At 74.3% G+C, this 55,349-nt stretch carries 50 protein-coding genes (2 of these 50 running past the window's edge); 16 read left to right on the top strand and 34 right to left on the bottom strand.

Annotated features, from left to right (window positions below; translation table 11 throughout):
- Window positions 1–452, bottom strand: partial view of an argininosuccinate lyase gene (gene argH / locus ACZ51S_RS23940; RefSeq protein WP_468476375.1) — the 5' end (the start) only. It extends 976 nt beyond the left edge of the window; the window shows 452 of its 1,428 coding nt (coding positions 1–452); it begins with the start codon at window positions 450–452; its stop codon lies beyond the left edge, outside the window.
- 263 nt (window positions 453–715) lie between these two features.
- Between argH and ACZ51S_RS23935 the strand changes: the two genes are divergently transcribed.
- A complete protein-coding gene (locus ACZ51S_RS23935) occupies window positions 716–2,167 on the top strand; it encodes a hypothetical protein (RefSeq protein WP_468476376.1) in 1,452 nt (483 codons plus the stop codon).
- A 58-nt stretch (window positions 2,168–2,225) separates the two neighbouring features.
- The gene (locus tag ACZ51S_RS23930) at window positions 2,226–2,915 is read left to right on the top strand and encodes a L,D-transpeptidase family protein (RefSeq protein WP_468476377.1); all 690 of its coding nucleotides are present in this window, start codon (window positions 2,226–2,228) and stop codon (window positions 2,913–2,915) included.
- A gap of 25 nt (window positions 2,916–2,940) precedes the next feature.
- Here the strand turns inward: ACZ51S_RS23930 and ACZ51S_RS23925 are convergent, their stop codons facing one another.
- The 5 genes from ACZ51S_RS23925 to argC are packed head-to-tail and all read right to left on the bottom strand — an operon-like array spanning window position 2,941 to window position 7,762.
- Window positions 2,941–3,480, bottom strand: coding sequence for an arginine repressor (locus ACZ51S_RS23925; protein ID WP_388944993.1), 540 nt, complete (start codon window positions 3,478–3,480; stop codon window positions 2,941–2,943).
- Window positions 3,481–3,487: 7 nt separating this feature from the next.
- Window positions 3,488–4,678, bottom strand: a complete 1,191-nt coding sequence (locus tag ACZ51S_RS23920; RefSeq protein ID WP_468886655.1) for an acetylornithine transaminase — start codon at window positions 4,676–4,678, stop codon at window positions 3,488–3,490.
- Window positions 4,675–5,583, bottom strand: a complete 909-nt coding sequence (gene argB / locus ACZ51S_RS23915) for an acetylglutamate kinase (RefSeq protein ID WP_388944999.1) — start codon at window positions 5,581–5,583, stop codon at window positions 4,675–4,677. The genes ACZ51S_RS23920 and argB overlap by 4 nt, the downstream gene beginning before the upstream one ends.
- Entirely contained in the window at window positions 5,580–6,737 is a 1,158-nt protein-coding gene (argJ, locus tag ACZ51S_RS23910) for a bifunctional glutamate N-acetyltransferase/amino-acid acetyltransferase ArgJ (RefSeq protein WP_468476379.1), read from the bottom strand. The genes argB and argJ overlap by 4 nt, the downstream gene beginning before the upstream one ends.
- Window positions 6,734–7,762 (bottom strand): N-acetyl-gamma-glutamyl-phosphate reductase, encoded by a 1,029-nt coding sequence (argC, locus tag ACZ51S_RS23905; protein ID WP_388945005.1) that lies wholly within the window; start codon window positions 7,760–7,762, stop codon window positions 6,734–6,736. Before argC ends, argJ begins: the two co-directional genes overlap by 4 nt.
- Window positions 7,763–7,887: 125 nt before the next feature.
- On the opposite strand from argC, the gene ACZ51S_RS23900 reads away from it, so the two are divergent.
- A complete protein-coding gene (locus ACZ51S_RS23900) occupies window positions 7,888–8,868 on the top strand; it encodes an SDR family oxidoreductase (RefSeq protein WP_468803341.1) in 981 nt (326 codons plus the stop codon).
- Here the strand turns inward: ACZ51S_RS23900 and ACZ51S_RS23895 are convergent.
- The 4 genes from ACZ51S_RS23895 to ACZ51S_RS23880 all read right to left on the bottom strand — a co-directional run bounded on the left by ACZ51S_RS23895 (window position 8,859) and on the right by ACZ51S_RS23880 (window position 12,760).
- A complete protein-coding gene (locus ACZ51S_RS23895) occupies window positions 8,859–9,917 on the bottom strand; it encodes a helix-turn-helix transcriptional regulator (RefSeq protein ID WP_468961932.1) in 1,059 nt (352 codons plus the stop codon). The genes ACZ51S_RS23900 and ACZ51S_RS23895 overlap by 10 nt on opposite strands.
- A gap of 70 nt (window positions 9,918–9,987) precedes the next feature.
- Window positions 9,988–10,485: a GNAT family N-acetyltransferase gene (locus tag ACZ51S_RS23890; protein WP_468476382.1), complete on the bottom strand. Its 498-nt coding sequence runs from the start codon at window positions 10,483–10,485 to the stop codon at window positions 9,988–9,990.
- A complete protein-coding gene (locus ACZ51S_RS23885; RefSeq protein WP_468476383.1) occupies window positions 10,482–11,252 on the bottom strand; it encodes an N-acetyltransferase in 771 nt (256 codons plus the stop codon). The genes ACZ51S_RS23890 and ACZ51S_RS23885 overlap by 4 nt, the downstream gene beginning before the upstream one ends.
- 32 nt (window positions 11,253–11,284) lie before the next feature.
- On the bottom strand, window positions 11,285–12,760 hold the full coding sequence (locus ACZ51S_RS23880) for an aminotransferase-like domain-containing protein (RefSeq protein ID WP_468476384.1): 1,476 nt from the start codon (window positions 12,758–12,760) through the stop codon (window positions 11,285–11,287).
- Between ACZ51S_RS23880 and ACZ51S_RS23875 the strand changes: the two genes are divergently transcribed.
- Entirely contained in the window at window positions 12,759–13,703 is a 945-nt protein-coding gene (locus tag ACZ51S_RS23875) for a DMT family transporter (protein ID WP_468476385.1), read from the top strand. The genes ACZ51S_RS23880 and ACZ51S_RS23875 overlap by 2 nt on opposite strands.
- Window positions 13,704–13,762: 59 nt before the next feature.
- Window positions 13,763–13,978, top strand: coding sequence for a DUF1918 domain-containing protein (locus ACZ51S_RS23870; protein ID WP_468476386.1), 216 nt, complete (start codon window positions 13,763–13,765; stop codon window positions 13,976–13,978).
- Window position 13,979: 1 nt separating this feature from the next.
- Here ACZ51S_RS23870 and ACZ51S_RS23865 read toward each other — a convergent pair whose 3' ends face one another.
- On the bottom strand, window positions 13,980–15,266 hold the full coding sequence (locus ACZ51S_RS23865; protein ID WP_468476387.1) for a glycoside hydrolase family 10-like protein: 1,287 nt from the start codon (window positions 15,264–15,266) through the stop codon (window positions 13,980–13,982).
- A gap of 153 nt (window positions 15,267–15,419) precedes the next feature.
- Here ACZ51S_RS23865 and ACZ51S_RS23860 point away from each other — a divergent pair, with 153 nt between their 5' ends.
- Window positions 15,420–16,322 carry a 3-hydroxybutyryl-CoA dehydrogenase gene (locus tag ACZ51S_RS23860; RefSeq protein WP_388945032.1) on the top strand — a complete coding sequence of 301 codons (903 nt, stop codon included), beginning with the start codon at window positions 15,420–15,422 and terminating at the stop codon, window positions 16,320–16,322.
- A 113-nt stretch (window positions 16,323–16,435) separates the two neighbouring features.
- Here ACZ51S_RS23860 and ACZ51S_RS23855 read toward each other — a convergent pair whose 3' ends face one another.
- The 8 genes from ACZ51S_RS23855 to infC all read right to left on the bottom strand — a co-directional run bounded on the left by ACZ51S_RS23855 (window position 16,436) and on the right by infC (window position 26,018).
- Entirely contained in the window at window positions 16,436–17,773 is a 1,338-nt protein-coding gene (locus ACZ51S_RS23855; protein ID WP_468476388.1) for a transcriptional regulator, read from the bottom strand.
- 655 nt (window positions 17,774–18,428) lie between these two features.
- Window positions 18,429–20,957 (bottom strand): phenylalanine--tRNA ligase subunit beta, encoded by a 2,529-nt coding sequence (gene pheT / locus ACZ51S_RS23850; protein ID WP_468961929.1) that lies wholly within the window; start codon window positions 20,955–20,957, stop codon window positions 18,429–18,431.
- Window positions 20,957–22,084, bottom strand: a complete 1,128-nt coding sequence (gene pheS, locus ACZ51S_RS23845) for a phenylalanine--tRNA ligase subunit alpha (protein WP_468476390.1) — start codon at window positions 22,082–22,084, stop codon at window positions 20,957–20,959. The genes pheT and pheS overlap by 1 nt, the downstream gene beginning before the upstream one ends.
- A 162-nt stretch (window positions 22,085–22,246) precedes the next feature.
- Window positions 22,247–23,506, bottom strand: a complete 1,260-nt coding sequence (locus tag ACZ51S_RS23840) for a sensor histidine kinase (protein WP_468476391.1) — start codon at window positions 23,504–23,506, stop codon at window positions 22,247–22,249.
- Between the two features lie 55 nt (window positions 23,507–23,561).
- Entirely contained in the window at window positions 23,562–24,419 is an 858-nt protein-coding gene (locus tag ACZ51S_RS23835) for a TrmH family RNA methyltransferase (protein WP_468476392.1), read from the bottom strand.
- 117 nt (window positions 24,420–24,536) lie between these two features.
- Entirely contained in the window at window positions 24,537–24,923 is a 387-nt protein-coding gene (gene rplT, locus ACZ51S_RS23830; RefSeq protein ID WP_007263143.1) for a 50S ribosomal protein L20, read from the bottom strand.
- Between the two features lie 101 nt (window positions 24,924–25,024).
- A complete protein-coding gene (gene rpmI / locus ACZ51S_RS23825) occupies window positions 25,025–25,219 on the bottom strand; it encodes a 50S ribosomal protein L35 (protein ID WP_007263144.1) in 195 nt (64 codons plus the stop codon).
- Window positions 25,220–25,319: 100 nt separating this feature from the next.
- Entirely contained in the window at window positions 25,320–26,018 is a 699-nt protein-coding gene (infC, locus tag ACZ51S_RS23820) for a translation initiation factor IF-3 (protein ID WP_468476393.1), read from the bottom strand.
- A 324-nt stretch (window positions 26,019–26,342) separates the two neighbouring features.
- Here infC and ACZ51S_RS23815 point away from each other — a divergent pair, with 324 nt between their 5' ends.
- A complete protein-coding gene (locus ACZ51S_RS23815; protein ID WP_361609715.1) occupies window positions 26,343–26,708 on the top strand; it encodes a DUF1844 domain-containing protein in 366 nt (121 codons plus the stop codon).
- Between the two features lie 93 nt (window positions 26,709–26,801).
- Here ACZ51S_RS23815 and ACZ51S_RS23810 read toward each other — a convergent pair whose 3' ends face one another.
- Genes ACZ51S_RS23810 through ACZ51S_RS23800 form a run of 3 tightly spaced genes read right to left on the bottom strand, consistent with a single transcriptional unit; the run spans window position 26,802 to window position 29,577 of the window.
- Window positions 26,802–27,542 carry an SseB family protein gene (locus tag ACZ51S_RS23810; RefSeq protein WP_468803337.1) on the bottom strand — a complete coding sequence of 247 codons (741 nt, stop codon included), beginning with the start codon at window positions 27,540–27,542 and terminating at the stop codon, window positions 26,802–26,804.
- A gap of 2 nt (window positions 27,543–27,544) precedes the next feature.
- Entirely contained in the window at window positions 27,545–28,732 is a 1,188-nt protein-coding gene (gene mycP / locus ACZ51S_RS23805; protein WP_468476395.1) for a type VII secretion-associated serine protease mycosin, read from the bottom strand.
- Entirely contained in the window at window positions 28,729–29,577 is an 849-nt protein-coding gene (locus ACZ51S_RS23800) for a hypothetical protein (protein WP_468886667.1), read from the bottom strand. Before ACZ51S_RS23800 ends, mycP begins: the two co-directional genes overlap by 4 nt.
- A gap of 475 nt (window positions 29,578–30,052) precedes the next feature.
- Here ACZ51S_RS23800 and ACZ51S_RS23795 point away from each other — a divergent pair, with 475 nt between their 5' ends.
- Window positions 30,053–31,246, top strand: a complete 1,194-nt coding sequence (locus ACZ51S_RS23795) for an amino acid deaminase/aldolase (RefSeq protein ID WP_468803336.1) — start codon at window positions 30,053–30,055, stop codon at window positions 31,244–31,246.
- Here the strand turns inward: ACZ51S_RS23795 and ACZ51S_RS23790 are convergent.
- From ACZ51S_RS23790 to ACZ51S_RS23775, 4 genes are all read right to left on the bottom strand, one after another.
- Window positions 31,243–32,529 carry a haloacid dehalogenase-like hydrolase gene (locus tag ACZ51S_RS23790; RefSeq protein ID WP_468961926.1) on the bottom strand — a complete coding sequence of 429 codons (1,287 nt, stop codon included), beginning with the start codon at window positions 32,527–32,529 and terminating at the stop codon, window positions 31,243–31,245. The two genes, ACZ51S_RS23795 and ACZ51S_RS23790, sit on opposite strands and share 4 nt — an antisense overlap.
- Window positions 32,530–32,630: 101 nt before the next feature.
- Window positions 32,631–33,422 carry a 3-oxoacyl-ACP reductase gene (locus ACZ51S_RS23785; protein WP_468476400.1) on the bottom strand — a complete coding sequence of 264 codons (792 nt, stop codon included), beginning with the start codon at window positions 33,420–33,422 and terminating at the stop codon, window positions 32,631–32,633.
- Window positions 33,423–33,427: 5 nt separating this feature from the next.
- The gene (locus ACZ51S_RS23780; protein ID WP_468961924.1) at window positions 33,428–34,792 is read right to left on the bottom strand and encodes an aldehyde dehydrogenase family protein; all 1,365 of its coding nucleotides are present in this window, start codon (window positions 34,790–34,792) and stop codon (window positions 33,428–33,430) included.
- A 36-nt stretch (window positions 34,793–34,828) separates the two neighbouring features.
- Complete coding sequence (locus ACZ51S_RS23775) at window positions 34,829–36,193, bottom strand: glutamine synthetase family protein (RefSeq protein ID WP_468961922.1); 1,365 nt, start codon at window positions 36,191–36,193, stop codon at window positions 34,829–34,831.
- A gap of 77 nt (window positions 36,194–36,270) precedes the next feature.
- Between ACZ51S_RS23775 and ACZ51S_RS23770 the strand changes: the two genes are divergently transcribed.
- The 3 genes from ACZ51S_RS23770 to ACZ51S_RS23760 all read left to right on the top strand — a co-directional run bounded on the left by ACZ51S_RS23770 (window position 36,271) and on the right by ACZ51S_RS23760 (window position 39,436).
- Complete coding sequence (locus ACZ51S_RS23770; protein ID WP_468476403.1) at window positions 36,271–37,017, top strand: FadR/GntR family transcriptional regulator; 747 nt, start codon at window positions 36,271–36,273, stop codon at window positions 37,015–37,017.
- Between the two features lie 171 nt (window positions 37,018–37,188).
- The gene (gene eat / locus ACZ51S_RS23765; protein WP_388945324.1) at window positions 37,189–38,670 is read left to right on the top strand and encodes an ethanolamine permease; all 1,482 of its coding nucleotides are present in this window, start codon (window positions 37,189–37,191) and stop codon (window positions 38,668–38,670) included.
- 46 nt (window positions 38,671–38,716) lie between these two features.
- Complete coding sequence (locus ACZ51S_RS23760; protein WP_388945321.1) at window positions 38,717–39,436, top strand: gamma-glutamyl-gamma-aminobutyrate hydrolase family protein; 720 nt, start codon at window positions 38,717–38,719, stop codon at window positions 39,434–39,436.
- 100 nt (window positions 39,437–39,536) lie between these two features.
- Here the strand turns inward: ACZ51S_RS23760 and ACZ51S_RS23755 are convergent, their stop codons facing one another.
- On the bottom strand, window positions 39,537–40,460 hold the full coding sequence (locus ACZ51S_RS23755; protein ID WP_388945318.1) for a LysR family transcriptional regulator: 924 nt from the start codon (window positions 40,458–40,460) through the stop codon (window positions 39,537–39,539).
- 70 nt (window positions 40,461–40,530) lie between these two features.
- Here ACZ51S_RS23755 and ACZ51S_RS23750 point away from each other — a divergent pair, with 70 nt between their 5' ends.
- Window positions 40,531–41,655 (top strand): TDT family transporter, encoded by a 1,125-nt coding sequence (locus tag ACZ51S_RS23750; protein WP_468961920.1) that lies wholly within the window; start codon window positions 40,531–40,533, stop codon window positions 41,653–41,655.
- Here the strand turns inward: ACZ51S_RS23750 and ACZ51S_RS23745 are convergent.
- The 4 genes from ACZ51S_RS23745 to ACZ51S_RS23730 form a co-directional block, all read right to left on the bottom strand.
- The gene (locus ACZ51S_RS23745; RefSeq protein WP_468476405.1) at window positions 41,645–42,355 is read right to left on the bottom strand and encodes a helical backbone metal receptor; all 711 of its coding nucleotides are present in this window, start codon (window positions 42,353–42,355) and stop codon (window positions 41,645–41,647) included. The two genes, ACZ51S_RS23750 and ACZ51S_RS23745, sit on opposite strands and share 11 nt — an antisense overlap.
- 4 nt (window positions 42,356–42,359) lie before the next feature.
- Entirely contained in the window at window positions 42,360–42,908 is a 549-nt protein-coding gene (locus ACZ51S_RS23740) for a helix-turn-helix domain-containing protein (protein WP_388945355.1), read from the bottom strand.
- Window positions 42,909–43,157: 249 nt separating this feature from the next.
- Complete coding sequence (locus tag ACZ51S_RS23735) at window positions 43,158–45,143, bottom strand: Dyp-type peroxidase (protein ID WP_468961918.1); 1,986 nt, start codon at window positions 45,141–45,143, stop codon at window positions 43,158–43,160.
- Between the two features lie 73 nt (window positions 45,144–45,216).
- Complete coding sequence (locus ACZ51S_RS23730; protein ID WP_468476407.1) at window positions 45,217–46,638, bottom strand: galactose oxidase-like domain-containing protein; 1,422 nt, start codon at window positions 46,636–46,638, stop codon at window positions 45,217–45,219.
- A gap of 312 nt (window positions 46,639–46,950) precedes the next feature.
- Here ACZ51S_RS23730 and ACZ51S_RS23725 point away from each other — a divergent pair, with 312 nt between their 5' ends.
- The 4 genes from ACZ51S_RS23725 to ACZ51S_RS23710 all read left to right on the top strand — a co-directional run bounded on the left by ACZ51S_RS23725 (window position 46,951) and on the right by ACZ51S_RS23710 (window position 51,430).
- On the top strand, window positions 46,951–47,856 hold the full coding sequence (locus ACZ51S_RS23725; protein ID WP_468476414.1) for a 5'-3' exonuclease: 906 nt from the start codon (window positions 46,951–46,953) through the stop codon (window positions 47,854–47,856).
- 49 nt (window positions 47,857–47,905) lie between these two features.
- On the top strand, window positions 47,906–48,751 hold the full coding sequence (locus ACZ51S_RS23720) for a siderophore-interacting protein (RefSeq protein WP_468476408.1): 846 nt from the start codon (window positions 47,906–47,908) through the stop codon (window positions 48,749–48,751).
- A gap of 150 nt (window positions 48,752–48,901) precedes the next feature.
- Window positions 48,902–50,443 carry a serine hydrolase gene (locus ACZ51S_RS23715; protein ID WP_468476409.1) on the top strand — a complete coding sequence of 514 codons (1,542 nt, stop codon included), beginning with the start codon at window positions 48,902–48,904 and terminating at the stop codon, window positions 50,441–50,443.
- An 18-nt stretch (window positions 50,444–50,461) separates the two neighbouring features.
- Window positions 50,462–51,430, top strand: coding sequence for a pseudouridine synthase (locus tag ACZ51S_RS23710; RefSeq protein WP_468476410.1), 969 nt, complete (start codon window positions 50,462–50,464; stop codon window positions 51,428–51,430).
- Here ACZ51S_RS23710 and ACZ51S_RS23705 read toward each other — a convergent pair.
- The 3 genes from ACZ51S_RS23705 to tatC all read right to left on the bottom strand — a co-directional run.
- Window positions 51,375–52,076, bottom strand: a complete 702-nt coding sequence (locus tag ACZ51S_RS23705) for a TetR/AcrR family transcriptional regulator (protein WP_468961915.1) — start codon at window positions 52,074–52,076, stop codon at window positions 51,375–51,377. The genes ACZ51S_RS23710 and ACZ51S_RS23705 overlap by 56 nt on opposite strands.
- A 91-nt stretch (window positions 52,077–52,167) precedes the next feature.
- The gene (locus ACZ51S_RS23700; protein ID WP_468476412.1) at window positions 52,168–55,020 is read right to left on the bottom strand and encodes a DEAD/DEAH box helicase; all 2,853 of its coding nucleotides are present in this window, start codon (window positions 55,018–55,020) and stop codon (window positions 52,168–52,170) included.
- 136 nt (window positions 55,021–55,156) lie between these two features.
- On the bottom strand, window positions 55,157–55,349 hold the end of the coding sequence (gene tatC, locus ACZ51S_RS23695; RefSeq protein WP_468479642.1) for a twin-arginine translocase subunit TatC. It continues 773 nt past the right edge of the window; 193 of the gene's 966 nt are visible here — the last part of the coding sequence; its start codon lies off the right edge, out of view; its stop codon occupies window positions 55,157–55,159.

Genomic DNA, 55,349 nt, shown 5'->3' with positions numbered 1-55,349 from the left:
TCGGCGAGGCCGACCAGCGCGTCCTGGAGGTCGGCGATCAGCCCGCCGATGATCCGCGCGTGGTCGCGCAGGTACATGCGGAAGAGGGTGGCCACCTGGTCGTTGCGGGAGCGTCCGGCGCGCAGCTTGCCGCCGAGGTCGGGGCCGAGCCGCTCCAGCAGACCGCGCTCCAGGGCGGTGTGCACGTCCTCGTCGGCGATGGTGCCGGTGAAGGAGCCGTCGGCCACATCGGCCTCCAGCCGGTCGAGCCCGGCGAGCATGCGGTCGAGCTCCTCGGCCGTGAGCAGGCCCGCCTTCGCGAGGACGCGGGCGTGGGCGCGGGAGCCGGCGATGTCGTACGGCGCCAGGCGCCAGTCGAAGTGGACCGACGCGGACAGCTTCGCGAGGGCCTCGGACGGGCCGTCGGCGAACCGGCCGCCCCAGAGCCGGACGTCACCGTTGTTGCTGCTCACAGCTACTGCTCCTCATGAGGGTGGTGGTGCGACGGTCTCCCCGCCGCGCAGGAAGCGGAGAGGCCGTCTCGGTACAGCGTCAAACGATTCACGGCGCGACGCGACGCGCCGTCGTGACCGGCCGCAGTAGGCATAACTATGCATTGCTCCGTATGTTTCGTCAATCGAGGCCCAGTGCCCCCGCGCTGACCTGCTCGCATATCGGGAGGCGTACTCCGTCCGCCGCCGCCTACGATCGGGCGCACACGATCCGGGGAGGGCACATGTGGAGCGCGGCCGAGAACGCGTCCTGGGGGCGCACGGTGGCCAGAGAACTCCTGGAGGGGCACGCCTCCCCGGTCGCCGGCCGGCTCCTGGGCAACGGCCCGGATGCCTGGATCGCGTTCGACGAAGAGGTGCGCCGCCTCCAGCGCTCCTCCCCCGGCCGGGCGGCCGGCGGCGGCCGGCTGGAGGCCCGCCTGTGCCACCGCGACGGGCGGGTACGCGCGGCCGCACTCGCCGCCTGGCGGCTCCCGCCGCTCGAACTCGTCCTGATCCGGTGCGCCGACCGGGTCCCGCAGGTCCGCGACCGCGCCCGCCGGGTCCTCGGCAGGCTGGTGGCCAAGCACCCCGCCGACGTACTGACCGCCATCACCCCGTTCGTCCTGCGGCTCGGCGGCCGCGCGCACGGCACCTGGGCGGTGGAGCAGCTCGAGGCGGCCCTCTCCGGCCGCTACTCCCTCCTCGCCGCCTGGTGGCGCCCCGGCCGGCCGTGCACGACGTGGAGCTGGAACGCGCTGACGCCCCAGCAGCGCGACCGCCTCCTGGCCCGCCTGCGCGGGAGCGCCGACCTGGCGAGCCGGCGGTTCGCCGCCCGCGTCACCCTCGCCTGCGGGCGGTTCGGCGTACGGGAGACCGCCCGGCAGGCCGCCGCCGAGCCCGACCCGGTGACGGCCTCGGTGTGGACCGGTGCCGCGCTGGCGGCGATGGCCGCCGACGGGCCGGACGACGGGGCGGTCGACGCCCTGCTCGGCTCCCGCTTCCCGGCGGTGCGGGCCGCCGGGGTCACGGCCCTGCGCCGGGCCGGGCGGGCGGCGCAGGCCACGGACCACCTGGCGGACCGGTCCGGCCGGGTCCGGGCCTGCGCCCGCTGGGTGCTGCGCCAGGACGGCCGCGACCCGTACGCGCTCCACCGCGAGCTCGTCACCGACCCGGAGCGGGTGAGCCGGTACGCGGTCGCCGGCTTCCGCGAGGTGGCCGGGCCGGCCGACGGGCCGCTGCTGCGCGGCCTGCTCGGCCACCCCGACGGCGCGGTTCGGGCCGCCTCCCTGGCCGCGCTGCGCGGGCTCGGCATCGCCGTCGAGGACGCGGCCCTGCTCGCGCTGCTGGAGGACGCCTCGGCATCGGTGGCCCGGGAGGCCGCACTGTGCCTGCTCCCCGCGGCCGCGTGGCTGGACGCCGCCGCGCTGGCCGACCGCACCGGCCCCGCCTGGCCCCCGCACACCCGCCGGGCCGCTTTCCGGCTGCTGCACGGCCGGGGCGGGAGCGCCGAACTGCGGGCCTGCGTCGCCATGCTGACGGACCCCGACCCGGGCCTGAACCGGCGGGCGCGCAGCAGGGTGCTCCACTGGAACTGGCTCAGCACCCTGGACGAGGGCGAGGCCCACCACGCGGAGCTGGGCGCGCTGCTGGCGCGGTCCGCCCGGCTGCTGGACGTGCGGGAGCTGCGGCTGTGACGCCCTCCCCCGGCCTGCCTGCGCCGCCGGGGGAGGGCGCGGACGTACCGTCTGACGTGTGCTGCGTACCGCTCTGCTCGCCGGCTCGCTGGTCCTCGCCGGGCTGCTCCCGTACGACTCCGCCCCGCTGCCCGCGCGTCTCGCCGACACCGGCGGCGGCAGCCAGCTGATCACCGCCGTCGCCCCCGCGCCGGGGTCGACGACGGGGGTGCTGACCTGGTGGGACCGGCGCGCGGGCCGCTGGTTCGAGGCGGGCAGCGCGCCCGCCCGGTTCGGCGCGAACGGCCTGGCCGACGGCGGGTCCCGGGTCCAGGGCACCAGCACCACCCCGGCGGGCCTGTACGGGCTGCCGTACGCCTTCGGCATCGCACACGCCCCGGCCGGGACGGCGTACTGGTACCGGAGGGTGACGGACCGTTCGTGGTGGTGCCAGGACAACGCGTCCGCCGCCTACAACCGCTGGACGGAGCCGCTGCGCGCCGACTGCGCGCCGGGCGAGGCCGAGCACCTGGTGGCGTACGCGGAGCAGTACGCGCACGCCCTGGTCATCGCCTTCAACTACGACCGTCCCGTACGCGGCCGGGGCGCGGGCATCTTCCTGCACGTGAACGGCGAGGGAGCCACGGCCGGCTGCGTCTCGGTCCCGCACGGCGCGATGCGCGAGCTCCTGCGCTGGGCGGACCCCCGGCGCCGCCCGCACATCGCGATCGGCACGGAGACGGGCGCCCTCGCGGTCACCCGCTACTGAGGGGCAGGGCTTCGGGGGCCGGGTCCTAACCTTCCTTCTGCGCCAGGCGCAGCAGGTGGTCGGCCAGGGCCTGGCCGCCGGCCGGGTCGCGGCTGATGAGCATCAGGGTGTCGTCGCCCGCGATGGTGCCGAGGATCGCCTGGAGTTCGGCCTGGTCGATCGCCGAGGCGAGGAACTGGGCCGCGCCGGGCGGGGTGCGCAGGACCACGAGGTTCGCGGAGGCCTCCGCCGAGATCAGCAGTTCGCCGGAGAGGCGGCGCATGCGCTCCTCCTTCGCCGACTCGCCGAGCGGGGCCTGCGGGGTGCGGAAGCCGCCCTCGCTGGGAACCGCGTAGATCAGCTCGCCGCCGGTGTTGCGGATCTTGACGGCGCCCAGCTCGTCGAGGTCGCGGGAGAGCGTCGCCTGGGTGACGCTCAGCCCGTCGTCGGCGAGCAGTTTGGCCAGCTGGCTCTGGGAGCGGACCGGCTGCCGGTTGAGGATGTCCACGATCCGGCGGTGGCGGGCGGTGCGGGTCTGCGGAACGGAGGGGCCGCCGTTCTGCTCGGGTTCCTGCGCCTGGCTCATCGTCGTCTCATTCTCCGGGTCGTCCCGCTTCGTCGAGGATGCCGGGAAGTGCCCGGACGAACGCGTCGACCTCGGCCTCGGTGATGACGAACGGGGGCATCAGCCGTACGACGTCGGGGGCGGGCGCGTTGACCAGGAATCCGGCCTGCTGGGCCGCGAGCTGCACCTGCGGTGCGAGCGGCTCCGTCAGCACGATACCCAGCAACAGGCCCGACCCGCGGACGTGGGAGACCAGCCCATGGGCGGACGCTTCGATTCCGGAGCGCAGCCGCTCTCCGCGCGCCTTGACCTGGTCGAGCAGTCCTTCGGCGGCGATGGTGTCGATCACGGCGAGTCCGGCGGCGCAGGCGACCGGGTTCCCGCCGAAGGTGGTGCCGTGCTGGCCGGGCTGGAGCAGGTCCGCGGCCGGGCCGAAGGCGGCCACGGCGCCGAGGGGCAGGCCGCCGCCGAGGCCCTTCGCGAGCGTGACGAGGTCGGGCTCGACGCCCTCGTGCCGCTGGTGCTCGAACCAGCTGCCGCAGCGGCCGATCCCGGTCTGCACCTCGTCGAGGGCGAGCAGCGTGCCGGTGGCCCGGGTGATCTCGCGGGCGGCGGTGAGGTAGCCGGCGGGCGGCACGACCACGCCGTTCTCGCCCTGGACGGGCTCGATGAGGACGAAGGCGGTGTCCTCGGTGACGGCCGCCCGGAGGGCCTCCGCGTCGCCGTACGGGACGTGCGTGACCTCGCCGGGCAGCGGCAGGAAGGGCTGCTGCTTCGCCGGCTGGCCGGTCAGGGCGAGGGCGCCCATGGTCCGGCCGTGGAAGCCGCCGCTGGTGGCGACCATGTGGGTCCGCCCGGTGAGCCGACCGATCTTGTAGACGGCCTCGACCGCTTCCGCACCGGAGTTGCAGAAGAAAACGCGGCCTTCGCGGCCGAAGAGCTGGAGCAGCCGCTCGCCGAGCGCGAGGACGGGCTCGGAGGCGTAGAGGTTGGAGACGTGTCCGAGGGTGGCGATCTGCCCGGCCACGGCGGAGACGACGGCCGGGTGGGCGTGGCCGAGGGCGTTGACCGCGATGCCGCCGACGAAATCGGTGTACTGCTTGCCGTCCGCGTCCCAGACCTGTGCGCCCGCACCGCGTACGAGGGCGAGCGCGGGGGTGCCGTAGTTGTTGGTCAGCGCCCCCTGCCAGCGGGCCCCGTACTCCTGGTTGCCGCTCACGTGCCGTTCCCTCCCTGTGCGTCGGGCACGACCATCGTGCCGATTCCCTCGTCGGTGAAGATCTCCAGCAGGATCGAGTGCTGGACCCGCCCGTCGATCACCCGGGCGGTGCTGACGCCGCCGCGCACGGCGTGCAGGCAGCCCTCCATCTTCGGCACCATGCCGCTGGACAGCTCGGGCAGCAGCTTCTCCAGCTCGCTGACGGTGAGCCGGCTGATGACCTCGTCGCTGTTGGGCCAGTCCGCGTAGAGGCCCTCGACGTCGGTGAGGACCATCAGCGTCTCGGCGCCGAGCGCGGCGGCGAGCGCTGCGGCCGCCGTGTCGGCGTTCACGTTGTACACGTGACCGTCGTCGGCGCTGCGCGCGATGGAGGAGATGACCGGGATCCGGCCGTCGGCGAGCAGGGCCTCGATCGCGCCGGTGTCGATGGCGGTGATCTCGCCGACCCGGCCGATGTCGACGGCCTCGCCCTCGATCACCGGGGTGTGCCTGGTGGCGGTGATGGTGTGGGCGTCCTCGCCGGTCATGCCGACGGCGAGCGGTCCGTGCTGGTTGAGCAGGCCGACCAGTTCCCGCTGGACCTGGCCCGCCAGGACCATGCGTACGACGTCCATGGCCTCCGGGGTGGTGACCCGCAGGCCGGCCTTGAACTCGCTGACCAGGCCCTGCTTGTCGAGCTGGGCGTTGATCTGCGGGCCGCCGCCGTGGACGACGACGGGCCGCAGGCCGGCCTGGCGCAGGAAGACCACGTCCTGGGCGAAGGCGGCCTTCAGGTCCTCGTCGATCATGGCGTTGCCGCCGAACTTGATGACGACGATCTTGCCGTTGTGCCGGGTGAGCCACGGCAGGGCCTCGATGAGGATCTCGGCCTTGGGGAGCGCGGTGTGGCGCCTCGCGGTGCTCATGAGCTGTACGCGCTGTTCTCGTGGACGTACTCGGCCGTCAGGTCGTTGGCCCAGATGACCGCGGACTCGGAGCCGGTGGACAGGTCGGCGGTGATGCGGACCTCGCGGTCCTTCATGCTCACCAGGTCGCGGTCCTCGCCGACGGAGCCGTTCTTGCAGACCCAGACGCCGTTGATGGCGACGTTGAGCCGGTCCGGGTCGAAGGCCGCACTGGTGGTGCCGATGGCGGACAGGACCCGGCCCCAGTTGGGGTCCTCGCCGTGGATGGCGCACTTGAGCAGGTTGTTGCGTGCGATGGACCGGCCGACCTCGACCGCGTCCTGCTCGCTGGCCGCGCCGACGACCTCGATGCGGATGTCCTTGCTGGCGCCCTCCGCGTCGCCGATCAGCTGGCGGGCGAGGTCGTCGCAGACGCTCCGTACGGCCTCGGCGAAGTCCTCGTACGCCGGCACCCGGCCGGAGGCGCCGGAGCCGAGCAGCAGCACCGTGTCGTTGGTGGACATGCAGCCGTCGGAGTCGACCCGGTCGAAGGTGGTGCGGGTCGCGTCCCGCAGGGCCTTGTCGAGGGTGGCGCTGTCCAGGTCGGCGTCGGTGGTGAGGACGACGAGCATGGTGGCCAGGCCGGGGGCGAGCATGCCCGCGCCCTTGGCCATGCCGCCGACCGTCCAGCCGTCCCGGGAGACGGCGGCCGTCTTGTGGACGGTGTCGGTGGTCTTGATGGCGATGGCGGCGGCCTCGCCGCCGTCGGCGCTGAGGGCGGCGGCCGCCGTCTCGATGCCGGGGAGCAGCTTGTCCATGGGGAGCAGGACGCCGATCAGGCCGGTCGAGGCGACCGCGATCTCACCGGCGTTGTGCTCGCCGCCCAGGACGGCCGCCACCTTCTCGGCGGTGGCGTGGGTGTCCTGGAAGCCCTTGGGGCCGGTGCAGGCGTTGGCGCCGCCGGAGTTGAGGACGACCGCGCTGACGGTCGCGCCGCGCAGCACCTGCTCGGACCAGCGCACGGGGGCGGCCTTGACGCGGTTGGAGGTGAAGACGCCCGCGGCGGCCAGTCGCGGCCCGTTGTTGACCACGAGGGCCAGGTCGGGGTTGCCGTTCGCCTTGATCCCGGCGGCGATGCCCGCCGCCGTGAATCCCTGTGCAGCCGTCACGCTCACGGCGCCACTCCCATCGTGGAAAGACCCAGCGCCTCGGGGAGTCCCAGGGCGATGTTCATGCTCTGCACCGCGCCGCCGGCGGTGCCCTTGGTGAGGTTGTCGATCGCGCTGATGGCGATGATCCGCCGGGCGGACCCGTCGTACGCGACCTGGACGTGGACGGCGTTGGAGCCGTACACGGCCTTGGTGGTGGGCCACTGGCCCTCGGGAAGGAGCCGGACGAAGGGCTCGTCGGCGTAGGCCTTCTCGTACGCGGCGCGCAGTGACTCCGCGGTGGTGCCGGGCAGCGCCTTGGCGGAGCAGGTGGCGAGGATGCCGCGCGGCATCGGCACGAGGTTCGGGGTGAAGGAGACGGAGACCCGCTCTCCCGCCAGCGGGGAGAGGTTCTGCACCATCTCGGGGGTGTGCCGATGGGCGCCGCCGACGCCGTACGGGGTGACGGTGCCCATGACCTCGGAGCCGAGCAGGTGCGGCTTGAGGGCCTTGCCGGCGCCGGAGGTGCCGGTGGCGGCGACGATCACGGCCTCCGGCTCGGCGAGGCGCGCCTGGTAGGCGGGGTAGAGGGCGAGCGACACGGCGGTCGGGAAGCAGCCGGGGACGGCGATGCGCCGGGTCCCGGCCAGGGCGGCCCGGCCGCCGGGGAGCTCGGGGAGCCCGTAGGGCCAGGTTCCGGCGTGCGGGGCGCCGTAGAACGCGTCCCAGTCGGCGGAGTCCTTCAGCCGGTGGTCGGCGCCCATGTCGACGACGAGCACGTCCTCGCCGAGCCCGGCGGCGACGGCGGCGGACTGTCCGTGCGGCAGGGCCAGGAAGACGACGTCGTGGCCGGCGAGGACCTCGGGGGTGGTCGCCTCCAGGGTCCGTCCGGCGAGCGGGACCAGGTGCGGCTGGAGGGGGCCGAAGGGCTGCCCGGCGTTGGAGTGCCCGGTCAGGGCGCCGATCTCCACCTCGGGGTGCGAGAGCAGCAGGCGCAGGACTTCACCGCCCGCGTATCCGCTCGCTCCGGCCACCGCAACACGTACCACCATCGGACCCTCCTCCTCGATGGCATGACTATACGTACCTATGCAGTTTTATGCAAAGCCTCCCACTCTCTCTTCCACTCTGTAAAAGGTGACGCGTTCTGTCAGTTTTGGCAGGAACGATGGAGGACATGAGCAACGAGGACACCATCAAGCAGAACACCCGGAACACCGCGCAGACCAGTCCGGCCGGTCCGCTCGCGGGCCGGATCGCGCTCGTGGCGGGTGCCACCCGCGGGGCGGGACGAGCTCAGGCCGTGGAACTGGGCCGGGCCGGTGCGACCGTGTACGTCACCGGTCGAACCACCCGGGCCCGGGCCAGCGAGGTCGGCCGGACGACCGAGACCATCGAGGAGACCGCCGAACTCGTCACCGCGGCGGGCGGCACCGGAATCGCCGTTCCCACCGACCACCTCGACGAAGCCCAGGTCCGGGCCCTCGTCGAGCGGATCGACCGGGAGTACGGGCGGCTCGACATCCTCGTCAACGACCTGTGGGGCGGCGAGCACCTTCTGGCCACCTCGGTGTTCGGGAAGAAGAGCTGGGAGACACCGCTCGCCGACGGCCTGCGGATCCTGGAGCTGGGCGCGCGCTCGCACGTGATCACGGCGGCGCTGCTGCTTCCGCTGCTGATCCGCTCCGACGCGCCGCTGCACGTGGAGGTCACCGACGGCACCGCGCACTCCAACCGCCGCTACCGGGAGAACATCTACTACGACCTGGCCAAGAACGCCCCGATCCGCCTCGCGTTCGGGCTGGGTCAGGAGCTGGCGGAGTACGGTGGCACGGCGGTCGCGGTGTCCCCGGGCTTCCTGCGTTCGGAGCAGATGCTCTCCCACTTCGGTGTGAGTGAGGAGAACTGGCGTGACGCGATCGCCCAGGAGCCGACGTTCGCGATCGCCGAGTCCCCGCGCTACCTGGCCCGTACGGTCGCGGCGCTGGCCGCCGACCCGGACCGCGCGAAGCGGTGGAACGGCAGGTCCACCTCCAGCGGGGAACTCGCCAGGGCGTACGGGGTGACGGACGTGGACGGCAGCCGGCCGGATGCCTGGGCCTACTTCGAGGACGTCGTCTACGGCGGCAAGGAAGGATCCCCCGAGGACTACCGCTGATCCTCGGCTTCCCCGGGTCGCGCCTCCCGAGGGCCGGCCCGGTAGAGCGCGGCCAGGGCTTCGGCGCGCTCGCGGAAGCGGGCGCGCAGGGAAGCCGGGGCCAGCACCTCGGCGTCCGCGCCGAGCCGGGTCAGCTGGTCGAAGGCGACGTCCTCGGACTCCGCCGGCAGCTCGAGGGTGACCAGGCCGGCGGGGTCCGGGGCGCTCGCGGAGGCGAGCGCGTCCGCGATGGCGGCCCCGTCCGCCACGGCGGGCAGCCGCCGCAGCCCCTGGCCGGTCAGCCGGACCGTGACGGTAGTGCGCAGAAGGCTGCGGGCGAAGGCGGCCGAGCCGGCCTCCCAGTGTGCGGCCAGTTCGAAGGCCGGGTCGCGCACGAACGGCTCCTCCGCTCGGGGAACGGGGCCGAGGGCGGTGATCCGGTCGACGCGGTAGGTACGCCAGCCGCCGTCGTGGTCCTCCCGCTTGGCGGGGACGCGGGCGACGGCGTACCAGGTGCCGGCCTTCAGCACGAGCCCGTACGGCTCCACCACCCGCGCCACGGCAGAGGCCGGGGCGCCGTCCCGGCCCGGCCAGGCGTACGACAGTTCGACGGCCCGGTCCGCCCACACCGCGCGGGCCAGCTCCGGCAGCAGTTCCGGGGTGGCGGGTTCGCGGAACCAGGCCGGGGCGTCGAGGTGGAAGCGCCGCACCGAGGACTCGGCGGCCTGGCGTACCGACGGGAGCAGGGTCGCGGTCAGCTTCAGCCGGGCGGTCGCCGCCGCGTCCGACAGCCCCAGATCCCGCAACGCCGAGGGCAGACCGGACAGGAAGAGCGTCTCCGCCTCGCTCGGACGGAGCGTGGTGAGCCGGGTCCGGTATCCCGCGGCGAGGAAGTATCCGCCCACCCGGCCCCGCTCCGACCGGACGGGGACGCCGGCCTCCTGCAACGCCTGGGCGTCGCGGATCACGGTCCGCTCGGAGATCTCCAGTTCACGGGCGAGAGCGGCCGCGGTCAGGCCGGGGTTCGACTGGATCAGGAGAGCCATGCGGATCAGGCGGGCGGCACGCATCCCCCAAGGATCACCGACCCGGCGGACGAACGGTACTTCTGCCGCCGCCGGTCCGCGAGGGGCGCCCGGCTCAGCACTCCCGCTCGTACTCCACCTGCTCAAGCGGGTGGCCGTCGCCGAAGTCGAGGAGCCGGGCGGCGCCGGTCCCCGCGAAGCCGCACTTGGCGTAGAAGCGGCGCGAGCGCGGGGTGTCGCGCAGGGTCCACAGGTGCGTGCGGGCGAATCCGTCGCCGCGCAGGCGGTCCAGCGTCGCCTCCATCAGCACGGCGGCGACGCCGCTGCCCCAGCCCTCGGGGTGGCCGTAGAAGCTGAGGATCTCCGCGAGGCCCGGCCGGGTCGTGGAGGGGCAGGACCATGACATCGCCAGGGGCCGGCCGCCGGCCTCGGCCAGCAGGAGCGTCCGGGGGTCCTCCGCGAGCCGCGCGTGCCAGCGGGTGCGCCGGCTGCGGACGCCCTCGGCGGCGAACTCCGGGGTGAAGAAGGGGGCGTACGCGGCCTCCCAGGCGGCGGCGTGGATCTCGCCGACGGCGTCCCCGTCATCCGGGCCGGCGGCGCGGACCGTGATCACGCGGAGACCGCCGGGACGGCGCCGAGGGCGTGGCGGACCCATACGTTCGGTTCCACGTAGACCGCGCGGTCGTGAGCGGGCTCGCAGTGGACGGGGGTGAGCGCTCCCGGTACGCGGACCGGGCCCGGCTCGTCGAAGGGCAGGCCGGTCCACTGCCGCCACTGGTCGAGGGTGCCGCTGATGGTCATCGAGGCGGGGGCCACCGAGTCGATGACCGCCCCCGCGCGGACGTGGACCCGCAGCCACGGGTCGTGGGGCAGTCCGTCCTCGCGGGTCCGGTACGCGTACTCCGCCATCGGGGTGTCGGGCTCGGCGGGCTTGCCGCTCGGCCGGACCGGGGCCACCACCTCGGTGAACCCGGCCGCCCGGGCGCCCTCGCGCATGGCGGCCAGCATCCGGCCGGAGAGCCCCTCGCCCTGCCGGCCCGCCGCGACGGAGATCTCCAGGGCGCTGACCGTGTCGGGCCGGACCCCGCGCCGCCGGTCGGAGAAGGCCCACATCAGGACCCGGTCCCAGCCCTGCCCGGGCAGCACCCCGCCGCGCTCGGGCGTGTGCAGCGCGAAGGGCACGCTGAAGGCGCGGGCCACCACCGCGTCGCCCTCGGTGGCGATGAAGACGTACTCGGGGAACTCGGCGACCAGGCGCGGGTACAGCAGCCAGCCGATCGGGTCCTGCAGGGCGAACTCCGGCCAGGAGTCCTCCATGTCCCAGAGCCGCGGGGCGAGTTCGGGGCGGCGGGCGAGGGAGGTGATCTCTATGCGGGTCATACCCGCAGGTTAGGGGCGGCTTCCCGGTCCCCTCAACGGGTTTGTGCCCCCTCGGCCGCCCCGCCCGGCAGGCCCCCGGGCAGGGCGCCCCGCAGCCGCTGCACCGCCTCCACCAGCTCCCCCGGGCCCGAGACCCCGGCGAAGCTCAGCCGGATGTGCGCGGCGGGCGGTTCGGCGCAGAAGTACGGGCGCCCCGGGGTGACGGCGACCCCGGCGCGCAGGGCCGCCGCCGCGAAGCCGGCGTCGTCGCCGCCCCCGCCGGGGCGCACCCAGAGCTGGAAGCCCCCCGAGGGCAGGTGGGCCGGTCCGGTGCCGGGCAGCTCCCGCCGCAGGGCGCCCGCGAGCACGTCGCGCCGGTGGCGCAGCTCGGCGGCGACGGTCCGCAGGTGGCGCGGCCAGGCGGGCGCGCCGACCAGTTCGAGCGCGGCCTCCTGGAGCGGCCGGGGCACGAAGAAGGTGTCGACGACCTGGATGGCCCGCAGCCGGTCCAGGACCGGGCCGCGGGCGGCGAGCGCGCCGACCCGCAGGCTGGGCGAGGTGGCCTTGGTCAGGGAGCGGACGTGGACCACGACCCCGTCGGAGTCCTGGGCCGCGAGCGTCGCGGGCAGCGGCCCGGCGTCCTCGTGGGCGAGGTTGCGCGCGTAGTCGTCCTCGACCACGAAGGCCCCGGCGGCCCGCGCGATGCGCAGCACCTCGGTTGCGCGCGCGGCGGACAGTACGGCGCCGGTCGGGTTCTGGAACAGCGGCTGGCATACGAAGACGCGTGCGCCGGTGGCTTCGAAGGCGGCGGCCAGCAGCTCCGGCCGGACCCCGTCGGCGTCCACCGGGACGGGTACCGGCCGGCAGCCGGAGGCGCGGGCGATGGCCAGCAGGCCGGGGTAGGTGGGCGACTCGACCAGGATCGGCGCGCCGGGCGGTGCCAGCGCCCGTACGGCGGTGGTCAGCGCGCTCTGCCCGCCGGCGGTGATCAGCACGTCGGCGGCGCCCACCGACCCGGCCGCGCCCCCGATCTCCCGGGCGAACCAGTCGCGCAGCTCGGGCAGTCCCTCCATGGGCGGCCGCCCCCAGGCCCCGGGGCGGCGTCCGGCGCGGGCCAGGGCCGCGGCCATGGCCCGCTCGGGCTGGAGCGAGTGGTGCAGGTAGCCGCCGTTGAGCTCGATGACCCCGGCCGGGGGTACGGCGAGGGAGTTCACCACCCCGGCGGCGTCCACGGAGCGCGGGATCACCTCCCCGGCGCCCTCGGAGCTGAGGGCGAGGGCCTGCCAGGAGGTGTCCCCGGGGGCGGGGTCGTTCGTACGGGGATGCGCGCGGAAGGCGCCGGCGCCGGGGCGGGTGACGACGAGGCCCTCGGCGGCGAGCTGCGCGAGGGCCCGGGAGACGGTGACGGGGCTCACCCGGTAGCGCTCGACCATGGCCCGACTGGAGGGCAGCTTTCCACCCACCGGATAGCGGTCGAGCTCCGACCGGAGGGATTCTGCCAGCTCGGCCACACTGCTACGCTCGTACATGACAGCACAGAATAGCGCTACTGGCCTCGCCCCGATAGCACTCCAGGTGGACGGCAGCACCCGCGACGGCAGCACCCGCGGACGTACGGGCACGCGCAGCGGTACCGCTCTGGCCCTGCTCGGGGTGGTCGCCTTCTCGCTGACCTTCCCCGCCACCGCCTGGGGACTGGAGAGCTTCGGCCCCTGGTCGCTCGTCGCCCTGCGCAGCGTGCTGGCGGCGGTGATCGCCGGCGGCTTCCTACTGGCCGGACGGGTGCCCCTGCCGGCCCGAGAGCACTGGGCGGGCCTGGCCGTCGTCGCCGCAGGGGTGGTGGCCGGCTTCCCGCTGCTGACCACCCTCGCCCTGCAGACCTCCACCACCTCGCACGCCGCCGTCGTCGTCGGCCTGCTGCCGCTGACCACGGCCGCCCTCTCGGCCCTGCGCACCGGCACCCGCCCTTCGGGCCGCTTCTGGGCGGCGGCCGTCGCCGGCGCCGCGGTGATCCTCGGCTTCACCCTGGCCCAGAGCGGCGGCTCGGTCTCGACGGGGGACGTCTACCTGTTCGGGGCGCTGCTGGTGTGCGCGGCCGGCTACACCGAGGGCGGACGCCTGGCCCGCGCCATGCCGGGCTGGCAGGTGATCGGCTGGGCGCTGGTGCTGTGCCTGCCGCTGTCGCTCGTGGGCTCGGTGCTGGCGCTCGCCTCGGAGCCGGTGCACCTGAACTGGCACGGGGTGACCGGCCTGGTGTGGGCGGCGGCCGGCTCGACCTTCCTCGGGCTGTACGTCTGGTACCGGGGGATTGCCGAGATCGGCGCGCCGCGCGCCAGCCAGCTCCAGCTCGCCCAGCCGCTGCTCACCCTGGTGTGGTCGGTGGCGCTGCTGGGCGAGCGGCTGTCCCCGGCCACCCCGCTGGCCGCCTGCGCCGTCCTGGTCTGCATCACCGTCACCCAACGGGTCAAATAGTCACGGATCGGCCTAAACTTCTTGCACCGGATCGGACCGGCTCCGAGGGAGGTCAGCACATGCGCGCGACCGAGGGCGACCAGTTGGTGCAGCACGGCAGGATCGTGGGCCAGCACGACAGGGTGGGCGAGATCGTCGAGGTCCTGGGTGAGAACGGCGCTCCCCCGTACCGGGTCCACTTCCCGGACGGGCACGACGCCGTCATGTCCCCCGGCCCCGACTGCGTCGTACGCCACCCGGACGATTCCGGGGGCAAGTCCGCCGCCCGGCAGTGACTCAGGTCGGCGGCACCGCCGTCGGGTAGTGGTCGGCGACGACCCTGGCCAGCGCTCCATTGGGGTCCGCGACCACGTGCTTCCCCGAGAAGTACACGTGGCCGCGGACCTCCGCGTACCGGCGGGCGAAGGTCAGGTGCCGGGACAGTTCCGCGGGGTCGCGCCAGGCCGCGACGGAGCTGCGGGCGTCGCACAGGTAGAGCGCCTCGCCCACGTACAGGTCCACGCCGGTGCCCGCGACGGTCTTCGCCCACCAGGGCACGACCGTCGCGTAGTCGGCCTGCGGGTGCCCGATGTGCCAGTACGCCTGGGGCGCGATGTAGTCGACCCAGCCCTCCAGCACCCACTTGCGCGTGTCCGCGTAGAGGTCGTCGTACGCCTGGAGCGCCCGCGTGGCCGAGCCGCGCCCGTCGGTGCTCTGGTTGCGCCACACCCCGAAGGGGCTCACGCCGAACCGCACCGTCGGGTGGTCGGCGCGCATCCGCCGCGACATCTCCTCGACGAGGGTGTCGGTGTTGTGGCGGCGCCAGGCGGCGCGCGAGGAGAAGGAGCCGCCGTACTCCGCGTAGGCGTCGTCGTCGTCGAAGTGCTGCCCGGCGACGGGGTACGGGTAGAAGTAGTCGTCCCAGTGCACCGCGTCGACGGGGTAGCGGGAGACGGCGTCCAGCATCGCCTTCTGCACGAAGGCCCGCACCTCCGGCAGCCCCGGGTTGTAGTAGAGCCTGCCGCCGTACGCGACGGTCCAGCCGGGGTTGCGGCGCGCCGGGTGCGAGACCGCGAGCCGGGAGGGGTCGGTGTGCTGGGCCACCCGGTACGGGTTGAACCAGGCGTGCAGCTCCAGCCCGCGCGCGTGCGCCTCGGCGACGGCCGTGCCCAGCGGGTCCCAGCCCGGGTCTCGGCCCTGCACCCCGGTCAGCCACTGCGACCACGGCTCGTACGCCGAGGGCCACAGGGCGTCGGCGGCCGGCCGGACCTGGAGGACCACGGCGTTGAGCCGGCGCGCCACGGCCGTGTCGAGGAGCCTGATCAGCTCGGCGCGCTGCTCCCGGGCGGGCAGACCGCTCCTGGAAGGCCAGTCGACGTTCTGTACGGAGGCGATCCACATCCCGCGGAACTCCGCGGCCCCGGCCCGGCCTCCGGCGCCGGCCCGCGCCGGGAGCACCGCCGGCGGCCCCGCCGGTTCCGCCGCCCGCGCCGCCGTGCCCGCCGCCGCTGCGGGCCCCGCCGCCGTCGCGGCCAGCACGCCCGCGGCCCCCGTCAGCAGCCCCCGCCGTCCGATGTACGCCATGTGAAGACTCCGTTCCGCTCCGTGACATCGCTCTGCGTGGGCACAGCATGCCCGCCCCGGCCCGCCGCCGGAGGCAACGCCGGAGTAACGTCGTGGGGCGTGGCGGGCGCCGGGGTGCAGTTACCACTGCCGAACACGGGGGACCCGCGATGGATGAGCAGCGAAAGGCACGATGTGACGGACCTCTCTACCCTCCCGACCGACATCGCACGGGTCGGCGTGGTGGGCTGTGGCCAGATGGGCGCAGGCATCGCCGAGGTGTGCGCCCGCAGCGGTCTTGAGGTGAAGGTCGCCGAGACCACCGGCGAGGCCCTGGAGATCGGGCGTACCCGGCTGCACAACTCGCTGACCAAGGCCGCCGAACGCGGCAAGATCAGCGAGGAGGAGCGGGACGCCACCCTGGCCCGCCTCAGCTTCACCACCGACCTCGGCGAGTTCGCCGACCGCGACCTCGTCATCGAGGCCGTCGTCGAGAACGAGCAGGTCAAGACGGAGATCTTCCAGGTCCTGGACCAGGTGATCACCCGCCCGGACGCGATCCTCGCCTCCAACACCTCCTCGATCCCGCTGGTCAAGCTGGCCGTCGCGACCTCGCGGCCGGACCAGGTCATCGGCATCCACTTCTTCAACCCGGCGCCCGTCCAGCGGCTCGTCGAGCTGATCCCGGCGCTCACCACGAGCGAGGAGACGGTCAAGCGGTCCGAGGCCCTGGTGCGGGACGTGCTGAACAAGCACGCCGTCCGCGCGCAGGACCGGTCCGGCTTCGTCGTCAACGCGCTCCTCGTGCCGTACCTGCTGTCCGCGATCCGGATGTTCGAGTCGGGCATCGCGAGCCGCGAGGACATCGACAACGGCATGGAGCTGGGCTGCGCCCACCCGATGGGCCCGCTCAAGCTGTCCGACCTGATCGGCCTGGACACCATCGCCTCGATCGCCGATTCGATGTACGCCGAGTACAAGGAGCCGCTGTACGCCGCTCCCCCGCTGCTCCAGCGCATGGTCGACGCGGGCCGTCTGGGCCGCAAGACGGGCTCGGGCTTCTACCCGTACGGCTGAACCTCCTGGGGCGGCCCGGCCGCGGATGGCGCGCCGGGAGGGCCCGGCCGCCCCGGCGGCGGCCGGGCCCTCCCGCGTCCGCCGGCGGCGGCACGGCAGCGGCTGACGCCCCCTCACAGGGGGACGCGCAGTGCCCCGTCGATGCGGTACGCGGTCTCCTCCGCGCCCGCGCACCCGCTGCTCAGCAGCTGCTCCCGGACGGCCCGCAGCCGGTCCCGCAGGCGCAGTGACTCCATCCCCTTGGCCCGCTCCGCCATTTCGGCCGCCGAGGCCACCGCCCGCTCTGCCTCCCCCTGCCGCAGCTGGATCTCGCACAGCATCGCGAGGCGGTGCACCCGCCCCCGTTCGTGCGCCGGGGTCCCCACCGCCTCGGCCGCCTGCTCGTGCGCGCCGGCGAGGTCCCCCAGGCTCAGCAGCGCCTCCGCCACCTGTACGTTGACCAGCCCCGGCTGGACGTAGCCGGTCTCGGCGGGCTCGGCCCCGGGCACGATCCGCCCGGCGGCCGCCTCGGCGCGCCGGATGCAGGCCAGCGCCGCCCGTCCGTCGCCGAGTCGCGCGTACGCCTTGGCCTGCATCGCGTACAGGTCGGCACCCAGCGCCGGGGTGACGTCCCGGCCGGCGGCGCGCAGCGCGGCCTCGGCGAAGGCCACGGCCTGGCGGTAGTCCTTCAGGTGCAGCGACTGGTTGACGAGCAGGGCGATCACGTACGCCCCCAGCCCCCGGTCCCCGCTGGCCTTGGCGAGCCGCAGCGCCTGGTGGAAGTAGCGCTGGGCGAGGCCGTGAGCGTCGGAGTCGTACGCGCAGATCCCCGCGACCGCCACCAGCGAGCCGCCGGCCCGGTGCAGCGGCCGGCCGATCTCGTCGGTGTAACTCCCGCGCAGCATCGGCGCGGTCTCGCTGCCGAGGAAGCGCACGATCCGGGCCCGGGTGGCCATCCCGCCGGCCCGGCGGTACATCAGCTCGTAGTGCGCCCGGGCCGCGCGCAGGATCTCGACGTGCTCGGGGCCGATGCGGTGCGGGCCCTCCCGGGACACGTCGGCGTCCTCGGGCGGGTTCTCCCACTCCCACACCGGAATGACGGCCGGGGTGCCGGTGAGGGCGTGCGCGGTGAGCTGTGCGGGCCGGCCCAGCTCGTCGGAGCGCCACAGCGCGGTGGCACGGTCGACGAATCCGCTGAGCCGAGTGGCGTGCGGGCTCTGCCGGCCGGGGATCCCGAGCCCGATGTCGTCGAGTGCGACGGGACGCTGGAGCCGTCCGCCCAGCACCTCGCAGATCAGGTCGGGCACCTGGCCGCGGGGGCGCTGCCCCTTCAGCCAGCGGGAGACGGCGGTGTGTTCGTAGCGCAGCGCGAGTCCACGGGACCGGCCGGCCTGGTTGACATGCGCGGCGAGTCCGGCGTGGGACATGCCCGCCTCGGCGAGGAGGGCGTCGAGCAGGGCATTGGGCTGCATGGGCCCCTCCAAGGGCTCGTCGCCCTCAGGCTAGTGGCTGAGCGGTGGGCTCGGGGGCGTTCCGCGTTTCCTTCACACGGGGTGTGAAGTGAGTGCGCGCATAAATGCGTTGCGCACCCTGCCGCGCGGGGCCCCGGGGGCGGTTCACTGAAGAGCCTCGCCAAGGAGGCAGCCCGGTCGTCGGCTCCCCCTCGTACAGTGCGACGACCCGGCACCGCGCCGCCCGCCCCTGCTGTCTGCCCGACACTCCATGGCAGGCGCGGGCGGCGCACCACGGCTCCGAGGGGTCCGGTTGGTCGCCGGGCCCGCCGGGGCCTGGCCGGTTCCGTACCGGGTCCGTCCACCGGCCCGGTACGGAACGGCTCCGCCGGTGACACGGGTCCGCCCGGGCCGTTCCACTCCCCCCGGGACGGGCGGACCCGCACCGGTCGGCCGCGGCGCGGCACCCCGGGGGCGGCTTCGACGGTGGGGCCGCCCTCCCGGTGCCGTGCACGGCGCGCACGCCCGCAGCCAGCCGCGCGGGTGTGCCCGTGCGCGGGCGCACCGCTGCGCGGAGCGGTCAGGCCCCGCAGGGTCCGGGGTGCCACCCGAACGGGTGAGGGGCGCGCCCGGTGATCCGGACGCGCCCCTCAGAGCGGTTCAAGCGGCGGCGGCGTCACGCGCCCCGCAGCACCGCCCCGGTCCGCTCGCCGGCCAGGGCGACGGCGGCGTCGCGCGCGGCCGTGGACTCCTCGGCGGTCAGCGTCCGGTCGGGCGCCCGGAAGCGCAGCGCGTACGCGAGGGACTTCTTGCCCTCGCCGACCTGCTCACCGGTGAACACGTCGAACAGCCGCAGGGACTCCAGCAGTTCGCCGGCGCCCTTGCGCAGCGCGTCCTCCACCGCCGAGGCGGGGACGGAGGCGTCCACGATCAGCGCGACGTCCTGGGTCGCCACCGGGAAGGTGGAGATCCGGGGCGCCTGCACGGCGCCGCCGCCGGCCGCCGCGAGACGGTCCAGGTCGAGCTCCATGGCGCTGGTGCGGGCGGGCAGGCCCATGGCCTTGACCACGCGCGGGTGCAGCTCGCCGGCGTGGCCGATGACCTGCTCGACACCGTCGACGGTGACGACCAGCTCGGCGCAGCGGCCCGGGTGCCAGGGGCCGTACTGGCCCTGGCGGACGACCAGCTCCGCACCGGCCTCGACGGCCAGCGCGCGGGCGGCCTGGACGGCGTCCGCCCAGCCCGCCGGACGTCCCTTGCCCCACCAGCCGGCCTGCTCGCGGGCACCGGCCAGCACGACCGCGGCGTACCGCGGCTGCGCGGGCAGGGCCGCGTCGAGGGTGGCGACCTCCTCGTCCGTGGGACGCCGGTCGACGGGCAGCCGTACGGCGACACCCGGCTCGGCGGCGGCACGGAAGACCGAGCCGGTCTCGAAGAGCGCGAGGTCGTGGCTGCCCCGGCTGTCGTTGCGGCGCAGCGCGCCGAGCAGACCCGGCAGCAGCGTGGTGCGCAGCGCCGGCTCCTCGTCGGAGATCGGGTTGACCAGCTTGACGACCTGGCGGCTCGCGTCGTGCGCCGGCAGCTGGAGCTGGTCGAAGACGGCCTCGCCGATGAACGGGTAGCTCAGCGCCTCGACGTAGCCGGCGCCGGCCAGCGCGCGGCCGACCCGGCGGTGCAGCTGCTGGCGCGCGGTCAGGCCGCGTCCGGAGGGGACCTGCGGGAGGGTGGACGGGAGGTTCCCGTAGCCCTCCAGCCGGATGACCTCTTCGGCGAGGTCGTTGGGCTCGGCGAGGTCGGGCCGCCACGAGGGGACGGTGACGACGAGCTCGTCCTGGCCGTAGACGTCGCAGCCGATCTCCTGGAGGCGGCGCACGACGGTCTCGCGGCCGTACTCCATGCCCGCGACCCGGTCCGGGTGGTCCGCGCGCATCGCGATGGTGCGCGGGGCTCCAGGGGCGGTGAGCTCGGTGACGCCGGCCTCGGCGGTGCCGCCGGCGAGCAGCACCAGCAGGTCGACGGTCCGCTGGGCGGCCGCGGCGGCGGCCTGCGGGTCGACGCCCCGCTCGAAGCGCTTGGAGGCCTCGGAGGAGAGCTTCAGGCGGCGGGCGGTGCGCGAGATCGACACGGAGTCGAAGTGCGCGGCCTCGATCACGACGTCGGTGGTGCCGGTGACGGCGCCCGTCTCCGGGTCGGTGACGGAGTCGGCGATCTCGGTGTTGGCACCGCCCATGACACCGGCGAGGCCGATGGGGCCGCTGCCGTCGGTGATCACCAGGTCCTCGGCGTCGAGCGTGCGCTTGACCCCGTCGAGGGTGGTGAGCTTCTCGCCCTGCTCGGCACGGCGGACGCCGATCGCGCCGTCGAGGCGCGAGCGGTCGTAGGCGTGCAGCGGCTGTCCGAGCTCCAGCATCACGTAGTTGGTGATGTCGACGGCCAGCGAGATCGGGCGCATGCCCGCCTTCTGGAGGCGGCGCGTCAGCCAGATCGGGGACCGCGCCTCGGGGTCGAGGCCGGTCACCGTGCGGGCGGTGAAGCGGTCGCAGCCCTGCGGGTCGGAGATCTGCACGGCGTAGCCGTACGAGTTCGGCGCGGGCACGTCGAGCAGCGCCGGGTCGCGCAGCGGCAGGCCGTAGGCGGTGGCGGCCTCGCGGGCCACACCGCGCATGGACATGCAGTAACCGCGGTCCGGGGTGATGTCGATGTCGAGGACCTCGTCGACGAGCTGGAGCAGCTCGATCGCGTCGGTGCCGGGCTCGTACTCCGGCGGCAGCACGATGATGCCGTGCGTGCCGTCGTCGCCCATGCCCAGCTCCTCGCCGGAGCAGATCATGCCGTGCGAGGTCCTGCCGTACGTCTTGCGCGAGGCGATCGCGAAGTCGCCGGGCAGGACGGCGCCGGGCAGGACCACGACGACCTTGTCGCCGACGGAGAAGTTCCGGGCGCCGCAGACGATCTCCTGCGGCTCGCCGGTGCCGTTGGCGGAGCCGACGTCGACCGTGCAGAACCGGATCGGCTTGCGGAAGCCCTCGAGCTCTTCGATGGTCAGCACCTGGCCGACGACGAGGGGGCCCTTGAGGCCGGCGCCGAGCTGCTCGACGGTCTCGACCTCGAGGCCGGCGTCGACCAGCTTGGCGGCCACGTCACGGCCGGTCTCGCCCACGGGGAGGTCGACGTACTCCCGCAGCCAGGAAAGCGGGACGCGCATCAGATCTCACTCCCGAACGGCCGGGTGAAGCGCACGTCACCCTCGACCATGTCTCGCATGTCTTCAACGTTGTGACGGAACATCAGCATCCGCTCGATGCCGAAGCCGAAGGCGAACCCGCTGTACTTCTCCGGGTCCACACCGCAGGCGACGAGCACCTTCGGGTTGACCATGCCGCAGCCGCCGAGCTCGATCCAGCCCTCGCTGGAGCAGGTACGGCAGGGGCGGTCGGGGTTGCCCACCGACTCGCCGCGGCAGACGTAGCACTGCATGTCCATCTCGGCGGACGGCTCGGTGAAGGGGAAGAAGTGCGGGCGCAGCCGGGTGGTGGTCTGCTCCCCGAAGAGCTCCTTGACCATGTGGTCGATGGTGCCCTTGAGGTCGGCCATGGTCAGGCCCTCGTCCACGGCGAGCAGCTCGACCTGGTGGAAGACCGGGGTGTGCGTCGCGTCGAGCTCGTCGGTGCGGTACACGCGGCCCGGGCAGACGACGTAGACGGGCGGCTTGCGCTCCAGCAGCGAACGCGCCTGCACCGGGGAGGTGTGGGTGCGCAGCACGACACCGGACTCGTCGCCCCCGGTGCCCTTGGGGCCCTGGACGAAGAAGGTGTCCTGCATCTGGCGCGCCGGGTGGTCGGGCGTGAAGTTGAGGGCGTCGAAGTTGAACCACTCCGCCTCCACCTCGGGGCCTTCCGCCACCTCGTAGCCCATGCCGACGAAGATGTCCGCGATGCGGTCCATCAGCGTCGTCAGGGGGTGGCGGGCGCCGGCGGGCACGCGGTCGTAGGGCAGCGTGACGTCCACCGCCTCCTCGACCAGCACCCGCTCGTCGCGCTCGGCCTCCAGCTGCACCGTGCGGGCCCCGAAGGCCTTGTTCACGGCGCCGCGGGCCTGTCCGACGCGCTTGCCCGCCTCGGCCTTGGCCTGGGGCGGCAGGGCGCCGATCTCGCGGTTGGCGAGCGCCAGGGGCGAGCGGTCGCCCATGTGCGCGGTCTTCGCCTCGCGGAGCTCGTCGAGGTCGCCGGCGGACGCGAAGGCGGCGAGCGCCTCGTCCCGCATGCGCTCGATCTCTTCCGGTTTCAGTGCCTCGACCTCGACAGGGTCGTACGACTTGTTCGGTGCCGACATCTCTTCCCGTACTTCCGATGGCTGGCTGGTGGGTCCCCGCGCGACCTGGATCGAAACGGCTCGGATCGATCGGCCCAAGGACACAAAGGTGCCAAAGGACGAGTCTAAGGGCCGCCGGGGGTGGAGGAGCCCGTGGGCCGCCTGGCGAGACCGTCCGCAGGGTTACTGCGTGAGGTAGGCCGGCGCGCTCACGGGCAGGATAAATCGGAACTCGGCTCCGCCTCCGGGGCCTCGGCCGACCGTGATGGTGCCGCCGTGGGCCTCCACGATGCCCTTGACGATGTACAGGCCCAGGCCGGTGCCGCCGCGCTTGCTCCCCCGCCAGAAGCGGGTGAAGACGCGGCCCATCGACTCCTCGGGGATCCCGGGGCCTTCGTCGGTCACGGTGACGGCAGTTCCCTTCTCGTGCGGCGCCACGTCGATGGTGACCGTTCCGTCACCGTGGCGCACCGCATTTTCGAGGAGGTTGCCGAGGATCTGGTCGATCTTGTCCGGGTCGGCCCACAGGTCCGGCAGCGGGCTGCTGACCCGTACGAGGAACCGCTCGGGCGCCTGCCCGTTCGCGGTGAGCGCCTGGACGTGGCGGCCCACGGCGGCGGCGATGTCGACGGGCTGGCGGCGCACCTCCAGGCGGCCGGAGTCGATGCGGGAGATGTCGAGGAGCTCGGCGATGAGCCGGGTGACGCGGTTGGCGTCGGCGTCGACGGTCTCCAGCATCAGCCGCTTCTGGTCGTCGGTGAACCGTTCCCACTTGGCGAGCAGGGTCGCGGTGAACCCCTTGACCGAGGTCAGCGGGGAGCGCAGTTCGTGCGCCACCGTCGCGATCAGCTCGGCGTGGCTGCGCTCCGTGCGGCGCCGGGCCTCGGTGCCGCGCAGGGTGACGACGAGGCGGCTGAGCGGGCCGGTGGGGTGGGTGCGTACGTAGCGGGCGGAGACGAGCACCTCGCGCCCGCCGGGCAGCAGCAGGTTCCGCTCGGGCTGGCCGCGCCGGGTGGCGAGCCCCCCGTACGGGTCGGTCATCGCCCACCAGCGGCGGCCTTCGAGGTCCTCCAGCGGCAGCGCGCGCTCGATGCGGGCACCGAGGGCCTGGCCGGCCGCGATGGCGGTGATCCGGGACGCGGCCCGGTTGAAGCAGACGACGTGCCCGGTGTGATCGGCGACGACGAGCCCGTCGGGCAGCTCGTCGGGATCCATCCGGAAGGCGTCGTCCCCCTCCCCGGGAGCTCCGCCGGGCCCCTGGCCGGGGGCACCGGGGGCACGGCTCCCGCGGCCTGCGGGGCCCGCCTGGGGCGGTACGGAGGCCAGGGCGTCCGGGGCGGCCGGCGGAACGGGCGGCGCGCCGCCCGGGGGCCGGGCGGCGTCCCCGAACCGCTCCTCGGCCGCGTCCGCGGCCCCTGGTGAGCTGTTCGTACCGACGGTCATGTCCCCGTACCCCGCATCTCCGGGTAGCTCAGTGGGCCCCCGGGCGGCCACATTACTAGCTGGGGGTCACGGAGCGGCACCCTCCGGGCGCCCGCTGTGCGCGCGCGGACGCGTAGAGGCACACGGCCGCGGCCGTCGCGAGGTTCAGGCTCTCGGCCTTGCCGTGGATCGGGACCCGGACGACGGCGTCCGCGAGGGCCCGGGTCTCCTCGGGCAGGCCCCAGGCCTCGTTGCCGAAGACCCACGCCGAGGGGCCGCCCATGGTGCCCGCGTCCAGTTCGGCGTCGAGGTCGTCCTCCCCGGCCCCGTCGGCCGCGAGGATCCGAACCCCGGCGGCCCGCAGCCCTTCCACGGCCTGCTCCACCGGGACGCCGACGGCCACCGGGAGGTGGAAGAGGGAGCCGACGGAGGCCCGTACGGACTTGGGGTTGTACAGGTCGACGGAGGCGTCGGTCAGCACCACCGCGTCGGCGCCGGCCGCGTCCGCGCAGCGCAGCACGGTGCCGGCGTTCCCGGGGTCGCGGACGTGGGCGAGGACGGCGACCAGCCTGGGCCCGGTCTTGAGGATCTCCTCGAAGGGGGAGTCCAGGAAGTGGCAGACGCCGACCAGGCCCTGCGGGGTCACGGTCTGGGAGACCTCGGCGAGCACCTCGTCGGAGGCGTAGTGCACCCGGGCCCCGGCGAGCAGCGCGGCCTCGACGATGCCGGCGTAGCGCTCGGCGGCCTCGACGGTGGCGAACAGCTCGATCAGGGTCGCGCCCTGGGCCCCGCGGTGCTCGACGGCCTCCCGGACGGCCTGCGGGCCCTCGGCGATGAACCGGCGCTCCTTGGTGCGGAAGTTGCGCCGCGCCAGCCGGCGGGCGGCGGCCACCCGCGGGGATCGGGGGGAGATCAGCTCGGTGGGGTGACCCATGGTGTCTGCGGTTCTCTCTCGGGTTCTGCGTGGCGGGGCGAAAGCACACGGACCCGCAGGCGGGAAGCCTGCGGGTCCGTGGGGTGCCGGTCGCGTGGAGCGGGCCGGCCAGGCGCCTTAGGCAGCGGCCTTGGGCGCGTTCACGTCGGCCGGGAGGGCCTTCTGCGCGACCTCGACCAGCGCGGCGAACGCGTTGGCGTCGTTGACGGCCAGCTCGGCGAGGATCTTGCGGTCCACCTCGATGTTGGCGGCCTTCAGACCCTGGATGAGGCGGTTGTACGTCATGCCGTTCTGGCGGGCAGCGGCGTTGATGCGCTGGATCCACAGCTGACGGAAGTCGCCCTTGCGCTTCTTGCGGTCGTTGAAGTTGTAGACCAGCGAGTGGGTGACCTGCTCCTTGGCCTTGCGGTACAGGCGCGAACGCTGACCGCGGTAGCCGGAGGCCGCCTCGAGGATCGCCCGGCGCTTCTTGTGGGCGTTTACTGCCCGCTTGACGCGTGCCACTTTTTACTCCTTGTAGCGGGGCCGTGGTTGTCTTCACACGGCCCGAAATTCGATGGGGTCCCGGTCCTGACGTCCCGCTCCCTCGGGGGGAGCGGAGGACATCAGATGCCGAGAAGCTTCTTGATCTTCGCGGCGTCGCCGGGAGCCATCTCCGCGTTGCCGGTCAGGCGACGGGTGATGCGGGACGACTTGTGCTCGAGCAGGTGGCGCTTGCCGGCGCGCTCGCGGAGCACCTTGCCGGAGCCGGTGACCTTGAAGCGCTTCTTGGTACCGCTGTGCGTCTTGTTCTTCGGCATGGCGCCGTTATCTCCTCGTCGGTGGCGCCCCCGCCGGTCCGGCGGGACCGGCTCGCGGGAGCGTCATGTTGTTGGGTGATCCGGGACGGGCTGTCCGGGATCAGGCCTCGGCGTTCGCCTCGGCGGAGCCGTCGGCCTCGACCTCGGCCTCGGTGGCGGCCTCCGGGGCCTCCTCCTCGGCCGGAGCGGCCTCGGCGGCGATGCCCTGGCGCTCGGCCTTGCGCGCGGCCTGCGCCTCGCGGGCTTCGGCCATCGCCTCGGTCTTCTTCTTGTGCGGACCGAGAACCATGATCATGTTTCGGCCGTCCTGCTTCGGGTTCGACTCGATGAAGCCGAGGTCCTCGACGTCGGAGGCGAGACGCTGCAGCAGTCGGTAGCCGAGCTCCGGCCGGGACTGCTCGCGACCACGGAACATGATCGTGATCTTGACCTTGTCGCCCTGCTTGAGGAACCGAACGACGTGACCCTTCTTGGTGTCATAGTCGTGCGGGTCGATCTTCGGCCGGAGCTTCATCTCCTTGATGACCGTGTGCGCCTGGTTCTTGCGCGCCTCACGGGCCTTCATGGCCGACTCGTACTTGAACTTGCCGTAGTCCATGAGCTTGCAGACCGGCGGGCGCGCGGAAGCCGCGACCTCGACCAGGTCCAGGTCGTATTCCTGTGCGAGCTCAAGCGCCTTCGCAAGCGGGACGATGCCCACCTGTTCGCCGCTGGGACCGACGAGTCGCACCTCAGGGACTCGAATCCGATCGTTGATGCGGGGCTCGGTGCTGATGGATCCTCCTCGGTAGCACCACACGGTTGCCTGGCAGACAACCGCTGACGTCTTTTGTCGTCAGACCTCACCGCGGCGGAGAATGAAAAATGCCCCGCCGGGCACAGGCAGGGGCTCCAAAACAACCGGAGCACCGCCGCGTGCGAACCGCGGGGCGCATATCGACGGCTTTCCATCGTCCGTACGGAACGATGGATACCGTCTGACCGGATGACCCGCCTCCCCGGAGGGTGGTCGGGTGGGAGATCGGAGCCTCCACTTGTGGGCCGGGCACGCACGTGTCCGGCCGGTCGAGCTCCATACTACCCCACGCATCGCAAGGCCGCCGCACGACCTATCGTGGAGCGCATGACTGACGCGACGCCCTCCGATTCCACCCCTCCCGACTACGACGAGATGACCCGCGACATCGCGGACGTCCCGGCCGTCGAGGTCATCACCACGGTGGCCGTCCACCTGCTGAGCGCCGCGGCGGTCAACCTGGGCCTGGACAAGCCGGACTCCGAGCACAAGGACCTCGACGAGGCCCGCAAGCTGATCACCGCCCTGGCCGGCCTGGTCACCGCCAGCGCCACCGAGATCAGCTCCTTCCACGCGGCCCCGCTGCGCGACGGCCTGAAGTCGCTCCAGCTGGCCTTCCGCGAGGCCTCGATCGTGCAGGACGAGCCGGGCCAGGGCCCGGGCGAGAAGTTCACGGGCCCGGTCTACGCCTGACCGCCCTCCCGCACCTTCCGCTTCCGTACGCCGAAGGGCCGCCGCGACGCGTCGCGGCGGCCCTTCGGCGTACCGGATCCGGGCGGGCGGATCTCAGCGCGCGAAGAGCGGCTCCCCCGGCGGGACCGGGCCGCCGGCCGGGAGCAGGGCCAGGTCCAGGCCGCGTACGAGCCGGCCGCGCAGGGTCTCGTCCGCCGCCAGCGCTTCCGCCACGCGGCGGGCCGCCGGGGCGGGCTCGGCGCCGGCCGAGAGCACGACGGCCAGGGTGCCGTCGGCGTCGGCGCCGCCCCGCCCCAGGTGGGCGCGGAGCACGGCGGGCTCGGCGGCCACGGCCGCGCGTACGGCCTCGCGCACGGCCGGGTCGGCCAGCGGGTCGGCGTCCGTGCGGCCCTCGGCGAGCGCGAGCAGGGCCGGGCCCGTCAGCTGGTACGGGACGGGGCCGGCCAGGTCGATGACGACCGTGTCGGCCTTCTCGTGCGCGGCGGCGGCGAGCGCCTGGTGCAGCGGGACCGCCACCGGGCGGGCCGCCGGGTCCCACAGGGCCAGCGAGGCGATCGAGGTGAAGGCGGGCAGCGCCCGGCGGTTCCCCGCCGTCAGGGTGGGCACGGCCATGTCGCTGGTCTTCTCGCGCTTGAGGCCGGTCTCCGGGTCGGTCTCGACCTCGCCGAGCATCGCCACGACGGGCACCAGCAGCCGGGCGTCCTTCAGCGCCGCCAGCAGCTGCGGTTCGGCCGCCCGGTCGGCCGCCCAGGCGGCCAGGGCGGCGCTGAGCCGGGGGTCGGCGGTGCCGTCGTCGTCGGAGAAACCGGGGTCTGGAATGTTCTTGGTCGCCACAGTTACGCGACTCTATCCCGCCGTGCGGCGCGCGGGCGCCGGGCCAGTACGGCGGCCAGCACCAGCAGGGCCGCTCCCCCGGCCGCCGCCGCCGGCACACCGGGCACCGTCCGGCGCCCGGACGGCCGGACCGGTTCGGGGCCCGGGCCGAAGTACCGCCGCCCGGCCGGGACGGCGGCGGGGACGGGCGCCTCGGGGCGCAGCGCGGCGCCGGCCTGGAGCGCGGCGACGGGGTCGACCGTGCCGTGGCCCCGGGCGTCGTCGCGGCCGCCGGCCGGGCGGTCGGCGGCGGTGTCCTCCAGCAGCTTCTTGACCTGCGCCGGGGACAGGCCCGGATGGGCGGCCCTGACGAGGGCCACGGCGCCGGAGACGAAGGCCGCGGCGGCGCTGGTGCCCCACCCCTCGTAGTAGGAGCGGTCCGGGTCGGCGATGACCACGTCGACGCCGGGGGCGCTGACGGTGGCGTACCAGTGGCGGGTGGAGAAGGGTGCCTTGCGGCCCTGGCGGTCCACGGCCGCGACGGCGATGACTCCGGGGTAGGCGGCGGGGTAGGAGGTGTGGTCGCCGCGTTCGCCGCCGTTGCCCGCGGAGGCGACGACGACCACGCCCTTGCCGAGGGCGTACCGCACGGCCTCGTCCTCGGCGGCCTCGTGGTGCGCGGAGTCGCTGTCGTCGCCCAGCGAGAGGTTGATCACGTCGGCGCCGTGGTCGGCGGCCCAGCGGATGCCTTCGGCGAGGGCGCCGGCCTTGCTGTCGCGGGCCTTGGCCCGGCCCGGGTCGCCCTCTTCGAGGATCACGCGGACGGGCAGGATCTTCGCGTGCGGCGCGATCCCGAGGACCCCTTGCGAGCGGTCGGGGCCGTGGCCCCGGCCCGCGATGATGCCGGCCATCGCGGTGCCGTGGCGGGCCCAGGCGCGGTCGCCGCGGCCGGCGCCCATGCCGACGAGGTCGGTGCCCTCGAGGACCTGGCCGGCGAGGTCGGGGTGGGTGGCGTCCACGCCGGTGTCGAGGACGGCGACGGTGACCCCGTCGCCCTGGGTGGTGCCCCAGGCCTCCTCGGCGCGCAGGGCGAGCAGGCCCCACTGCCGGTCGCGGATGGTGTCGGCGGCGGCGGGGTGGGCGGCGGACCCGGCGAGGAGGGCGGCGGCGAGGGCGGCGGCGGCCGCCGTGCGCAGGGGGGCCGGTTTCATCGGGCGGACCCCTTCGTCGGCGGGGGCGGGACGGGAGCCGTGGTCGAGGCGGGGGCCGGGGCGGGGCCGGAGAGGGGGCCGGAGGAGGGAGCGGCGAGGCCGGTGAGGGCCTGTGCGGCCCGGTCGGCGGCGGCCTTCGCCGTGTGGCCGAGCCCGGCCTCGGCGACGGTCCCGGTGGCGCCGGACCGGGCCGCCTCCTCGGCGGGGACCGGTGCGTCGACGGTGCGGCCGTCGGCGAAGGCGGAGACGGCGTAGACAACGGCCGGGGCCTCGGCGGAGACCGTCGCGGTCCAGGCGGCGCGGCGCGCGTCGGCGTACTCGTAGGCGGGCGGGACGGTCAGCCGGCCCCGGAGGCCGTCCATGGCGGTGGCGTCGGCGGGGGTGAAGACCAGGCCGACGGTGACGAGGGAACTGCGGGTGGCGTCGGTGTAGGTGGCGCGGAGCACGCGGGTGCAGCCGGTGGCGGCGAGAGCGGCCCGCCAGTCGGCGGGCAGGACGGCCGCGCAGTCGGCGTCCGGTGCGAGGGCGATCCGGGTCCAGCTGCGGTCGGCGCCGCCGGGGCCGGATCCGGGGGCGTCCAGCACGGGCGGCAGGAGGCCGTCCACGGGGGCCGACCGCCACAGCGAGGCGGCCTGGCGGTAGGCGGCGTCGGGGGGCAGGGGGCGGTGCGAGGCGCGGTGGTCGCGCCAGGCGGTGGTGGCGGCGCCGGCGAGGAGGGCGGTGCCGAGGAGGGCGCAGAGGATGGCGCTGACGACCCGGGCGGGGTGGCGGCGGGGCGGCGGTGGCGGTGCCGGCGGCTGCTCGGGATCGCCCAGGACCTCGGTCCGTGGTGTCGTCGTGGTCATCCGGCGGCTCCGCCCCCCGTTCCGTACGGCTGCCTGCCCGTACTCTACGGGGCGCTCGCCGCTGCCCCGGCCGGGCCCTTGCCCTGGCCGGGCGGTTCGGGGTGGGGTGGCTGCCCTGCCGGAGGGCTCGGGGGTGGAGGGTGGTGCCCTGCCGGGCGGTTGCCCCGTGGGGCGGTGCCGGGGTGGGTGGTTGCCCTGTCGGGCGGGGTGCGGTGGGATGGGGTGGTTCCGGGTGGGTCGGGGGCAACTTCAGCCTCGCCGGCGTTTGAGGCGCGGGGGTCCGGGGGCTGGCCCCCGGGAAACGGTCCGCAGACGGACGGGATGCGCAGCCACCTTCAGCCCCGCCGGCGTTTGAGGCGCGGGGGGGCTGGGGGCGGAGGCCCCCAGGGGACGGGGCGCGCAGCGGGGGCGCACGGACGGCCCGGCCAGGGCAAGGGCCTACCCACCGGTAGAGCCGTCTGGCAAGCTGCCGCCCATGACTTCGGACCGGGCCCGGTACGACCGGGCGACCGCGCATCTCGACGCGCCCCTGGCCATCGTGGACCTGGACGCCTTCGACGCCAACGCCGACGATCTCGTGCGGCGGGCCGGCGGGAAGCCGGTCCGGGTCGCGAGCAAGTCCGTGCGGTGCCGGGCGCTGCTCGAACGGGTGCTGGCCCGGCCGGGGTTCGCCGGGGTGATGTCGTACACCCTCGCCGAGTCGCTGTGGCTCGCCCGGTCCGGGTTCGAGGACGTGCTGCTCGCCTACCCGTCCGCCGACCGGGGCGGGTTCGCGGAGCTGGCCGGTGACGCGAAGTTGGCTTCGGCGGTGACTGTGATGGTGGACGACCCCGCGCAGTTGGACCTCATCGACCGGGCGCGGGGCGGCGGGGCCGAGGTGGTGCGGGTGTGCCTGGAGCTGGACACGGCCCTGCGGTTGCTCGGCGGGCGGGTGCGGGTCGGGGCGCGGCGGTCGCCCCTGCGGGAGCCGGGGCAGCTGGCGGAGCTGGCGGCGGCGGTGGCGGCGCGGCCGGGGTTCCGGGTGGTGGGGCTGATGGGCTACGAGGGGCACGTGGCCGGCGTCGGGGACGCGCTGGCCGGGCGGCCGGTGCGTTCGCGGGTGATCCGGCTGATGCAGGGCGCGGCGCGCAAGGAGCTGGCGGTGCGGCGCGCCGAGGCGGTGCGGGCCGTGCGGGCGGTGGTGGGGGAGCTGGAGTTCGTCAACGGCGGCGGGACGGGCAGCGTCGCGGAGACGGCGGCGGAGGAGGCGGTGACGGAGGTCGCCGCCGGGTCGGGGCTGTACGTACCGCGGCTGTTCGACAACTACACGACGTTCCGGGGGCGTCCGGCGGCGCTGTTCGCGCAGCCGGTGGTCCGGCGGCCCGGGGTGGGGGTGGTGACGGTGCTGGGCGGTGGCTATCCGGCTTCGGGGGCGGCGGGGGCCGACCGGCTGCCGGTGCCGTACCTGCCGGCCGGGCTGCGCTACGACCCGCAGGAGGGTGCGGGCGAGGTGCAGACCCCGCTGCTGGGGAGCCCGGCCGACGACCTGCTGATCGGCGACCGGGTCTGGTTCCGGCACGCGAAGGCCGGTGAGCTGTGCGAGCGGTTCGACACCCTGCACCTGGTGGAGGGGGACCGGGTGACCGGTTCCGTTCCGACGTATCGGGGTGAGGGGCGGACGTTCCTCTAGAAGACCGTGTCCGTCTGGTCGGGGACGATGCTCGCGTCGGGGCGGCGGACGGGGGCCGGTGTGCCGTCGTGGTCGGTGTAGCCGGTGGTGGAGCAGGGGTAGGGGCCGGGCTTCTGCTTCTTGGGTTCGATGAACATCGGGTTCACGATCCACTTGCCGTCGCTGTTGTCGTAGGCGCGGCACATGAGTTCGGTCTTGTTGCGGTTGATGACCAGGCGCAGGGCGGTGGCGTCGCGCAGGAAGGAGATGTCGGTGTCGGAGTCGCCCGCGGCGAAGACCTGGCGGCGGGCGGGCGGCTGGACCTTCTCGGCGGCGCGGCCGCGGACGCCGAGGACCTCCTGGTTGATCCAGCAGCGCTTGCCGTCGATGTAGGTGGTCATCGTGTCTGCGCCGTCGGGGACGGATCCGCAGCCCTGGAGGTGGCTGGTCAGCCTGCCGTCGCGGGTGGTGTTGCGGATGCCGATGACGTGGTCCGCCGCGATGCCTGCGTCCTGGGCCCAGACCTCGACGACGGGCTGCGGGGAGGCGGAGCTGATCCAGACGTCGAAGCCGGTGCGCCGGAGCGTCTCGATCAGGTCGCGCTGCTGGTCGTAGTAGCGGACCCAGGCGGTGGCGGTGCCGGTGCCGACCCGCTGCACGGCGCCGATGGGCGCGGCGAGGTTCTCGGTACGGGCGGCGGCCGCGAAGCCGCGTACCTCGTCGGCGGTCCAGCCCTGCATCAGCTGCGGCAGCCAGGCGTAGGCGGGGTCGGTCGTACGGCGGTCCCAGCCGGCGAAGGCGGCGTCGCCGGTGCGGGTGGCGGAGGTGCCGTAGACGGTGTGGAGTTCGTCGGCGCAGGCGGCGCCCTCGGGGGTGCCGGTGGGCAGGGGGGCGCCGGGGCGGGCGAGGGGGCCGCAGGCGGCGGCGAGGGCCTGGGCGGCGGCCGGAGTGAGGTGGCGGCTGGTGGTGCGCCAGTCGCCGCCGTCGGGCTGGCGGACCTTTCCGTTGCGCAGGAGCCAGAACATGGTGGCGTCGCCGACGTCGTTCTTGACGACGGTGTTGTCCCAGTCGAAGACAGCGACGGGTCTGGCGCGGTGCGGGCGGTGCGGGGCGCAGTCGCCGTACCGGTCGATGAGCTGCTGGAGGCGGGCCTGGTTGTCCCCGTACCAGCCCGCGCCGGGTTCCGGGGTGGTGCAGGCGGTGGGTGCGGCCTGGGCGGGGGCGGCGGTGGTGAGGGTCGCGGCGGCCGTCGCGACGGCGGCGGCGAGGGTCTGGAGCCGTCGGGCGGGGGAGGGTCGGGTCACGTGGGCTGGTGCTCCTGTTCTCGTACGGGATCGCCGGGGACGGTGGAGCACGGCGGCCGGGCGTCGTGGACGCCCGGCCGCCGTCGAGGGGGTGAGCCGGCCTACAGGGGGGTGACGTACGCGCCGGAGATGCCTCCGTCGACCAGGAAGTCGGTGGCGTTGATGAAGGAGGAGTCGTCGCTGGCGAGGAAGGCGACGGCGGCGGCGATCTCGGTGGGTTCGGCGAACCGGCCGAGCGGGATGTGCACGAGGCGGCGGGCGGCGCGCTCGGGGTCCTTGGCGAACAGCTCCTGGAGCAGGGGGGTGTTGACGGGGCCCGGGCAGAGGGCGTTGACGCGGATGCCCTCCCGGGCGAACTGGACGCCGAGTTCGCGGGACATGGCGAGGACGCCGCCCTTGGAGGCGGTGTAGGAGATCTGGGAGGTGGCGGCGCCCATGATGGCCACGAAGGAGGCGGTGTTGATGATGGAGCCGCGTCCCTGGCGCTGCATGTAGGGGAGGGCGGCCTTGCAGCAGAGGTAGACGGAGGTGAGGTTGACGTCCTGGACGCGGCGCCAGGCGTCGAGTTCGGTGGTGAGGATGGAGTCGTCGTCCGGGGGCGAGATGCCGGCGTTGTTGAAGGCGATGTCGACGGAGCCGTAGGTGTCGAAGGCCGTCTTGAAGAGGGCCTCCACCTGGTCCTTGTCGGTGACGTCGACCTGGACGAAGGTGCCGCCGACCTCTTCGGCGGCGGCCTTGCCGGCGGCCGGGTCGATGTCGGCGCAGACGACGTCGGCGCCTTCGGAGGCGAGGCGGCGGGCGGTGGCGAGACCGATGCCGCTGCCGGCTCCGGTGATGACGGCGGTGCGGCCGACCAGGCGGCGGCAGACGATCTCTTCGGTGCGGTCGGTCATGGGGTTCAGGCCTCCGTGCTGATGAAGACGTTCTTGGTCTCGGTGAAAGCGGTGAGGGCGTCGGGTCCGAGCTCGCGGCCGAGGCCGGACTGCTTGTATCCGCCGAAGGGGGTCCAGTAGCGGACGCTGCTGTGGGAGTTGACGGAGAGGTTGCCGGCCCGGACGGCGCGGGACACGCGCAGGGCGCGGCCGACGTCGCGGGTCCAGAGGGAGCCGGAGAGTCCGTACTCGGTCGCGTTGGCCAGGCGTACGGCGTCCTCCTCGTCCTCGAAGGGGAGGATGACGGCGACCGGGCCGAAGACCTCTTCGGCGGCGACGGGCGCGGTGGGGTCCACGTCCGTGACGAGGGTCGGCGGGTACCAGAAGCCGGGGCCCTCGGGGGCCTTGCCGCGGATGGTGGTGAGGTCGTCGGTGACGTACGAGCGGACGCGCTCCAGCTGGCCGCGGGAGATGAGCGGGCCCATCTGCGTCCTCTCGTCCAGCGGGTCGCCGACGACGACGGACTCGATGCCGGGGGCGACGAGCTCCAGGAAGCGGTCGTGGACGGAGCGCTGTACGAGGATCCGGGTGCGGGCGCAGCAGTCCTGGCCGGTGTTGTCCAGGTAGGCCATGGGCGCGGCCGCGGCGGCGGCCTCGATGTCGGCGTCGGCGAAGACGATGTTGGGGCTCTTGCCGCCGAGTTCGAGGGTGAGGCGCTTCACGCGGTCGGCGCACTTGGCCATGATCTGCTTGCCGACGCGGGTGGAGCCGGTGAAGACGATCTTCGCGACGCCGGGGTGTTCGACCAGCGCGTCGCCGGTGACCGCTCCGTGGCCGGGGAGCACCTGGAAGAGGTGTTCGGGGATCCCGGCTTCGAGGGCGAGTTCGGCGAGGCGCAGGGCGGTGAGGGGGGTGGTCTCGGCGGGCTTGAGGATGACGGCGTTGCCCGCGGCGAGGGCGGGTGCCAGGCCCCAGGCGGCGATCGGCATGGGGAAGTTCCACGGCGCGATCACGCCGATGACGCCGAGGGGTTCGAGGAAGGTGACGTCGATGCCCCCGGCGACGGGGATCTGGCGGCCGGAGAGGCGTTCCACTCCCCCGGCGGCGAAGTCGAGGAGGTCGCGTACGTTGCCGGCCTCCCAGCGGGCGTTGCCGATGGTGTGGCCGGCCTCGGCGACCTCCAGGCGGGCCAGTTCCTCGATGCGTCCGTCCACCACCGCCGCGAAGCGGCGCAGGAGCCGGGCCCGGTCCGCGGGGGGTGCCGCCGCCCAGGCGCGCTGGGCTCTGGCGGCCCGGGCGACGGCGGCGTCGACATCGTCCCGTGTGGCGGCCGGGACGGTGGCGACGGTTTCCTCGGTGGCCGGATTCAGTACTTCCAGCACATCGGACACGTGGGTGCCTTCCTGGTGTTCGGTTCGGGGTGGCTTCTACAGGCGTTCGAAGGAGCGGCGCAGCTCCCAGTCGGTGACCGCGGAGTCGTAGGCGTCGAGTTCGACGCGGGCCATGTTGCGGTAGTGGGCGACGACCTCGGGGCCGAAGGCCGCCTTGGCGATCTCGCTGTTCTCCCACAGTTCCGCGGCCTCGCGCAGGGTGGTGGGGACGTGGGCGAAGTCGGCGGTGTAGGCGTTGCCGGTGCAGGGGTCCGGCAGTTCGAGGCGGTTCTCGACGCCGTAGAGTCCGGCCGCGACCAGGCCGGCGACGGCGAGGTACGGGTTGACGTCCCCGCCGGGGAGGCGGTTCTCGAAGCGGGTGGAGCGGCCGTGGCCGACCACGCGCAGGGCGCAGGTGCGGTTGTCGACGCCCCAGGCGACGGCGGTCGGGGCGAAGGATCCGGGGCGGAAACGCTTGTACGAGTTGATGTTCGGGGCGTAGAGAAGGGAGAAGTCGCGCAGTGCGGCCAGCTGGCCGGCCAGGAAGTGCCGCATCAGCGGTGACATCCCGTCCGGGCCGTCCCCGGCCATGGCGTTGTGTCCTTCGGTGTCGGCGAGCGAGAGGTGGATGTGGCAGGAGTTGCCCTCGCGCTCGTCGTACTTGGCCATGAAGGTGAGCGAGACGCCCTCCTGGGCGGCGATCTCCTTGGCACCGGTCTTGTAGACGGCGTGCTGGTCGCAGGTGGTGAGCGCCTCGTCGTAGCGGAAGGCGATCTCGTGCTGGCCGAGGTTGCACTCGCCCTTGGCGGACTCGACGACCAGGCCGGCGGCCTGCATCTCGTTGCGGATGCGGCGCAGGAGGGGTTCGACGCGGCCGGTGCCGAGGACGGAGTAGTCGATGTTGTACTGGTTGGCGGGGGTCAGGCCGCGGTAGTTGGCGTTCCAGGCCTGTTCGTAGGTGTCCTGGAAGACCATGAACTCCAGCTCGGTGCCGACCATGGCGGTGTAGCCGAGTTCGGCGAGGCGCTCCAGCTGGCGGCGCAGGATCTGGCGGGGTGCGGCGACGACGGGCGTGCCGTCGCTCCAGGCCAGGTCGGCCATGATGAAGGCGCTGCCGGGGTTCCACGGGACGCGGCGCAGGGTGACGGGGTCGGGGTGCATGGCGAAGTCGCCGTAGCCGCGGTCCCAGGAGGACATCTCGTAGCCGTCGACGGTGTTCATGTCGGTGTCGACGGCGAGGAGGTAGTTGCAGCCCTCGGTGCCGTGGGCGAGGACCTCGTCGAGGAAGAACTGTGCGGCGAACCGCTTGCCCTGGAGACGTCCCTGCATGTCGGGGAAGGCCAGGACGACTGTGTCGATCTCACCGCTCGCGACGAGGGCACGGAGCTCCCCGGGCGCGAGCGGCGGCATGCGGTCTACCACTGGAATCTCTCCTTCGGTGAGCCGAGGAGGCCTAAGGTATTGAATAGAACCATTGCTTGGGAAGGGGAGGAGCCGAGATGACCGACACGGCGGATGGCGGTGGCGCGATCGCGCGGCTGAATCCCGTACTGCGGCAGGTGCGGGCGGGCAACGGTTTCGAGGAGGCGCTGGAGCAGATCCTCCAGGTGGTCCGGCTGGGCCTGGTGCCGGGCGGGGAACGGCTGCCGCCCGAGCGGGAGCTGGCGGAGCGGATGGGGATCAGCCGGGTCACCCTGCGCGAGGTGCTCAAGGTGCTGCAGGACCAGGGGCTGGTGGAGGCCCGGCGCGGACGGTACGGCGGAACGTTCGTGCTGGCCCGTCCCGACACGCCGGCCGGCGGCGCCGAGGAGGAGCTGCGGCGGCGCGTGGCGGGGGTGGACATCGAGGACGCGCTGCGCTTCCGCGAGGTGCTGGAGGTGGGCGCGGCCGGGCTGTGCGCCTCGCAGGGGCTCTCCGAGGAGCAGGCGGAACGGCTGCTGACCGCGCTCGCCGCCACCCACGACGCCCCGCTCGCCGAGTACCGCCGCCAGGACACCCTCTTCCACCTCACCCTGTGCGAGCTGGCCGGCTCCGCCACCCTGACGGCCCAGTACGCCGCCGTCCGGGCGACGGTGAACGAGCTGCTGGACTGCATCCCGCTGCTGGTGCGCAACCTGGAGCACTCGCAGCAGCAGCACACGGCCCTGGTGGAGGCGGTGCTCGAACGCGACGCCGACGGGGCCCGCGCGGTGATGCGCGAGCACTGCTGCGGGACGGCGGCCCTGCTGCGCGGGTTCCTGGCCTGAGACGGCGTGCGGGCGGGGGCGGCGGCTCCGGCGGCTCCGGCGGGGCGGTGGCTCCGGCGGGGCCGGAGAGGTTTTCGTAACCCCTGTTTAACGCGGGGGTCTTGCGCGTTCCCCGCCCATGACGCAAAGGTACGCCTCACAACCATTGCATTGCCCTAGGCAGGAGCGCACATGGCCGACGACACCGCACCCGTGCCCGCATCCGCACCACCGGCCCTCGCGAAGGACGCCGCCGCGAAGAACGCCGACGCGGAGTACCTGGAGCGCCGCACCCTGCGCCGCGGCAGCGCCGGCTGGCTGCTGCTGACCGGCCTCGGCGTCGCGTACGTCGTCTCCGGCGACTTCTCCGGCTGGAACGTGGGCCTGGACAAGGGCGGTTTCGGCGGGCTGGCCATCGCCACGGTCCTCATGGGCGCGATGTACGCCTGCCTGGTGTTCTCCCTCGCCGAGCTGTCCACCATCCTGCCGACGGCGGGCGGCGGCTACGGCTTCGCCCGCCGCGCGCTCGGCCCGTGGGGCGGCTTCCTCACCGGCACCGCCATCCTCATCGAGTACGTCCTGGCCCCGGCGGCGATCGTCATCTTCATCGGCGACTACGTCGAATCGCTCGGCCTGTTCGGACTGACCTCCAGCTGGCCGGTCTACCTCGGCTGCTTCGTCGTCTTCATCGGCGTGCACCTGTGGGGCGTGGGCGAGGCGCTGCGCTTCAGCCTCGTCGTCACCGCCGTGGCCGTGGCCGCGCTGCTGATCTTCGCGCTCGGGGCGCTCACCGAGTTCGACGCGGGCTCGCTGGACGACATCGCCGTGGACACGAGCGCGTTCGGCTCCAGTTCCTGGCTGCCCTTCGGGGTCCTCGGCATCTGGGCGGCCTTCCCCTTCGGCATGTGGTTCTTCCTGGGCGTCGAGGGCGTGCCGCTGGCCGCCGAGGAGGCCAAGGACCCGGTCCGCGCCATGCCGAAGGCCCTCGCCATCTCCATGGGCGTCCTCGCCCTCCTCGCCCTGATCACCTTCTTCGCCGCCACCGGCGCCCAGGGCGCCGACGCCGTCAGGACCGCCGGAAACCCCTTGGTCGTGGCCCTGGAGGGGGACGGCGGACCGACCGCGCTCAGCCGCTTCGTCAACTACGCCGGACTCGCCGGCCTGGTCGCCTCCTTCTTCTCCCTCATCTACGCGGGCTCGCGCCAGCTCTTCGCCCTCTCCCGGGCCGGGTACCTGCCGCGCTTCCTCTCGCTCACCTCGAAGCGCAAGGCCCCGTACCTCGGACTGGTGATCCCCGGCGCCATCGGATTCGCCCTGGCGGCGGCCACCGGCGACGGTGCGCGGATGCTGAACATCGCGGTGTTCGGGGCGACCATCTCGTACGCCCTGATGGCCCTCTCGCACATCGTGCTGCGCCGCCGGGAGCCCGGCCTGGAACGGCCGTACCGCACCCCCGGAGGTGTCCTGACCTCGTCCGTCGCCTTCGCACTGGCCCTGTCGGCGCTGGTCGCCACCTTCCTGGTGGACCAGGACGCGGCGCTCATCGCCCTCGCCGTGTACGCCGTCGCCCTGGCCTACTTCGCCTTCTACAGCCGTCACCGCCTCGTGGCCTCGGCACCTGAGGAAGAAGCCGCCGCGCTGGCGGAAGCCGAGGCGGAGTTGACCCGCGACTGAAATCCTTAGCCCCGCACGCTGTCCGGCACCACCCTGGAGGTAATCCGTGCCCAGGCCGCTCATCGGCATCACCACCTACGTTGAGGAATCCACCCGCTACAACGTGTGGGACCTGCCCACGTCGCTCGTGCCCTCCGGGTACTACGAGCTCGTCCAGGCGGCGGGCGGGGCGGCCGTGCTGCTGCCGCCGGACGAACCGGAGCGGGCTGCGGAGGTGCTGGGCCGGCTGGACGGACTGATCGTCTCGGGCGGCCCGGACGTGGACCCGCGCCTCTACGGTGCCGCGCGCGACCCCCGTACGGGTCCCCCCGCGCGCGTCCGAGACGAATGGGAACTCGCCCTGATCGGGGCGGCCCTGGAGGCGGACCTGCCCGTGCTCGGGATCTGCCGGGGCATGCAGGCCCTGAACGTGGCCCTGGGCGGAACGCTGATCCAGCACATCGACGGGCACGTCCACACTCCGGGCGTCACCTCCTGGCACCCCGTCACCCCCGTTGCGGGCACCCGTTACGCGGAGCTGGTCCCCGAGAAGGCGGACGTCCCGACCTACCACCACCAGGCCGTGGACCTCCTGGGCCGGGGCCTGGTCGTCTCGGCGTACGCGGACGACGGCACGGTGGAGGCCATCGAGGACCCCGACCGCTCCCGCTACGTCCTGGGCGTCCAGTGGCACCCGGAGCGGGACAAGGACACCCGGGTGATGGACTCCCTGATCGAGGCCGCCGCCGACCGTCGCGCGGCACCGGTGCCGGTGCCGGTGTCCTGACCCCGGATCCGCCCACGGGCCCCGGCGCCTCCTCCCGGGCGCCGGGGCCCTCGCGCGTGCCGCCCGCGCGAACAGGACCGTCCCCCGGCCCCCGGACGGCCTACGCCCGGCGGCGGGTCAGCGACAGCAGGTCGCGCGCCGGGCCCGCCGGGCGGGCGCCGGTGGGCCAGACGGCGCGCAGGGCGCGGGCCAGGGCGGCGCCCGGCACCGGGACCTCCACCAGCCGGCGGGCCGCCAGCTCGTCGCGCAGTGCCAGCTCCGACAGGACGCACGGCCCGGCCCCGCTGAGCGCCGCGGCCTTGACGGCGGTGGTCGAGGCCAGCTCCAGCAGCGGCTGGGCCAGCCCGCCGGACGCGGCCAGGGCGGCGTCCAGGACCTGGCGGGTGCCCGAGCCCCGTTCGCGCAGGATCAGCGGACTGCGGGCCAGCTCCGCCGGGTCCACCCCGCGCGAGCGCCGCGCCCACGGGTGCCCCGGCGCCACCGCCACCAGCAGGCGGTCCTGGGCGATGACCACCGAGTCCAGGCCGTCCGGGACCGACAGCCCCTCCACGAAGCCGAGGTCGGCCTCGTGCGCGAGGACCCGCTGGGCGACGTCGGCCGAGTTCCCGGCGTGCAGGGACACCGCCGTGTCGGGCCGTTCCCCGCGCAGGGCGATCAGCCAGCCCGGGAGCAGGTACTCCGCGATGGTCATGCTGGCCGCGACCCGCAGCCGCGAATCCCGCCGGCCCCGTAGCGCCTGCGCCCCGGCGTCGAAGGCCTCGGCGGCCTCCACGACCCGCCGGGCCCAGTCCGTGACGAGCGCGCCCTCCGCCGTCAGCGTCGAGCCGCGCGGGGAGCGGTCCACCAGGGCGACGCCGAGCCGTGTCTCCATCGCCCGGATGCGGCTGCTCGCGGCCGGCTGCGTGATGCCCAGGTGCCGGGCGGCGGCGCTCAGGCTGCCGACCCGGGCCACCGTGAGCAGCAGTTCCAGCGCGCCCAGGTCCGGCACGCGGTGCGCCAGCGGAACCGTCTCCCCATTACCCATAACATCAGTTTATGGCCTCATAGGGTGATGACCCCTGCCACCGGCTCCCACCTGGGGCGACGCTGGATCCATGGCCACCACCGCCGTGCGACCCCGCACCTTCACCGAACCCGCGCCCCGGACCCACAAGGCCCCCGCGCTGCGCCACCTCGGCCCCAACTGGTACGCCTCCGTCATGGGAACGGCGATCGTCGCGAACGCCGGGGCCACCCTCCCGTACCAGCTCCCGGGCCAGCGGGTGGCCTGCCAGGTCCTCTGGGCGCTGTCCGCCGTGGCCCTCGCCATCCTGCTCACCGCCCGCGCGGGCCACTGGCTGCACCACCGCGACCAGGCCCGCGCCCACCTCCTCGACCCGGCCGTCGCCCCCTTCTACGGCTGCCTGGCGATGGCGCTGCTGGCCGTCGGCGGCGGCACCCTGATCGTCGGCAAGGACCTCATCGGGACCGGCGCCGCCCTGGCCGTGGACACCGTGCTGTTCACCGCCGGTACCGTGACGGGCCTGGTCATGGCCGTGGTGGTGCCCTACCTGATGGTGGTCCGGCACCAGGTCGAGGCCTCCCAGGCCACCCCCGTGTGGCTGCTGCCCGTGGTCTCCCCCATGGTCTCCGCCGCCCTCGGCCCCCTGCTGGTCCCCCACCTGCCCGCCGGCCAGCCCCGCGAGGCGCTGCTGCTGGCCTGCTACGCCATGTTCGGCGTCAGCCTGATGGCCACCCTGCTGCTGCTCCCCCTGGTCTTCGGCCGGCTGATCGTGAGCGGCCCCCTGCCCCTGGCGCTGACCCCCGCCCTGTTCCTGGTCCTCGGGCCCCTCGGACAGTCCACCACCGCCGTCAACCAGCTCGCCGACGTGGCGCCCGGCGCCATCGACGCCCCCTACGCCCACGCCCTCGGCGCCTTCGCGGTCGTCTACGGGGTGCCCGTGATGGGCTTCGCCCTGCTGTGGCTGGCCCTGGCCGCCGCGATGCTGGCCCGGGCAGCCCGCGCCGGCATGGGCTTCGCGATGACCTGGTGGGCGCTGACCTTCCCCGTCGGCACCTGCGTCACCGGCGCCGCCGGGCTGGCCCGCCACACCGGGCTCGACGCCTTCGGCTGGCTGGCCGCCGCCCTCTTCCTGGCCCTGGTCACCGCCTGGGCGGCCGCCGCCGCCCACACCCTGCGCGGCCTGTGCACCGGCCGGCTGCTGCCCGCTACCCGCTGAGCGCCCTGCCGAGTACCGCCGGGGCCTCAGCCAGCGAAGGCCCGTACCAGGTCAGGTGACGGCCGCTCACCAGGGCGGCCCGCAGGCCCGGGAAGGCCTCCGGGCCGTCCGAGGCCGTGAAGGCGTAGGGCTCGTCGGGCAGCACCACCAGGTCGCAGCCGCTCGCCGTCAGCTCGGCGAGCGGCACCTTGGGGTACCGCTCCGGGTGTCCGGCGTACACGTTGCGCACCCCGAGCCGGGCGAGGAGGTCACCGGCGAAGGTGTCGCGGCCCAGCACCATCCAGGGGCGGCGCCAGATCGGCACGAAGGCGGTGAGGGAGCCGACGGGCTCCACGTCCGCCCAGGCCTCCCCGGCCCGGTCCAGCCACTCGGGCCGCTCCAGCCCCATGGCCCCCACCAGCAGCCGGTCGAGCTCGCTCAGGGCCTGCGGCAGGTCCCGGATCTCGGTGACCAGCACCTCCAGTCCGGCCGCGCGCAGGGCCTCCAGGTCCGGGGCGCGGTTCTCCTCCTCGTTGGCGATCACCAGGTCCGGGCGCAGCTCCGCGACGGCCCGTACGTCGGGGTTCTTCGTGCCGCCGATCCGCACCGCGTCCCCGAGGTCCGCGGGGTGCGCGCACCAGTCGGTGACACCCGCCAGCAGGCCGGGCGCGGTGACGGCCACCGCCTCGGTCAGGGACGGCACCAGCGAGACGACGCGCACCCGCTCAGCGCCCCGGCGAGGGCGGCTCGGACGTGGCGTGGATGTGGTCCCCGACGGCGACCACCAGCAGCCGGGTGTCCTCGCTGACCGCCCGCCAGCGGTGGCGCACCCCGCCGGAAAGGAACAGCGCGTCCCCGCTCTCCAGCCGGTACGCCCGCCCCTCGGCCTCGACCTGGCAGGCGCCGGAGACCACGTACATCAGCTCGTCGTTGCGGTGCTGGTACTCGCGGCCGGCGTCCTGGTCCCCGCTGAACTCCAGCGCGTGCAGCTGGTGGTGGCCGCGCACGAGGGGACGTACGCCCATCACCGGAGCGAGCCCGGGCTCGTCACCGGCCCGTACGAGGTCCACCGTGCGCGCCGTGTCCGAGGCGGCCAGCAGCTCCACGGCCGTGGTCTCCAGCGCGTCGGCGACCCGCTCCAGCGAACGCATGCTGGGGCGGGCGCGCTCGTTCTCTATCTGGCTCAGGAAGGGGACCGACAGGCCGCTGCGCGCCGAGACGGCGGCGAGGGTGAGGTGCAGCGCGCGGCGCCGTTTGCGCACGGCGACGCCCACCCGCAGCGGCTCCTTGGAGTCCTTCTCCTTGTCGTGGCCCTCGGCCGAGCCCGCCCGCGCGGGCTCGTACTCCCTGCCGTCCGTGGCGTCCGCGATGCTTCCGTCGTCCTTGTCGTTCATGTCGGGGCTGCCCTCCCCTGTCCTCAACGCACATCGGTGTGCTGTAAGCACCTTACGCAGCAACCGCCCCGTGATTCGCGCGCAGGAGCCCACCGGCCCGCGACCCGGTGGATTCCCGTGGCTACCCGGTCACCCTACGTGGCCCCCGCCCTGGCGCCACAGCACACGGTCACCGGCGAGGATCACCGCGTCGCCCGCCGGGCGGACCAGCAGCCGGGCACCGGGGTGGCCGTCGGTGCCGCTGCTCCACAGGATCACGTCGTCCGCGGTGCGGACGCGCAGCTCGCCGTCGGCGGAGAAGACGGCCTCGTTCCCCTCCCCCTCCGTGCCCGCGTTCCACAGCCGGGTCCCTCCGGCGCCGAGCAGGACGAGGTCCCCGCCGGCCTGGAGGGACAGCCGTACGGTGCCGGCGTCGAGAACGTCACCGGCGCGCAGGACGGTGCCCGCGTGGACCTCCACGGAGTCGTCGAGAGTGCCTTCGGCGAGGGCGCGCAGGGTGGGGAGGGAGGGGGTGAAGGCGTAGAGGGCGCCCTCGGTGCGGACGTACCGGCCGAAGCGCAGGGTGGTGGCGCGGCTGCCGTTCACGGACTCGGTCTCGAAGGTGACGGGGGATTCCGGGCCGAGGACCGGGTCGGCCCCGACGCGGGGGTTGCGGCCGGGCGGGAAGTCGGTGTCGTTGATCCACCGCTTGGAGAGGAACTCGAACTGCTGGACCAGGTCGGCCTGGTAGCCGACGAAGACCAGGCCGCGCGGCGCCTTCTGCGCGTGCGCGGGCCGGTCGAAGTCGAAGGCGGGGCCGTACGGGATGCCCCGCCGGATGATCCGCCGCCCGTCCAGCTCGGAGGCGGCCGGCGGGGGCCTGCCCGGGACGGTGACGAGGCCGTCGCGGGGGTTGCCCTTGCGGATGTGCGAGAACAGCGGGGTGCGCCAGCCGTCGGGGTCGTCCGCGTACTTCAGGGCGGCGTCCGGATCCGTGCCGAGGGGGGCGGGCTCCTCGGCGAGCGGGCAGCCGGCGATGGGGGTGCCCCCGGGCCAGCGGCCGACCAGGCGGGCCGCGACCCACGTCTCGGTCGCCTCGGGAGGTGCGGCCCCGGCCCTCTTCAGCTCGGCCACCCGCTCGCGGGCCTGCGCCCACCAGCCGGGGACGTCCTGGGCCAGCCGGCGGATCACCTGGAAGGAGCCGCCGGTGGCCCAGGCGGGCAGGCCGGCGGGCCGCCGCCCGGCCCTCTCCTGTCCGACGAGGAACTCCCCTGCCGGGACCAGCCGGGTGCCGGGCTTGCCCTTCACCGTGCTCGCGTCGGCCGGATCGGGCTCGTGGAAGCCGCGTACGCCGGGCTGGCTGATGCCGTCGGCGAAGCCGAAGTGCTCGTGCCCCTTCAGCGCGCCCGGGAGCTTGCCCGCGTTCTGCCGGAAGACGACCTCGCCGCCGGCCCGGCCGAGGTCCTCCTTGTGGCGGGCCACCGCCGAGGCGAGCCGGGCCGGGTCGTCCGCCGAGAGGCTGAGGACGGCGTGCACGGCGCGGCCCGGCTCCTCGGCGCCGAACAGCCAGGAGCCGGGGGCGCTGTCGCCGGTGTCGCCGACCTCCTCCGCGCGTTCGGCGGCGCCCTGCGCGAACGCCTCGGCGGTGCTGCCGGCGGGCAGCGCCGGGAAGGGGTCCCGCCCGGCGAACAGGCGCAGCCCGGGATGGGTGAGGGACAGCCCGGTCCACTGGGCGGAGAGCCCCGCCGGGTCGGCACCGCCCGCCTTGAGCCGGGCGGCGCTGAAGGCGGCGTTGAAGCGGGCCATCTCCTCGGTGGTGGAGATCTCCGGCAGCAGCCGTCCGAGCCAGCTCCTGGCCCGCGCGGCGTCGCGGAAGTGCAGGAGCAGCAGGCAGGCGTGGTCCTTCCGGGAGCCGGCGAGGATGTCGCCCTGGGTGGTGCGGTCGGCGCGCAGCGGCAGGCCCGCGGCCCCGCCCGCGGAGGGCGCCGGGGCGGGGCCGCGGGTGGCGGGCGGTGGCGCAGGCGCCGCCGTCGCCGCGCCGGCGGCGTACGGGCACACGGCGAGCGCGGCGGCGGCCGCCGCCCCGGCCCTGATGACGTTCCTGCGGGCGGGGGTGAGGGGCTGCGGATCGTCCATCGGGTCTCCAGGGTGCGGGGCGGAAGGGCCGGGAGGGCGGGAGGTGCGGAGATCGGGCCGGGGTGGGGTGGGGTCAGGTCAGCCGGATCCAGCGCGCGACGCTCGGCACGCCCTTCCCGTCGAGGAGGAAGAGCAGGTGGTGGCCGGACGGGGCGGCCGCCCGCGTCGGCGGGGCCTGGAGGGTGAGGAGTCCGCCCTCGCGCCGCTCGATGCGCAGTTCGACCTGCCGCCGGGCGGCCCCGGCGGGGTCGGGAGCGCCGGCCGGCGCCAGCAGCACGGCCCCGCGGACCCGGTCCGGGGTGCTGGTGCGGACCCGGAAGCGGTCGCCGGGGGCGAGGGGCACGGCGGGCACCTCGTCGAGCACGGGCCGGGGCCCCTGGTGCAGGTAGGCGGGCTCGTAGATCTCGATGGTGCCGTGCGCGCCGTCGCCGAGGTCCGCGTCGTGGGCGGTCTGCTGGAGCTCGTCGCCGGTGATCGCGACCCGGCCGTCGGGCAGGACCAGGGCGTTGGAGCGGTGGCCGCGCGGCAGCCGCTGCAGCGGGCCCAGCCGCCAGCCGCCCTTGGTGTCGCGCAGCTCCAGCTGCCGGTACTTGGGGTCGGTGGCGGGGCTGAGCAGGCCGCTCGCGTAGTCGTGGATGTCGTACGCGCCGCTCACGGTCAGCAGCGTGCCGTCGGGCATCAGGAGGGTGTTGTCGTGGGGGCGGCCGGCGGAGGGCGCGTACGAGGGGCCGCCCGCCGCCGGGGGATGCACGCGCGCGGGGAAACGTTCCACCGCCGGGGCGCGGGTGCCCCAGAGCGGCCCGGCCCCGTCCGGGAAGGGCGCCCGGCGGCCCGCGGGCGTCGCCGGCCCGCGGCTCCAGGCCTCGGTCCAGGGGTCGAAGACCAGCGTGGGCCCGCCGTCCGCGTGTGCGCCGGGGCCCCCGCGGACGACGAGCCCGCCGCTGGGCAGGAGCGCGTGGCCGGTGGGGAAGAAGGGCGCGGCGGACCGGGGCGGGGTGACCTTCTCGAACGACCCTGCACCGGTGCCCTTCGCCGGGTCCCACAGGAAGGCACGGCCGGCGCCGGTGTCCTCGAAGGAGAACAGCAGCACCTTGCCGGTCGGCAGCAGCGCGGTGTGCGCGCCGGAATCCGGCGAGTCGAAGTACTCCGTGAACGCGCCGTAGAGGGCGGGGCGGAAACCGGCGTTCGCCCGGGCTTGAGACTCCGTCAGGGACGCGAGGCGGGCGGCCCTGACGGTGTCGGGACGGCCGGCCTCCTCCCGCACCGCGAGGCGGGTGCGCGCGTGCGCCTCGGCGCGCTCGGGGCCGAGGGCGCGCGCCTCCGCCGGGGAGACCTCCCGCCGGACCCGCTCGCGCACCTCGCCGGGGCTCTGCCGGACGGTGGCGGTGGCGGCGGAAGGACCGGGCGAACCGTCGTGGGCGGCGACGGGGCCGGCGGGCAGCAGGGACAGCACGGTGCTCGCGACGAGGGCGCGGGCGACTCCGCGACGGGGCATGCGGAACCCTCACGTGACGGGGGCGGGCGGAACGGGGCTGAACGGGTCGGCGGGACAGGGCAGAACCGGACGGCGGGACCGGACGGAACCGGACGGCGGCGCCGGACGGCGGACGGACACAACCGGACGGGACCTGACCGGACCGGCCGGAACCGGACGGGCACCGGACCCGGCCGGTGATCAAACCCTCCGCGAGCGATCGCGAACGCGCGCGCCGGAGCAACTGTTTGAGTGACCGTCCCCTCACTTCGGGTGACCCCCGCACCTCGACGGCGGTGCGGCATCATCGTCTGCGTGACGACACGACGCCTGATGCTCCTGGACACCTCCTCCCTCTACTACCGCGCCTATTTCGGCGTGCCCGACTCGGTGAAGGCCCCCGACGGCACCCCCGTCAACGCCGTGCGCGGACTGCTCGACTTCATCGGCCGGCTGGTGCAGGACCACCGCCCCGACGACCTGGTGGCCTGCATGGACGCCGACTGGCGGCCGCACTGGCGGGTGGAGCTGATCCCCTCCTACAAGGCGCACCGGGTCGCCGAGGCGACGGAGACCGGCCCGGACGTGGAGGAGACCCCGGACACCCTGGCCCCGCAGGTGCCGATCATCGAGGCGGCACTGGACGCGTTCGGCATCGCCCGGGTGGGGGTCGCCGGTTACGAGGCCGACGACGTGATCGGCACCCTCACGGCCCGCGCCACCGGCCCGGTGGACATCGTCACCGGCGACCGGGACCTCTACCAGCTGGTCGACGACGCCCGGCAGCGCCGCGTCCTGTACCCGCTCAAGGGCGTGGGCAGCCTCCAGGTGACGGACGAGGCCTGGCTGCGCGAGAAGTACGGGGTGGACGGCCCCGGGTACGCGGACCTCGCGCTGCTGCGCGGCGACCCGAGTGACGGCCTGCCGGGCGTGCCCGGCATCGGCGAGAAGACGGCGGCCAAGCTGTTGGACGCGTACGGGGACCTGGCCGGCATCATCGCGGCGGCCGGCGACCCGAAGTCGGGGCTGACCCCCACCCAGCGCAAGCGCCTGGACGAGTCCCGCGCCTACCTCGAGGTCGCCCCCAAGGTGGTGCAGGTGGCCTCCGACGTCCCGCTCCCGGCCTTCGAAGCGGCCCTCCCGAAGGCCCCCGCCAGGCCCGAGATGGTCGAGGCACTCGCCCATCGGTGGGGTCTGGGAGGAGCGGTGTCACGTCTGAGCAGCGCGCTGCGCCCCTGAGATGCTAAGTTAGGTAATCCTAAGCTTCGTAGGCGTAAGGGGAGATACCGTGGCAGAAGGACGCGCCCGCACCGTCGGCACCGCAGTCGTCGTACGCACCGAACGACTCACGCCGCACATGGTCCGCCTCGTGCTCGGCGGCGACGGGCTGGCCGCCTTCGACGCGGGCGCGCACACGGACCACTACGTGAAACTCCTCTTCGCACCCGAGGGCGTGCGGTACGCCGAGCCCTGGGACCTCGACGTCATCCGCGCCACCCACCGCCGCGAGGCCTGGCCCCGCCAGCGCGCGTACACGGTCCGCGCCTGGGACCCGGCCCGCCGGGAGCTGACCCTGGACTTCGTCGTCCACGGCGACGAGGGCCTGGCCGGCCCCTGGGCGGCCCGCGTACAGCCGGGCGAACGGGTCCACTTCCTCGGGCCCGGCGGCAGCTACGCCCCGGACCCGCTGGCGGGCTGGCACCTCCTCGCCGGTGACGAGAGCGCCCTGCCGGGGATCGCGGCGTCGATGGAACGCATGCCGCGGGGCTCGCTGGTGCACGCCTTCGTCGAGGTCGACGGCCCGGCGGACGAGCAGGACGTCCGCACCCCGGACGGCGTCTCCCCGGTATGGCTGCACCGCGGCGACCGCCCGGTGGGCGCGGCCCTGGTCGAGGCGGTCACCTCCCTGCACTTCCCCTCCGCCGACGTGCACGCGTTCGTCCACGGCGAGGCGGGCTTCGTGAAGGAGCTCCGCCGCCACCTCCGCCTGGACCGCGGCGTGGCGCGCGAGCGGCTGTCGATCTCGGGCTACTGGCGCCTGGGCGAGACGGACGAGGGCTGGCGCGCCATCAAGCGCGACTGGAACGCCACGGTCGAGGCCGAACAGGACCTCCCGGCCCGCGCCGCGGCCTGAGGGCCGTCCCGCGCCCGCCGGCGGGCGCGCGGCGCCGGCCAGGGGGATCCGGCTGATCAGGGCCGGACCCCGGCACACCCCCTCGGCGCGGCCTCCGCACCGCCCCCCGTCCGAGCGGCGCGGGGGCGACTCCGGGCGGACAATGGCCCCATGCGTACGTTCCGCGCAGCCGGACTCGCCGGAGCCGTGGTGCTGATGGTGACCGCGGCCGCGTCGGCGGCTCCCGCCCCGCCCCCACCCCCCGCGCCGCGCCTCACCGACGCCGCGGTCGCCACCGCGATCGCCCGGCTCGACGCCACCGTCGCCGCCGGCATGCGCCGGACCGGCGTCCCGGGCGTCTCCGTCGCCGTCGTCCACGACGACAAGGTCGTCTACCTCAAGGGCTTCGGGCTCCGCCGCACCGGCGACACCGCCAAGGTCGGCCCCGACACCGTCTTCCAGCTGGCCTCCGTCTCCAAGCCGGTCACCTCCACCGTCATCGCCGGGACCCTCACCTCCCCCGGGGCCTGGGACGAACCCCTCGCCGGAACCCTCCCCGGCTTCGCCCTCAAAGACCCCTGGGTCACCTCGCACGTCACGGCCGCCGACCTGCTCTCCCACCGCAGCGGCCTCCCCGACCACGCCGGGGACCTCCTGGAGGACCTCGGCTACGACCAGGCGTACATCCTCGGCCACCTCCGCGAGGAGCCGCTGACCCCCTTCCGCGCGAGCTACGCGTACACCAACTTCGGGTTCACCGCCGCCGCCGAGGCCGTCGCCCGCGACCACGGCGTGAGCTGGCAGAAGCTCAGCGAGGACACCCTCTTCAAGCCCGCCGGCATGACCCGCACCAGCACCGAGTTCTCCGCCTACGCCAAGGCCCCGGACCGGGCGTCCGGCCACGTGAGGAACGCCGACGGCACCTGGAGCCCCCGCTACGTCCGCGACGCCGACGCCCAGACCCCGGCGGGCGGTACCAGCTCCACCGCCCGCGACATGGCCCGCTGGCTGCGGCTCCAGCTGAACACCGGCACCCTCGACGGGAAGCGCGTCATCCCCGAGGACACCCTCGCCCGCACCCGGCTCCCCGAGATCGTCTCCCAGGCCCAGACCCCCCGGGGCACCCCGCAGTTCTACGGGCTCGGCTGGAACGTCAGCTACGACGACGCCGGCCGGCTGCGCCTGAGCCACTCCGGGGGCTTCGAGCTCGGCGCCAACACCAACGTCACGATGGTCCCGCTGGAGCGCCTCGGCATCGTCGTCCTGACCAACGGCTCCCCCGTCGGCCTGGCGGACTCCGTCGCCCTGGACTTCTTCGACATCGCCGAGCACGGCAAGCCGACCGCCGACTGGCTGCCGCTCATCGCCGCCACGTACGAGCAGCTGGACGCCGCGGCCCGGTCCGACACCGACTACGCCCGCCCCCCGGCCGGCGCGAAGCCCGCCCGCGACGACAGCGTCTACACGGGTACCTACGAGAACCCGTACTACGGCCCCCTCACGGTCGCCGCCGACCCCTCCGGCAAGGGCCTGGTCCTCTCCCTCGGCCCGGAGCCGATGCGCTTCCCCCTGACCCACTACGACGGCGACACGTTCAGCTTCGAGACGACCGGCGAGAACGCCGTCGGCCGGACCGGGGTGTTCTTCTCCGACGGCACGGTCCGCGTCGAGTACCTCGACCAGAACCGCCTCGGCACCTTCACCCAGAAGTAGCCGCCTACCCTGGTCCCGATGAGCCGCAGATCCCACATCCCGCCCGCACCCCTCCCCCAGCAGGCCGGCATCGACCCGGTCCGGATGCGCCTGCCCCCCGACCACGAGGGCAGGTGGCCCCTGCTCGGCGACTACCTGACCGAGCGGTACGCCGGCACGCGCGGCTCCGAGTCCATGGCCCGGCTGCTCGCGGACGGCCGGGTGCTCGGCGAGGGCGGCCGGGTGCTGCGGCGCGAGGACCCGTACGAGCCGGGCGGCTGGCTCTGGTTCCACAGGGACATGCCGCCCGAGCCGCCCGTGCCCTTCCCGATCCGCGTGGTCCACCGCGACCGGCACCTGCTGGTGGTGGACAAGCCGCACTTCCTGGCGACCACCCCGCGCGGCACCCACGTCACCGAGACCGCCCTGGCGCGGCTGCGCCGGGAACTGGACCTGCCCGCCCTGAGCCCGGCGCACCGCCTGGACCGGATGACGGCCGGGCTGGTGATGTTCAGCATCCGGCCCGAGGACCGCGGCGCCTACCAGACGCTGTTCCAGCAGCGGCGGGTCCACAAGGAGTACGAGGCCCTCGCGGCCCACGACCCGTCGCTGGAGCTGCCCCGGCTGGTCCGCAGCCACATCGAGAAGACCCGCGGGGTGATGGCCGCGGTCGAGGTGCCCGGCGCCGAGCCGAACGCCGAGAGCCTGATCGAGCTCGCCGAGGCCCGCGACGGGCTGGGCCGCTACCGGCTCACCCCGCACACCGGGCGCACCCACCAGCTGCGGGTGCACATGAACGGTCTGGGCCTGCCCATCCTGGGCGATCCCGTCTACCCGGTGGTGGCCGAGGCGGCCGGCCCGGCGGACTTCCGGCGCCCGCTCCAGCTGCTGGCCCGCGTCCTGGCCTTCACCGACCCCGTCACGGGCACCCGGCACCGGCTGGAGAGCGGGCTCACCCTCCAGGCCTGGCGGGACCGCGCGGGCTGGGAAGCGGGTCCGGCGGTGTGAGCCCGGCGATCCGCAGGGCGGCATCGGCGGCGGCCTCCGCGAAGGCCGCGACCGGGCGCCCCGGATCGGAGCGGCGGACCAGCATGACGCCCTCGATCAGGCCGAAGACCAGGTCGTTGCGCAGGGCCAGGGCGGCCTTGTCCCCGTCCGCGGCGAGTGCGGCCCCCGCCGGGGTCGCCGCGAGCAACGTCCGGTAGCCGTCGCGCAGTTCCCCGCGCATCCGCCGGAACCCCGCCAGCCGCCGGCTCCGCAGCTCGGGCAGCAGGTAGAGGGCGCCCAGGTCGTACGGTCCCCCGCACAGCAGCAGCACGTCCGAGCGGCACAGCTCCCACAGCCGTACGGCGGCGGGCCGGCCGGTGTCGGCCAGCAGCCGGCGGGAGAGCTCCAGCGAGGGCGCGACCGTGGACTCCAGGAGTTCGGCGAGGAGTTCCTCCTTGCCGCCGAAGTAGTGGTACATCGTGGCCTGACGCATTCCGGCCCGTTCGGCCACCGCCCGGGTGGTGGTGGCCGCGTACCCGCGGACCGTGAACAGTTCGGCCGCCGCGCGCAGGAGTTCCTCGCGCGGCGGCCGGCCGCTGTCCGCTCTCAGCCGGTCGGCGCGCGGCCGGCCGACCCGTCTCGGGCCTTCGCCCGTTCCCCCGCTCATACGCCGATCGTCGCACGGGACGCGCCGCGACGATCATGGCAGGAGATGAGACCGTGCCTTCAGGGGCTTCGGAGGAAGCCCCAAGACCCGGCTACCCGACGGAGCTGTAGGCCACGACACCCCGCAACAGGGCGTCGACGGCCTTGCGGGCGTTGCGCGCCACCGTGCTGCCGCCCGCCGAGGAGGGCGGGGCCGTCGAGGCGGGGGCCGCCTGCGCGATCTGTCCGAGGACGTCGATGACCTGCTTGCACCAGCGCACGAAGTCGCCGGCCGGCATCTCCGCCTCGCGCAGGACCTCGTCCAGGCTCTTGTCGGAGGCCCACTGGTAGGCCGCCCACGCGAATCCGAGGTCCGGCTCGCGCTGGCCGACGCCCTCCGCCTGGTTGATGCGGTGCTCCTCCTCCAGCGCGTCGAGCCGGCCCCAGATGCGGACCATCTCGCCCAGCGCCGCCTTCGCCGCGCCGCCCGGCACCTTCGGCGGGGCCGCGTCGTCGGACTGCCGGGCCTCGAAGACCAACGCCGAGACGCAGGCGGCCAGTTCGGCGGGGCTCAGCCCCTCCCAGACGCCTTCGCGCAGGCACTCCGAGGCCAGCAGGTCCAGCTCCCCGTAGAGCCGGGCCAGGCGCTTGCCGTGCGCGGTGACCTCGTCCTCGCGCAGGTAGTCCAGCTCGGTCAGCAGGGCGTGGATCCGGTCGAAGGTGCGGGCGATGGTGTTCGTCCGGCCCTCGATGCGCCGCTCCAGCTGCTGCGTGTCCCGCTTGAGGCGGTGGTAGCGCTCCGCCCAGCGGGCGTGGTCCTCGCGCTCGTCGCAGCCGTGGCAGGGGTGCGCCCGCAGCTCGGTCCGCAGCCGGGCGATCTCGCGGTCGTCGGCCGCGGCGGCCCGGCCCGGCCGGTGCCGCTGCGGGTGGACGTGCCCGGCCTTGTTGCGCAGCGCCGTCGCCAGGTCCCTGCGGGACTGGGGGGAGCGCGCGTTGAAGGTCTTGGGGATCCGCATCCGGTCGATGGCCTCGACCGGCACCGGGAAGTCGATCGCGGCGAGCCGCTTGACCTGCCGTTCGGCGGTGAGCACCAGCGGGCGGGGGCCCTCGTGGTAGTCGTGCCCGCGGTGTCCGTTGACACGCCCGCCCGGCACGCCCGGGTCCAGGACCAGGGCCAGCCCGGCGAACTTGCCCGTCGGCACGTGGATGACGTCGCCCGGCTTCAGTTTCTCCAGCGAACTGGCCGCCTGCGCCCGGCGCTGGGCGGCGCCCTGTTTGGCGAGGTCGGTCTCGCGGTCCTTGAGCTCGCGGCGCAGCCGCGCGTACTCCTCGAAGTCGCCGAGGTGGCAGGTCATGCCCTCCCGGTAGCCCTCCAGGCCCTCCTCGTTGCGCTGCACCTGCCGGGAGATCCCGACGACCGCGCGGTCCGCCTGGAACTGCGCGAAGGAGGTCTCCAGCAGTTCCCTGGAGCGGTGCCGGCCGAACTGGGAGACCAGGTTGACGGCCATGTTGTACGAGGGCCTGAAGCTGGAGCGCAGCGGATAGGTGCGGGTTCCGGCGAGCCCGGCGAGCTGCACCGGGTCCATGCCGCGCTGCCACAGCACCACCGCGTGGCCCTCGACGTCGATGCCGCGCCGCCCTGCCCGGCCGGTGAGCTGCGTGTACTCGCCGGGGGTGATGTCGGCGTGCTGCTCGCCGTTCCACTTGACCAGCTTCTCCAGGATGACCGTGCGCGCGGGCATGTTGATGCCGAGCGCGAGGGTCTCGGTGGCGAAGACGGCCTTGACGAGGCCGCGTACGAACAGCTCCTCGACGACCTCCTTGAAGGTGGGCAGCATGCCCGCGTGGTGCGCGGCGATGCCCCGCTCCAGGCCTTCGAGCCACTCGTAGTAGCCCAGGACGTGCAGGTCCTCGGCGGGGATGGAGGCGGTCCGCTCCTCGACGATCTCCCGGACCCTCAGGCGCGCGGTGTCGTCGTTGAGCCGCAGGCCCGCGTACAGGCACTGCTGGACGGCGGCCTCGCACCCGGCCCGGCTGAAGATGAAGTTGATGGCGGGCAGCAGGTCGTCGTTGTCGAGCCGCGCGATCACCTCGGGGCGGCCGGGGGTCCAGATCCGGCTGCGGGAGCGGCGCTCGCGCTCGCGGTCGGCCTCGCGGACCATCTTGCCGCGCCGCCGGTCCTTGGGGCTGTAGCCGCGGCTGTTCTCCTCGCGGGCCATGCGCAGCAGGTCGGGATTGACCTCGCGGCGGGTGGAGCCGCGGCCTCCGTGGTCGGACTCCTCCTCGAAGAGGTCGTAGATCCGGCGGCCGGCCATGACGTGCTGCCACAGCGGTACGGGCCGCTCCTCGGAGACGATGACCTCGGTGTCGCCGCGCACGGTGTCGAGCCAGTCGCCGAACTCCTCGGCGTTGGAGACGGTCGCGGAGAGTGAGACCAGGGTCACCGACTCGGGGAGGTGGATGATCACTTCCTCCCACACGGCGCCGCGGAACCGGTCGGAGAGGTAGTGCACCTCGTCCATCACGACGTAGCCGAGGCCGCTGAGCGCCTGGGAGCCCGCGTAGAGCATGTTGCGGAGCACCTCGGTGGTCATCACGACCACGGGGGCGTCGCCGTTGACGCTGTTGTCACCGGTCAGCAGGCCCACCTTCGCGGCGCCGTAGCGCTTGACGAGGTCGGCGTACTTCTGGTTCGACAGGGCTTTGATCGGGGTCGTGTAGAAGCACTTGCGGCCCTGCTGGAGGGCGAGGTGCACGGCGAACTCGCCCACGATGGTCTTGCCCGAACCGGTCGGGGCGGCCACCAGGACGCCCTTGCCGGCCTCCAGAGCCTTACAGGCCTCGATCTGGTACGGATCCAGGTCGAATGCGTACATCTCGCGGAAGGGGGCCAGGGCGGAGGCCTCTTCGGCGGCGCGGATCCGGGCAGCGGCGTACCGCTCGGCGGGTGAGAGTTCTTCGGTCATCTTGCTCTCGAGCCTACCCGCCGCCCCTGACAACAGTCGCGATCATTTAAGTGACCGTCCCGGGCGACCCGGGAACGCGGTACGGGGCCGGGCCGCGCGGCGTGCGCGCCCCGGCCCCGTACCGGGGTTCCTCCGGTCAGGTGGCGTCGTCGTAGCCGCTGATCTGGCGGCGGCCGCCGTCGTCCTGCACGGGCAGGGGGGAGGCGGACGGGGCCGCTCCGGTCGCGCCGATCGGGGCCGGGGTCAGGTCCAGCTCGGAGGCCTCGTCGTCGTCGAGCCCGGCATCGGGGTCGCCGCGCCTGCGCCGCCGGTCGTTCAGCAGGCAGATG

This window comes from Streptomyces sp. NPDC034043, from assembly GCF_055575675.1.
The sequence above is the reverse complement of the archived record's forward strand: the minus strand, read 5'-3'. Positions and strand labels throughout refer to the sequence as shown.

Bases quoted from the DNA above. Each gene is read 5' to 3' on its own strand.
- ACZ51S_RS23795 (WP_468803336.1), top strand. From the start codon at position 30,053: ATGACTTCGGACCGGGCCCGGTACGACCGGGCGACCGCGCATCTCGAC.
- rpmI (WP_007263144.1), bottom strand. From the start codon at position 25,219: ATGCCGAAGAACAAGACGCACAGCGGTACCAAGAAGCGCTTCAAGGTC.
- ACZ51S_RS23785 (WP_468476400.1), bottom strand. From the start codon at position 33,422: ATGACCGACCGCACCGAAGAGATCGTCTGCCGCCGCCTGGTCGGCCGC.
- ACZ51S_RS23835 (WP_468476392.1), bottom strand. From the start codon at position 24,419: ATGGGTCACCCCACCGAGCTGATCTCCCCCCGATCCCCGCGGGTGGCC.
- ACZ51S_RS23895 (WP_468961932.1), bottom strand. From the start codon at position 9,917: ATGCGTGCCGCCCGCCTGATCCGCATGGCTCTCCTGATCCAGTCGAAC.
- eat (WP_388945324.1), top strand. From the start codon at position 37,189: ATGGCCGACGACACCGCACCCGTGCCCGCATCCGCACCACCGGCCCTC.
- mycP (WP_468476395.1), bottom strand. From the start codon at position 28,732: ATGAAACCGGCCCCCCTGCGCACGGCGGCCGCCGCCGCCCTCGCCGCC.
- ACZ51S_RS23925 (WP_388944993.1), bottom strand. From the start codon at position 3,480: ATGAGCCAGGCGCAGGAACCCGAGCAGAACGGCGGCCCCTCCGTTCCG.
- ACZ51S_RS23730 (WP_468476407.1), bottom strand. From the start codon at position 46,638: ATGCCCCGTCGCGGAGTCGCCCGCGCCCTCGTCGCGAGCACCGTGCTG.
- argC (WP_388945005.1), bottom strand. From the start codon at position 7,762: ATGGTGGTACGTGTTGCGGTGGCCGGAGCGAGCGGATACGCGGGCGGT.
- ACZ51S_RS23800 (WP_468886667.1), bottom strand. From the start codon at position 29,577: ATGACCACGACGACACCACGGACCGAGGTCCTGGGCGATCCCGAGCAG.
- ACZ51S_RS23935 (WP_468476376.1), top strand. From the start codon at position 716: ATGTGGAGCGCGGCCGAGAACGCGTCCTGGGGGCGCACGGTGGCCAGA.
- ACZ51S_RS23715 (WP_468476409.1), top strand. From the start codon at position 48,902: ATGCGTACGTTCCGCGCAGCCGGACTCGCCGGAGCCGTGGTGCTGATG.
- ACZ51S_RS23815 (WP_361609715.1), top strand. From the start codon at position 26,343: ATGACTGACGCGACGCCCTCCGATTCCACCCCTCCCGACTACGACGAG.
- ACZ51S_RS23900 (WP_468803341.1), top strand. From the start codon at position 7,888: ATGAGCAACGAGGACACCATCAAGCAGAACACCCGGAACACCGCGCAG.
- ACZ51S_RS23840 (WP_468476391.1), bottom strand. From the start codon at position 23,506: ATGACCGTCGGTACGAACAGCTCACCAGGGGCCGCGGACGCGGCCGAG.
- ACZ51S_RS23870 (WP_468476386.1), top strand. From the start codon at position 13,763: ATGCGCGCGACCGAGGGCGACCAGTTGGTGCAGCACGGCAGGATCGTG.
- ACZ51S_RS23770 (WP_468476403.1), top strand. From the start codon at position 36,271: ATGACCGACACGGCGGATGGCGGTGGCGCGATCGCGCGGCTGAATCCC.
- ACZ51S_RS23885 (WP_468476383.1), bottom strand. From the start codon at position 11,252: ATGACCCGCATAGAGATCACCTCCCTCGCCCGCCGCCCCGAACTCGCC.
- ACZ51S_RS23750 (WP_468961920.1), top strand. From the start codon at position 40,531: ATGGCCACCACCGCCGTGCGACCCCGCACCTTCACCGAACCCGCGCCC.
- ACZ51S_RS23755 (WP_388945318.1), bottom strand. From the start codon at position 40,460: ATGGGTAATGGGGAGACGGTTCCGCTGGCGCACCGCGTGCCGGACCTG.
- ACZ51S_RS23725 (WP_468476414.1), top strand. From the start codon at position 46,951: ATGCTCCTGGACACCTCCTCCCTCTACTACCGCGCCTATTTCGGCGTG.
- ACZ51S_RS23865 (WP_468476387.1), bottom strand. From the start codon at position 15,266: ATGGCGTACATCGGACGGCGGGGGCTGCTGACGGGGGCCGCGGGCGTG.
- ACZ51S_RS23700 (WP_468476412.1), bottom strand. From the start codon at position 55,020: ATGACCGAAGAACTCTCACCCGCCGAGCGGTACGCCGCTGCCCGGATC.
- ACZ51S_RS23880 (WP_468476384.1), bottom strand. From the start codon at position 12,760: ATGTACGAGCGTAGCAGTGTGGCCGAGCTGGCAGAATCCCTCCGGTCG.
- ACZ51S_RS23860 (WP_388945032.1), top strand. From the start codon at position 15,420: ATGAGCAGCGAAAGGCACGATGTGACGGACCTCTCTACCCTCCCGACC.
- ACZ51S_RS23705 (WP_468961915.1), bottom strand. From the start codon at position 52,076: ATGAGCGGGGGAACGGGCGAAGGCCCGAGACGGGTCGGCCGGCCGCGC.
- ACZ51S_RS23710 (WP_468476410.1), top strand. From the start codon at position 50,462: ATGAGCCGCAGATCCCACATCCCGCCCGCACCCCTCCCCCAGCAGGCC.
- pheT (WP_468961929.1), bottom strand. From the start codon at position 20,957: ATGCGCGTCCCGCTTTCCTGGCTGCGGGAGTACGTCGACCTCCCCGTG.
- ACZ51S_RS23855 (WP_468476388.1), bottom strand. From the start codon at position 17,773: ATGCAGCCCAATGCCCTGCTCGACGCCCTCCTCGCCGAGGCGGGCATG.
- argB (WP_388944999.1), bottom strand. From the start codon at position 5,583: ATGAGCACCGCGAGGCGCCACACCGCGCTCCCCAAGGCCGAGATCCTC.
- pheS (WP_468476390.1), bottom strand. From the start codon at position 22,084: ATGTCGGCACCGAACAAGTCGTACGACCCTGTCGAGGTCGAGGCACTG.
- ACZ51S_RS23735 (WP_468961918.1), bottom strand. From the start codon at position 45,143: ATGGACGATCCGCAGCCCCTCACCCCCGCCCGCAGGAACGTCATCAGG.
- ACZ51S_RS23875 (WP_468476385.1), top strand. From the start codon at position 12,759: ATGACAGCACAGAATAGCGCTACTGGCCTCGCCCCGATAGCACTCCAG.